The following is a 41,468-nucleotide window of genomic DNA, read 5'->3' as shown; positions in this document are numbered from 1 at the left end:
CTTCCTGCTCCTTCAAAACAGCGATGATCTGCTCCTCGCTGAACCTGCTCCGCTTCATTCGTCCGTCTCCTTCTCAGGGCCGGACTCTACTTATCACTGGAAGAAATCTAGGGGCTCAGACCACGTCCGTAGTCCTATACGACGGACCAGCGGATCGTGAACAAGGTTTCACTCGCTTGCGCACGCTGCATGCGTTTCTGCAGCCCAGCGATCAGCTCATCACGTTTGTCGGCGATTTCATCCTCTTGGGCGAAAATGTCCTGACGCTGCTTGCGCTGGCGGCGCTCCAACTCCTGGATCCGTGACTGGAAGCCGTGCTCCTCCTCGAGGGTGGTTGCCTGACGGGCCTCTCGACGGAGCATTTTGATCTGCTCCTTGGTGTCCTTCAACGCCTTTTCTGCGGCGAAGATCTTGTCCTCCGCCCATTGCTCCAGTCGTTCGCGGGCCACTGCGAAATGCTTGTTGTTGGCCTCCAACGAGCGATTGAGCGTGGCCCGAACGTGCTGATCGGCTTCGGCATCCAGCCGGGCGGACAGGTCTTGCGGCAGGATGGCGCATTCATCAACCGTCGCGGCGATTCCAAATAGCTTTGTGCAGGCCTCCTGGTCGATGGATCGTCCTGCATCATCGATAGCGGAGAACAGCAGATACTCTTCGGTTTCGAACGCGGACACGGTCAGGCGCCGCAGGGTGAGCCAGCCACTCCGTCCCTTCAGTGCTTCGACTACCGCGACCCGCCCCGGATGCGAGGAGATGTCGAAGCGCAACTCGGCGATTGGCGTTTCGGCTGCTTTGGCCTGCTCGATCACGCATTCGCCGAGCGGGTGCGATAGACGGTAGAGGAAGTAGCCATGCTCGGCCAAGGGGCGCTGACCGGCAGCATTCCGGGAAATTAGATGGTACCGGCCCTTGGGAATGTCCGCGGCGGGAGGTGACGTCAGCTCGAACGTCAGCGCATCTTCATCAAAGCTGGCGCGGTCCTGCAGCACAAATTCGGTTAGGTTCCAGAAGGCGCGGCCTACCCGATCAAGCTGCTGGCGCGCATTTTCCAACCGAAGTCGCAGCCTTGCGTGAACGTCCTCGTCGAAGTGCTCCAGCAGGGCCTTGCGGGTATCTTCCATGCGGGCGCTGATCTGTTCGTCGAGCTCGGCCTGCAGGGCATCGAACGCCGCAACGATCTCGTCTGGTGTACGACAGTCCTGGTAAATCGCGAGGATCCGCTTCTCGAAATCAACGCCAGATTCGATCGAGCCAAGCACGTCGTCGGATGCACCGAAGACACCGTCGAACAGGTTGAACTTCTCGGTCAGCAGGGCGTGGACCCGCTGATCGGCATCGTTGCGTTCGTTCAGGAAATTGATGACGATGACATCGTGGGTCTGTCCGTAGCGGTGGCAGCGGCCGATGCGCTGCTCGATCCGTTGCGGGTTCCAGGGCAAATCGTAATTGATGACCTGGGAGCAGAACTGCAGGTTGACACCTTCGGCCGCAGCCTCGGTGGCGATCATGATCGAGGCATGATCTCGGAATTCGTCGATCAGGGCGCTGCGAAGGTCGATTGCGCGAGATCCCGTGACCCGGCCACTGTTGGCATTGGCTTTGACCCACTGGTCATAAATTTCGGCTGTGCGCGGACCGTTGTTGGTGCCGCTGAAGGTGACGACCTGCCCGGCATATCCATGGGATTCGAGGAAAGCGTAGAGGTAATCCTGGGTGCGGCGGGATTCCGTGAAGATCAGAGCTTTACGGGCGGCTCCCATCCGGCTCTGTTCGGCAAAACCGATGTCGAGTGCGGTGAGCAGGGCCTTGGACTTTGTGTCGGTGCCGATCGAGCGTGCCATTGCTGCCAGCGCGGCAATCTCGTCAATTTCGGAACGGAGCCGAGCTGGCTCGATGACGGTGGGTGACTGGTCGGCTTCATCTTCATCGGCAAGCCATTCGTCGAGCAATTCCTCCTCGATCTCCTCGGCTGTGATGATGTCGTCGGTCCAGTTGTCATCTGGCTCGGCACCGTCGCGAAGATCGACCAGCCGCTGTTGCAACGTGGCCAACGTGCCCGCGATAGCGTGTGAAGATGATGCGAGTAACTTGCGCAGGATCAGGACAGTCAGATGCCGCTGCCGCGTCGGGATCGCGTAGCTGTCCTCACGCTGCAGAAATCTGGAAATGGCGTCGTAAAGCGCCTGCTCGGCGTCCGTCGGGCAGAACGGCTGCGTGACGGCCCGGCGCTGGGTGTAGCGGACGTATTCCAAAACCTGCTTGCGCAGGGTGCGCTTGCAGAATGTCGCCAGCCGTTGGCGCAGGCCAGGGATGTCGCCGCCAGCGTTTACGTATTTGGCGCGGAAGGCATTCGGGTCACCGAAAATGTTCTCGTCAATGAACGATGTCAGCCCGTAGAGTTCCATGAGGCTGTTTTGAAGCGGCGTGGCCGTGAGTAGGAGCTTTTTGCGGCCTTCAGTCCCCCAGCGCAGAGCCTGGCCAATACGATTGCTCGGGCGGTAGGCGTTGCGGAGCTTGTGGGCCTCGTCGATAACAACGAGGTCCCAGGCGATATGACGAAGCTCGTCCTGCAGCTTGGCCGCGTAATGGTACGACAGGATGACCACGGCCTTTTGCTCCAGCGGCGAGGCGTGGCCTTCGCGTCGAAGTGATCGGTGCGTTTTGGCATCAATGACGACTGCCGGAAGGTTGAATTTCTCCGTCAGCTCGTTGGCCCATTGCTGCCGGATTGATGCTGGGCAAATGATTAGAAGTCGTCTTTTGCGCTCTGCCCATTTTTGGCAAAGTACGATCCCCGCTTCAATGGTCTTTCCTAGCCCGACCTCATCAGCGAGTATGGCCCCTTCTGAGATTGGTGATTGTAAAGCAAACATCGCTGCTTCGATCTGATGGGGATTAAGATCGACCGATGCATCGAATAGCGACATCGAGAGTTGGTCGGCATCGCCCGGGGGCGCCTGCTTTGTCAGATCGTAGGCTATGTATTTGCTGTGGTATGCAGTTGGCATGTGATGTGTGTAGGCAATTGACCGTCCGCCTGTCGAGCGCCTACGCAGGTTTCCGCTCCAGCATCACCTATCTTCGCGCAGCTTTGACGAGAGAGTTCGTCCGCAGGCTCTCTCCCACCGCCACCCAGTTAATCAAGAGCCTTTTCCTCTTGCCGCGCCAAGGCGCCGGCTGCGAGCACGAGGGCACCGATGGGGCCGGCATTTTCACCCAGCGTGGCCGGGCGCACCAGATCCTCCATCTTCGCGGCATCCAGCGCGCCAAGGTAATCCGCCAGCAAAGCCGGAACCTGCAGCCGCGCGCTGTCAATCAGGTGCGGTTGCCCAAGGGCAACTCCACCGCCGATGACGATGCGATGCGGCGAAAATGTGAGCATGAGGCACGCGATCAGCTGTGCCAGATCATGCGCAACAAACCGCCATGCCGGATCCGACGGGGCAAGCTCTGCCGCCCTGCCGCCAAGCCGCTCCGCCAGCGCCGGGCCGGCGATCAGCCCCTCCACGCAATCACCGTGGAAGGGACAGATACCGGCAAAACTATCTCCGGAAGCGCGGCGCAAACGAATATGTCCGATCTCCGGATGAAGCGCGCCGTGCACGGGCCGGCCCTCGGTCAGAACGCCGCCGCCAAGCCCTGTGCCGATGGTAAGGTAAACCACGTTGGAACAGCCCCGCGCCGCGCCGTGCGCGTGCTCTGCCAGGGCAGCGGCATTGACATCGGTATCGAGCCCGATCGGTCCGGCAATAGCGCTCTGAAGTCTTGCCAACACCTGTGCCCCTGCCCAGCCGGGCTTGGGCGTGGTAAGAATGCTCCCGAAATCCGTGGCGGCTGGATCAATCCGGACAGGCCCGAAACTGGCAATGCCCAAGGCCGCCAGCGGCTCTGCCATATCCCACTGGCGCAGGATTTGCGCCGCCCGGCTCAGCGTCTCATCCGGCGTCGTCGTGGGGAATTGCTCGCGCGCGACAATGGCATGACCTGCTCCCAACACCACCACGCACTTGGTGCCGCCCAGTTCGACGCCGGCCAGGCGCGGTTGCTGCGTCGTGCTCTCAACCATTGGCAAAGGCGCGGCGCAGCGCATTCAGCTTCGACCGCGTGAAGGCCTGTGCGGCCGCCGTTTCTGCGGCTATCCGGTCGAAGCCGTGGAACCCGCCGGGCACAACCAGCAATTCGGTCGGGACATCGGCCTCCACCAGTTTGCGGGCATAATCGATATCCTCGCTGGCAAACAGATCGACGCTGCCTACCCCGATCCAGGCCGGGGGCAAGCCGCGAAAGTCCGTCAGGCGGGCCGGCGCCGCTTCGGCAGGAATATGGGCTGATCCCGGCTCCATCCCCAGAAAGCTGCGCCAGCCGAGGCGATTTTCCGGCGGGCTCCAGCCAACTGTGGCAATATGCGCAGGCACCGCGCGCGTGCTTCCCGTCCGGTCATCCAGCATGGGATAGACGAGAGACTGAAAAAGCAACGGAACCTCACCCCGATCACGCGCCTTGATCGCCAGAATTGCGGCATGGCCGCCGCCGGCGCTTTCGCCCATCACAGCTATGCGCTCCGCATCCACACCCAGCGCCGCCGCGTTGCGATGAAGCCAAAGCAGCGCCGCGTAATTTTCTTCGGTGGACGTGGTGTAACGCACAAGCGGCGACAAGTGGTATTCCACCGAAACAAGGGTGCAATCCAGATCCCGCGCCGTTTCCTGCAGCAGCGGGATCTCCCCCCGTGCGCTGCCCACGACATGCCCGCCGCCGTGAATGTGCAGAATGGCAGGACGGGCGAGCGTCGGTTCGGAATTGATCACGAAGACCAGCGCTTCGGGCAAGGAACCGGCTGCGGGAACGCGGTGTTCGTAAACCGGTATATCGGCGGCAATGTCTGGCATGGGCTGCACTTGCATCGGGGTTTGCGCGATGGCCTGCAGCACTTCCTCAGTGATCGGCGGAAAGCCGTTCTCGATCATGCGGCGCGCAGCCGGGCGCAATTCGGGCGCGATCGAACGCAACCGTTCCGCCACCGACAGGCTGTGCGCGTTCCATTCGCCTTGGGAGGCCGCGGCAAAAGCCAAGCCCGGCTTCGCCAGCATCGCGGCGGCCAGTGACATCAAGCCCAGACCGCCAAAATCGCGCCGCGACAGTGTCATGCCTTCGATTCTCATGCACGCTCCCGAATTGCCTGCGCCGCGTTTAGCATGGAGCAACACAGCCAATCTGCCAATCACGGATGCCGGCAGCCTCACGCGGGAGAGATGGAGGCTGCCGGCCCGCGGTCAGAACGATGTCGTACGAAGGCGCAAACCGATCGTCCGCGGCGTCGGGCCCGAACCCGAAAGTGGCCCTGCGGTGCCGACAAAGGTCGGACCGCGTTCGTCAAACAGATTGTTCCCGATAAGCGCCAGTTCCCAGCTGCCCCGACGCACCCCCGCCGTAAGCGAGACCAGATTGTATGAACGCGCCGTAATGCCATTCGCTTGCAGACGGTTGCCACTGTGGCTGAGCGCTACGTTGGAGAAGAAATCCAGATCGCGGGATATCTGGGCGTTGTAATTGGCATCGACGCGGAAGTTGTTCGCCAAGGTATTGAGCAGCCGCGAACCGGGCTGAAGCAGGGGCTGGTTACCGCCGATTACAGCATTGACCGTGTCGTATTCGCTGTCGTTGATATTGCCGACAAAGCCCAGATTGAGCCCATCGAGCGGGGTGTTCCAGCGCAGTTCCAGATCGATACCCTGCGTTGTGGCATCACCGAAATTGGCAAACCCGTTCACACCCTCGATACCGCCCGTGACCGAGGTCTGGAGATTCGTATATTTGAGGCGATAGAGATTGAGCCCTGCCACCAAGGCATCGTCAAGCGAACGCCATTTGAGACCGAATTCGTAGTTGCGAGAGCTTTCGGGCTGAAGGGCAACGGCCGCGGGGACACCTGCGAGTTCAAGCGACTGCACCTGAACGCGTGACTGCACAATACCGGGCCGGAAACCTGTGGCGGCGGAGATGAACATGGTGAGATTATCTGTCGGCAGATAGGTCAGGCTGGCGCGCCAGGTTTCCTTGTTCGCCTTGGTCGGCACCACACCACCGGCGTCGCTGAACGAGCGGTTGTCATGATAGGTGCGGATGCCCAGCAAGGGGATCAGCTTGCCGTCGAGCAACTCGTAACTCACCTCGCCGAAGATTGCCCAGTTTTCGGTAAGTGTATCGTTGTCTGCATTGATATCGACGCCGAACGGCGGAATTTTCAGGGCGTTAACCTGCGGGCCGCTGCCATCCTGATAGGCCGCGCCAACCACCCAGTTGAACGGACCATTGCCGTTAGAATTCACCCGGAATTCCTGCGCGAACATCTTGGGGAAGAACTGGCTGGAGAAGAAGCCAGCAGGGGAAATGGGAATGTTGATGCCGAAGGCACCTTCCAGATTGCTCGTCGCACTGGTTACGGTGAAGCCGTCAAAATCCAACGTGGCCGTGAGGCTCATCAATTCAAAATCGCCGTTGGAGAAGCCCTGCTGGCCGGCGGTGTTCTGGAAATACACCGGGTCAACCGAGGCGGTGAAACCGGTGAAATCCTGCCGCGGGCGGAAGTTCCAGTACTGTGCGCGGATCTGCACATTGTCCGCCGGTTGCAACAAGGCAACCACGCGGATGTCGCTGTTGCGCGCTTCGTTCACATTGGTCTGATCGGGCGTCCCGTCGAAGGGGCCGAAATAGACATCGGCATAGCCGGCATCGCGCGACACGCCGCCGCTGACACGCACGGCCAGCACATCTTCCACAATGGGAACCGAAACGGCTCCTGCCCCGCCCCAGTTCAGCCCCCCGGCTGTGCGGGTGTAGGAGCTTTCCCCCTCGAAAGCGTATTCAAGGCTGTTGAGATCAGGATCGCGGGTGTGAAAGATGAATACCCCGCCCGAAGAACCCTGGCCATACAGCGTGCCATGCGGGCCGCGCAGGACTTCGACCCGCTCAATGTCGATGAAGCGAACCGGCGGTGCGATGCCGAAATTGGTCACGATGAACGGCGTATCGTCGAGATAATAGCCGATCGGGGAATCGCCGTTTTGCGTCACATTGCCGCGCAAATTGTAGAACCGTGAGGCATTGGACTGGCGGAATCCTTCCTGCGCGCCGGGCACGCTGGACACCAGATCGCCGATCGTGGTGATATTGCGTTCGCGCAGGCTGTCGCCGTCGAACACCTGAATGGCCAAGGGGACTTCCTGCAGGTCCTGGGCGCCGGTCTTGGATGCAGTGACGAGGATCTGGTCGCTGCGGGCGCTGTTGCCTTGAACGCTGTCGCTCTCTTCCTCGCTGACGCTATTCTGCTGCGCGTAGGCCGCGACCGAACTCAGCGCTGCTGCCATTGCGGCACTTGCGGCCAATTGCCGATAAAGTTTCATGCACCCCTCCTCACAGTGATCGATTGCTCGTTGAAGGCAATCGTTTGCACCGTTAGATCATCTAAACTGGTATCGCTGTCAATCGGTTTTCGCCAATCGATTGCATAGGGTCAGGCAATGCGCCGCACCGCAAGGCGCTGCTAGACGAGTGAAACCCGGTTGCCCGTGATGTGAAGTTGCAGGAATGGCGCAAAACTTGCACCAAAATGCCGGGTTTTCCCTGGCGAATCCTCGCCCCAGTCGTCGACAAAGCTGGTCACGGACAGATCGGGCATGACCAGCCAACTGTAGGCCTGTGCCGGCGCGGTGGGCGGGTTGGCGAACACCAGGCCGGTGTCGTTGAGCGGTTTCCATTCACCGGCGATGGACTCGCTCACCATCCCATAAAGCCCCGTCGGTCCGATTGGCCCTGCCGGATTGAATACATGGCGCTGGGTCGACCAGAACAGGTAATATCGCCCGCCATGATGCACGACGTGCGGCCGTTCCAGTTCGTTGTTCAATCCTTCGGCATTAACGATAGGTGGCAGCAGGTTCCAACGGGACAGCGCGGCGTCCTGTGCAACTGCAAGACCGATCACGCCGTTGTAATCCGATACCGCATGGGCGGCAGAGCCGGCAAAAAAGAGATAGCTGGCACCGTCGCTGGGGTCACGGAAATAGGCGGGGTCGCGGAATGCCTTGATAGTGCCCAGCGCCCCCTGCCCTGCATCGCTGGCCATGTAATGCGCCGGATCGCGCACGAAAGCTTCGGCAAGGTCCCGCCACGCGGTCAAGGTATAGGGCGCGTTTGCGGACAAGGTGGCGCGGGCGCTGAAGATGCGCTGTTCGAATGACGCCTTGCGCTCGCCCCGACGCCCCGTGGCGGTGAAGAACAGCAGCACCTCCCGAATGTCCGGCAACAGAATGGCAGACCCGGACCACTCCCTGCTGCCGGGGGAAAATTCGTCGGGCATGGCTGGGCCAAGATGTCGCCAATGCACACCGGACTGTTGCAACAGATGGATGCGCGCATGGCTGTGGCGTTGATCCGGGTCTGCAAAATGCGGTGCACCCAGCGCCATCCACAACACGTCACCACCGTCCATCCGGGCCGGCGTCCCATCAGGCAATTGAATGGGCCACGCGTCCCAAATATCGAGATCGGGCGCAATTCGGGCAAAACAGGCCTGCGTGATGACCGGCGCAAAATTGCTGTTGGGATTCAGAAAATCGCCGCTTTGCGGGGCCTGCCAGTATTCCGGCTGGTGGCTTTGCGAAGCAGGGATGGCGGACGGGCAGTTGCTGTTCACAGCCCCGCCCTGCCGGTAATGCAAATGTCCATCACGCGCGCCGCGCACTTACATCCATTATCCGCTGAAGCCCTCATCATTGCCTAGCCTGTTGCCGCCACATTGTTCGAGTAAGCACATTCGCCATCAAACGCAATCGATTGCGGGCAATCCCCGCGGCAAGGCTCCCGTCGAATTGTGCTGGATCGTTCATTGCAGCCGCCACGCCTTAACTGGCAACCGGGGCGTAATCGGCCAGGTTGCGCTCTGCCAGGCGTGCGGCGAATGGCTGGCGCACGGCGTTCCAGCAGCAAAGACCCACAAGCAAGGTGGCAAATACCGCGCCCAGCACGATCGTGAATCGGCTATCGCCAAGGAGATCGCCCGCTGCCCCCATCGCCAAGGGGGCCAGCACCGCGCTGACGCAGGTGAAGAACAGCAGCAAGCCCGCAATCGAACCATGCCGCCGCTTGTCGAAACAACTGATTCCAGTGGAATTTATCGTCGGATACAGGACCGACATGAACAGACCCGTCATCGGCAGCGCAAAAATCGCCACCTCGCGCCCGCCGATTACGGCCACCCAGAACAGCAGCGCCATGGCCGCACTGCATATGGTGATGACGAAAGACCAGCTGTATCGGCCCAGCAGCCACACCCCCAGAAAACGGCCTGCCGCACGCAACACGAAGAATATGGAAACGGCAAATCCGGCCAGCACGATCCACGGCCCTTCATACGCGGCAAGATATGTCGGCGCCCAGACATAGATTGCCGCCTCCGCGGCGACATAGAGCATCAGCGCAAGGCTGAAAAACCGCGCCGCCGGATCAGTCGTCAACCGGATCGCATCGCTGGCGCGTGTCGGTCTTTCCAGCGATTGAACAGGCGCGGGGAAGCGGGCGAGCGTGGTGCCAATAATCAGCAAGCCGCACATCACCGCCGCCAGCAGATAGACCCAGATCCAGCTCGCCCCCACTTGCAGCAGATAGGCGACAAGCGCGGGGCCAATGATTGCGCCCACTCCAAAGAAGCCCTCGATCAGGTTCATGGTGCGCACGTGCTGCGTGGTGGAACTGGAAAGGTCGCCGATCAGGGCAAGCGCGCCTGATTTGAATATCCCGATCCCCAGCCCCGATACGAAAAGCAGCGTGGTGAAGAACAGGAAATCATTGCCGGCCGCAAACAAGGCCGACCCCAGCGCGAACAGCGACAGTCCGATCAATATGGTGGCCTTGCGACCAAGCCGATCGGCCAGAAAGCCCAGTCCGATGGCGGAAATGGCGATGCCGGACATCGTGGCATACTGGAACGACCCGCCCGCCGTCAGCCCCAGGTCGAACTCGCGGATCACTTCCGGGATCACCACGCCGACCGAATCCGTCGTCATCGCGAACATGGCAAACATGGCGAAGACGAGGACTTTCAGCAGAACGGAACTGCCCTTGCCTTGCATCGGTGTGCTGGGTTGCATGGATCAGTCCGCCAGATGGGTTTGAAAAAAGTCGGCCATGATTGCGTAGGCCTCGCGTGCTTCGGGCAGGTCGGAATTGTAGATGAAGCCATGGAACATCCCGTCCCACCCGTGAAACCGGGATTCGACGCCCGCGCGGGCCAGCGCGTTATGCGAGTTGAGCGCGGCGGAAAACTCGAACGAGCGGGTGCCGCTGATGAAAAGCGTGGGCGGGAATTGCGCGATCACCTCGGCCGATGCCAGCGGATAGGCCAGCGGATCATCCCTTTGCGCGCTGCTCATGTAATTCGGGCCTGCGGCGGGAGGCGGGGCTGTTCGGGGTGCAGAGGGCGTTGGTGGGAGAAAACCCAGCAAGGGGCCGGCAAGCACGGTCGCATCGCCGCCGCTGTAGCCATCGAGCGCGGCGCAGAATACGCCCGCGGCCGCCGGATTGGGCAGCCCTTGCGCTTGAAATCGGGCGAGCGCCTGCGCCGTGAGAAAGCCGCCGGCTGAGCAGCCGTAGATTGCGATCTTGCCCGGTTCATAGTGCTCCAGCAGCGCGCGGTACACGCTTTCCACATCTTCACTTGCCGCAGGAAAGCCATGTTCTGGCGCCATGCGGTAATCGACCGAAACGACCTTGATCTGCATCAGCGCGGCCAGTGGCACCGCTTCCACCAGTGATGCCGAGCGCGCGCCTGTAACAAATCCGCCGCCATGCAGATTGATGAGCACCCGGTCAGAGTGATTCGCCGGCACCCCGCCAGCCGGGGTGACGATATCGACCACGACGCCGCCGATGGTGTCCTGCGCGATATCCACGGCATAACGCCGACGCATCGGATCAAGGAAACCTTGCATAATGGCGTCCTGCCGGGCGCGCTCCTCGGCAATATCCGGCACAGCCGTTCCGAATGGCTTGTCGAGGATGAGATGGCGCAGATATTCGCGCGCTTCCTCGCTCATCAGGTTGGACAGCGGGACAGAGACGCCATCCATGCGAACGGTGCCGTCCTCGCCCAGCCGTTCGTCCCCCTGGGCTGCAAGGGGCGCGGCAGACAGCAGCGCCAAGCTCGCCAGAAGAGCGAAGGTCAGCGCGAACCGGAGGCGAAGGTTCACTTCTCCACCTCCCCGATCAGATCAAGCAGGCCATTCACGATCGCGCTTTCGGCGCATCCGGGCTGGAGGCGGGAGGAGACCACTTCGAAGGTATATTGGGCATAGGCGGCATCGTGCGGAATGTAGCCGGTGCCGGCGGTCCCGTTGGTCAGCGTCACCATAACCGCGTTCTGCCGGGGCGATTCGGCCTTGAACCGCGTGGCAATGGGATTGAACACCTCCGCATCGACCCCGCCCAGATAGACATCCCCGATCCGCAGCATGGCAAGGCCGATGGGCAAGGGATCGGCATCCTCATATTGGCCGGGATATCCTGCGCGGCCGCTGTCCAGCCGCCGCCGTCCGGGGCAGAATACCGACCGCTGTGTGCCGGCAATCTCCACGCTGCGCTGCGGCCGCTGCAAGCCTTCGCGCATGATATGCAGCACCTCCTCCGCCAGCATCAGCCCCAGAGCGGAATTGACCTGCTTCTGCTGTTCCAGCAGAAGTTGCACGCGCGGATTGCCGCGGTCGAGCCCCTGTCCTCCCGGAGGCATGGCATTGGAAATATCCTCGCCACGGCGCGCATAATCCGCAATGCGGATCGCGCGCAGCTCATAGGTCTGGTTGAAGAAGATCGGGTTCTGGTCACCCGATGCACCGGTCGACCACACGGCCACCGCATCACCCCCCAGCGACGCTTCGAGATAGGCCGAGGCTGCGCCGGGAATGTCGCCGCTGATCATGTCGAGATTGCCCGTGATCACCGGATGGACGGCGTAGTTGTAATACACCGCAATCGGCGCACCCTCCAGCGTCTCGAACCGCATGACGGCTACGGTCTTGTCCGAAGGCCCATCGTAGTTTGGCCCTTCCCACCAGCGGCGCGTTTGCGGGTCGATCCTGTTGCGGTTGACATTGATCCAGGATTGCCCGGTGCCAAAGGCCATGCGCGCAGGCTGCATTTGGCGGGCAGCTTCGCGCACGGCGGCAAACAGCTGCTCCTCAAACCCCTCGGCGCGGCGGAAGGGGGCACTGTGCGTATGCGTGGCGGTAAGCAGGAAGTTGGCGCGCGGAATGCCGAGTTCACTTTCCGCCCGGACGCGAAGCGCCTCCCACAGGGCCGTCGGCAGCCCGCCCGCATCGACTGTCAGCAGAGCGGCCCGGCTGTTTCCGTTGTCGATGACGATGGCGCGGGCATAAAGCGGGTCGAGCACACCCTGCGATGTCGGTGGCAGCTCTGAAGTCGCAGGGGTTATGTCCACACGCGCCGCGCCTGCCCGCAATTCGCCAGCGGGCACTTGTGCGCGGGCAGGTGCAATTGCCGCAAGAAGGCAAAGGGAAAGCAGGCTGAAACAGGCCGCAACAACGACCGACCGGAACGGCCGAAAATACCAGCGCAGTGCCGCACGCATCGGAAACCCTCCCATATATTCGATTCTGCAATCGATTACGCAAACTGTTAGTAGGCATTGCGCTTGGCCGCAACCGCGTTATGAAAATGATGACGTTGCAGGCACAAGGGGATGGGCATCTCTGGCCGCGGCGAAGGATTGCACAGGAAAGGCATGGGGATGAAGGGCAACCAACCGCCGAAATCGCGCGGCATATCCCGCAAGCCCCAGAACATTCAGGATCTGGCCGAAATCGCCGGGGTCTCCACGGCCACGGTATCACGCGCGCTGGCCGGGACGGGCAATATTTCCGCCGCCACCCGCGAACGCATCCGCGCATTGGCCGAGCAGTTCGATTTCCGCCCCAGCAGCATGGCGCGCAATCTGCGTATCGGGCGCACCGGCACGGTGGGCGTGATCGTTCCGCTGGGGCATGAGAAAAGCCAGCATATCTCAGACCCTTTCTTCATGACGCTGCTTGGCTACATCGCCGATCGCGTGGCCGACCGGGGTTATGATCTGCTGCTGAGCAAGATTGTGCCGCACGACCCCGAATGGCTCTCGCGCCAGATCGACAGTGGCCGGGTGGATGGCATGATCATCATTGGCCAGTCCAATCAGTCCGACGTGATCAACGCCGTGGCGCGCTATTACGCACCGCTTGTCGTCTGGGGTGCGGCCCAGACCGACCAGAGTTATTGTTCGGTCGGCAGCGACAACCGGCGCGGCGGCCTGATCGCCACCCAGCACCTGCTTTCGCTCGGATGCCGCCGGCTGGCCTTCTTTGGCGACCCTTCTGTTCCTGAGGTTGAGGAGCGGCTCAACGGTTTCCGCGATGCGCTGCGCCAGTCGGGAGAAAACGCGGTGGGCACCACGCTGCCTGTGCATTTCGTCCCCGAACAGGCGCTGGAGGATATCTCCGGCTTCCTCGATCTTGCCGACCGGCTGGACGGCATTTTCGCCACCTCCGACACGATCGCGATGACTGCCCTGCAAGCCTTGCAGGACCGCCGCCGTTCGGTGCCGCAGGATGTCAAGGTTATCGGCTTTGACGATCTTGATCTCGCCCGGCGCACCGTGCCTGCGCTAAGCTCGGTGCGGCAGGATCTGGAAGCGGGGGCCGATGCGCTGGTTGATCTGCTGTTTCGCAAGATTGCCGGGGAAAGCGTGGAATCGGTCACGCTGCAACCTCAGCTTATCGTGCGCGCAAGCACGGTGGCCGAATAGGCGGCCTCAATCCTCCAATACCTCGCGCGCGGCGGCTTCGGCCAGATTGCGCATTAGGGCATAGCCGGCCCGCGTGGGATGCACACCATCATTGGCAAAAGCGGGGTCAAATGCGCCATCCGGTGTTTTCAACGGCGTGAAATAATCGACAAAGGTCACGCCCTTGGCCCGTGCCAGCTCACCCAGTCGGGCGTTAAGGTGTGCGACCACAGGCCGCGTGTCGAAATCGGGTCGGGGGAGGAGCCGCGACATGGGCGGCAATGCGCCAAGGATCACCGCGATACCGTTGGCGCGGGCAAGATCAATCATTGCGCCGATGGTGCCAAGATACTCGTCCTCGGTGATCGGGCCGGTCGCGCCGCCTATGTCATTGGTGCCCGCGATGATGTGCACCGCCTGCGGATGCAGGGCGATAACATCCTGATGGAAGCGGGCCAGCATCTGCGGACTGCTCTGGCCGCTGATGCCCCGCCCCACAAACCCGTTATCGGCAAAGAAGGCCGGGTCCGCCTCCACCCAGCCTTCAGTGATCGAATCGCCCATGAACACGATCCGCGGCCGCGTCCCGCTGGCGATCAGATCGGCATTGGCATCGCGATAGCGGCAGCGCAGCGGCCAGTCGCTGGCAAATTGCGCCGCCTGACGTTCCCGAAACGCCGCGCCCATCGGGCTGTCGGCGGAAAAGAAATGCGCCGCCATGGCCGACATTTCGTCCAGATCGCGGGGCGCTGTGTCGAACTGCGCGGCAAGCGTTGCCGCATCGCGCGGGACTGGCAGAGGACAGCGGATTGTCGTGCCATTCACCGCGGCAAATTCGCGCCCAAGCATGACGGACGAACCCATATCCTGCGCCTGTGCCGCCGCACTTGCGCTGCAAAGCGTGGCGCTTGCCGCCAGAATCAGCGAAATCCTCGCCACGGCATTTTCCTCTCATTTTCCCTTTGCCATCGGAACATAGCGTGCGCGGCGGGGTAAGCAATCGTTTGCAGTGTGAAATTGCGGCGGCTATCCTTGCGTAAAGGGAGAGGCGGTCGATGCGATGCTATCTGAATCTTGTGGCGGTACTTGCCCTATTCATGGCCCCGCCCCCAGCTTTTGCCGCAAGCGATGGTGGCGCCTCCCCATGGGTTGAAAGCTGGGGAACAGCCCTGCCGCTGCAACCTGATCCGCCCTCGCCCTTTGCCGGTCGGCAGCCACCTCCGTCGCCGCCAATGCCGCCCTCCGATCAACCTCCCCCTCCCAACCCGCGCGTCCCCTACCCTGCCGTTCTGGCTGACCAGACCGTGCGCATGATCGCGCGTGTCAGTACTGGAGGTGACCAGATCCGCCTCGAATTTGCCAATCGCAATGGCGCGCAGCCTGTCTTGCTGGGCAAGGTCCACTCGGCGCTGGCCAATGCGGATGGCAGTCTGGTGGCTGGCAGTGGCCGGGAAGTGCACTTTTCAGGCAGCCAGCAGGTGACCGTGTTGCCCGGCGCGCGAGTCGTCAGTGACCCGGTAGACCTTTCCGTGCCGCCGCTCTCCCATGTCGCGGTGTCGATTCATCTGCCGGAAGAGACACTCACGCAGACTGTCGATGCCATCGGCCTGATGCCGACCTTTGTGGCGGCAGGCGACCAGGTGGGCAATCCGGTGCTGTCTGATGCGGCGGTTCTTGCCTCCTATTTCTGGTTGCGCGGGATCAGCGTCCCGCGTTCCAGCCCGGCGCAGGGCGCAATCATTGCCTTCGGGGATTCGATCACAGAAGGCTATGCAACACCCATCGGTGCCAATCAGAGCTGGCCGGATATCCTTGCGGAACGGTTACAGGCCGATCCGGCAACCGCGAAATGGAGCGTGATCAACACCGGCATATCCGGCAACCGCCTACTGCGCGCAGGCGCTGGCGATGCGGGGCTGGCGCGCTTTACCGATGATGTGCTTTCCCGGCCGGGCGCGGAATGGGCCATCGTGCTGCTTTCCATCAACGACATCAATATGTCGATCATGCCCGGTATGCCGCCTGAACAGGCCGCCACGGCCGAGGAAATCATTGCCGGGCTCGACCAGTTGGTCACACGGGCGCATTTCCATGGCCTGCGGATCGCCGGTGCGACGGTGCTGCCCACCAAGGGCCTGTTCTTCTACAGCGCAGAAGGTGAAGCCATGCGCCAGCAGGTGAACGAATGGATCAGGGCGAGCGGGCGGTTCGACGCCGTGATCGATTTCGATGCCGCGACACGCGACCCGGTTGATCCGCTGCGCCTTAACCCCGTTTTCAATCCGGGCGATCACGTCCACCCAAATAACGAGGGAAATCGCGCCATGGCCGAGGCAATCGACCTTGGCATATTTGGTCGCGCCCGCCCTTGATACGATGGCACCTGATCAGATGTGCAAGGCGCGGCCATAGGCCGCCAGCACGCTTTCGTGCATCGATTCGCTGATGGTGGGGTGCGGGTAGACGGTCTGCATCAGTTCCGCCTCAGTCGTCTCCAGCGTCATCGCGGTGGCATAACCCTGGATCATCTCGGTGACTTCCGCTCCCACCATGTGCGCGCCGAGCAATTCGCCCGTGGCCGCATCGAACACGGTCTTCACAAAGCCTTCCGCCTCGCCCAGCGCAATCGCCTTGCCATTGCCGATGAAGGGGAAGGTGCCGACCTTGACTGCGCGGCCCGCTTCCTTTGCCTTCGCCTCGGTCAGGCCAACGCTGGCGATCTGCGGGTGGCAATAGGTGCACCCCGGAATGGCATTGCGGTTGAGCGGGTGCGGGTGCAGGCCCTTCACGCCCAGTTCCTGTGCAATTGCCTCGGCGCAGGTCACGCCTTCGTGGCTGGCCTTGTGCGCCAGCCACGGCCCCGGCGTGCAATCGCCGATGGCCCACAGCCCCTTTGCCTTGGTGCGGCCATAGGGATCGATCTGGATGAAGCCGCGGTCCATCTCCACCAGCTTTTCGAGGCCGATATTCTCGGTATTGGGCACGATGCCGATGGCGACGATGACATGGCTGTATTCGCCCGCTTCGACCTTGCCGTCCTTCAGCTTGATCTTGGCCGATACGCCCTTGTCGGAAACCTTCAGCTCCTCCACGCCCGCGCCGGTGCGGATGGCGATGCCCTGCTTGGTCAGGCTCTTTTCAAGGAAGGCGGAGATATCCGCATCCTCCACCGGAACGATCCGGTCGAGCATTTCGACCACGGTCACATCCGCGCCCATATCGTTGTAGAAGCTGGCGAACTCGATGCCGATCGCGCCGCTGCCAATCACCAGCAGCTTGGTGGGCATTTCGGGCGGCACCATGGCGTGGCGGTACGTCCACACGCGCTTGCCGTCGGCCTTGGCAAAGGGCAGATCGCGCGCCCGCGCGCCCGTGGCGACGATGATGTGCTTGGCGGCAAGCTGCTCCTCCCCCTTCTCGCCTTTAACAGTCAGGCTGGTCGGGCCGGTCAAGGTGCCGGTGCCCATATGCACGGTGATCTTGTTCTTCTTCATCAGGTGCGCAATGCCCTGATTGAGCTGCTTGGCCACGCCCCGGCTGCGCTTCACCACAGCTTCCAGATCCGCCTCGATCGTGCCGGCCAGTTTCAAGCCGTAATCCTGTGCGTGCTGGGCAAAGTGCAGGATTTCCGCCGAACGAAGCAGCGCCTTGGTGGGAATACACCCCCAGTTGAGGCAGATGCCGCCCAGCAGTTCCCGCTCCACAATCGCGGTTTTCAGCCCCAGCTGCGCGCAGCGGATCGCGGCGACATAGCCGCCGGGGCCGGAACCAAGAACGATAACGTCATACTGGGTGGTCATGTGCTGCTCCGTTTACCCCTCGACCGGCCGGGGTTTGCCGTTGTCGTCAATCGCCACGAAGGTGAACTTGGCCTGCGTCACCTTGGCAGCATCTTCGGAATGCCGCTCGCGCCGCCAGGCTTCCACCGCGATCACCATGGAGGTGCGGCCGACCTTCTCGATTGTCGTATAGACCGAGACTTCGCAGCCGACCTTGACCGGCTGGAGGAACTGCATCCCGTCCATGGCCACGGTAACCGCGCGGCCCTTGGAATGGCGCGCGGCGGTGAGACCGGCGGCGTTGTCCATGATGGAAACCAGCCAGCCGCCAAAGATGTCGCCATAGGCGTTGGTGTCGCGCGGCATACAGGTGACGCGGATGGCGGGTTCGCGCGCGGGAGGGTTTTCCGGGCTGCTCATACGGGAAGGCCGGCCAGATAAACCGCCATCAGGCCAGCAGCCCCAGCGGCGCCTCGATCAGTTCCTTGAACACCTTCATCAATTGCGCGCCGTCCGCCCCGTCAATCGCGCGGTGGTCGAAACTGCCCGTGGCGCTCATCACCGTGGCGATCTGCAGTGCGTCATCGACCACATAGGGCCGCTTCTCGCCCGCGCCGATGGCCATGATCATGGCTTGCGGCGGGTTGATGACCGCTTCGAACTGCTTGATGCCGAACATACCCATATTGCTGAGCGACGCGGTGCCGCCCTGATACTCCTCGGGCGCCAGCTTGCCGTCACGCGCGCGGGCGGCCAGATCCTTCATCTCGTTGGAGATAACCGACACGGTCTTGTTGCCCGCGTCCTTGATGATCGGGGTGATAAGCCCGCCGGGGATCGACACCGCCACCGAGATATCGGCGCGGTTGAACTTGAGCAGCGTATCGCCTGCGAACTGCACATTGCACACCGGCACCGCGAGCAGCGACTTGGCCAGCGCCTTGATCAGCAGATCATTCACCGACAGCTTCACGCCCTGAGATGCGAGGCTGTCGTTCAGCTCGGCACGCAGCTTGAGCAGCTTGTCGAGGCGGATATCGACCGTGAGGTAGATGTGCGGCACCTGCTGCTTGCTTTCGGTCAGGCGGCGGGCAATGGTCTTGCGCATCCCCGAAAGCTTTTCGACCTCGTGCGGGATGCCGAAATCCTGTGCGGCGGTGGACGCGGCAACGGGTGCGGGAGCCGAAGCTGCAGGAGCAGCTGCCGCGGCCGCCGCGCCCGGCTTGGCGCCGTCCACATCGGCCTTCACGATGCGGCCATTGGGGCCGCTGCCCTTCACACCGGCAAGATCGACGCCTTTTTGCGCCGCAATCCGCTTGGCGAGCGGCGATGCGACGAGGCGGTCGCCGCGGGCAGCCTTTGCCATTGCCGGCGCTTGTGTTGGGGCCGGTGCCGGTTCAGCGGCCGCAGCAGATGCAGCAGATGCAGCAGATGCAGCTTTTGCAGCCGGAGCAGGCGCAGCAGCCCCGCCAGCACCCGCTGCCGCTTCCAGATCCTCGCCATCTTCGGCCAGCATGGCGATGACGGTGCCGACCTTCACCCCTTCGGTGCCTTCTTCCACGGCAATGGAAGCAATCACGCCTTCGTCCACCGCTTCGAATTCCATCGTCGCCTTGTCGGTCTCGATCTCGGCCATGATGTCGCCGGCGGAAACCTTGTCACCCACTTTGACGAGCCATTTGCTCAGTGTGCCTTCCTCCATGGTGGGCGAAAGGGCGGGCATCTTGATGGCGATGGACATGGTGCGGCCTTGTTCCCTCAAAATTGTCGCGCAATGCCGGGATGACGCCGGCAAAACGGCCAGAAGCTGTGACAGTTTCTCTGGCCAATTTGGCGCGCGGTAGCAAGAACCTTGCGCGATGCAAGCAATGCGCGGATATTCCCCCGGCACAGGGGAGATTTTGGATGCGCGTCTATCTGGTCATCATTGACGAGACCGAGGAGGCCCATGTTGCCTTGCGTTTTGCCGCGCGGCGTGCGGCCAAAACGGGCGGGACGGTGCATCTGCTGGCTCTGGTTCCCAAGCAGCAGTTCAGCGCATTCGGCGCGATACAGGAAACGATCGAGCAGGAAGCGCGTGACCGGGCCGAAGTGCTGGCGAATGGCGCGGCGGGAGAGCTGCTCCACGAAAGCGGCAAGATGCCGCAGATCGCGGTGCGCGTGGGCGAGAGCAAGGCGGTGGTGACCGAATATCTGCGCGAACATCCCGAAGTCGCCGCTCTGGTGCTGGGCGCTGCTGCCGAGGGCCCTTCTGGCCCGCTGGTCACGCACTTCACTGCCAGTGCGGGCTCCATGCCCTGCCCCGTGTTCATCGTTCCCGGCGGTTTGAGCGACGCGGAAATCGATCGGCTCAGCTGACGCCTATTTGCGCTTCCCCCGCCCTTGATGGCGGATATTTGCGGGGCGGCCACGCTGACCCAGAATATGCTTTCCTGCCCTGCCCTTTTGCGGCCCCTTGCGCGGCCCGCCACGGGGCTTGCGTTCCGGCCTCGCGCCGCGCGGCTCGATAGGCTGACCATCGGCATCCACCGGCTCGAACTTCAGCGCGCCCGTCAGCGGATTGGCTTCGGCCAGCTTCAACTCCACCAGATCGCCCACGGTGTAGCGCTGGCCCGTATCCTCGCCCACCAAAGCCTGCGCGCCTTCGTCATGGCGGAAATATTCGCGGCCCAGCGCCGATACCGGCACAAGGCCATCCCCGCCCAATCCGACTATGGTGGCGAAAAAGCCGAACTTCTGCACGCCGGTGATGCGCGTGGTGAACACCTCGCCCACACGGCCCGAAAGCCAGGCCGCGACATAGCGGTCGATCGTGTCGCGCTCGGCCTCCATTGCGCGGCGTTCGGTCAGACTGATCGCATCGGTGATGCGCGTCAGATCCTCGCGGTCGTGATCGGAAAGCCCGGTGCCCGCCGGCACATCCAGATCCTTCGCGCGCGGCTGTTCGAGGTGGTAGGCATCTACCAGAGCCCTGTGCACCAACAGGTCGGAATAGCGGCGGATGGGCGAGGTGAAATGGGCATAGGACCCCAGCGCCAGCCCGAAATGCCCCGCATTGCGCGGCCCGTAATAGGCCTGCGTCTGGCTGCGCAGCACCGCTTCCATAACCAGGGCCTTTTCGGCCGGGTCGGCAATGTCCTTTATCATGCGGTTGAACAGGCCCGGCGTGATGACCTGCCCCAGCGCCAGCTTCTTGCCGATGGAATCGAAGTAATCGCGCAGCGCCACCAGCTTCTCGCGCGTGGGCGGTTCATGGATGCGGTAAACGACCGGCATGACCTTCGCCTCAAGCGCACGGGCAGCGGCGACATTGGCTGCGATCATGAAATCCTCCACCACGCGGTGCGCGTCGAGCCGTTCGCGGATGGCGATGCCGGTGACGCGGCCCTGTTCATCCAGCGTGACGCGGCGTTCGGGGATTTCCAGTTCCAGCGGATCGCGCGCGGCACGGGCGGCGGCGAGCAGTTTCCATGCGGCGAACAGATGGGCCAGCGGCTCGCTCGCCGTGCCGTCATCAATCCGCGCCTGCGCGTCTTCATACGCCACATTTTCAGCAATGCGCACCAGCGCGCGGGTAAAGCGCCAGTCGCTGATCTGCCCGGTGTCGGAAATGTGGAAGTGGCACACCATCGCGGCGCGCGGCTGATCCTGTTTGAGCGAACAGGCATCGGCCGAAAGCACTTCGGGCAGCATCGGCACCACCCGGTCAGGGAAATAAACCGAATTGCCGCGCTTTCGCGCCTCGCGGTCCAGCGCGCCGCCGGGGCGGACATAATAGGACACATCAGCGATGGCCACGATGGCGCGGAAGCCGCCTTCGCCGTCAGGCTCGGCCCAGATGGCGTCGTCATGGTCGCGCGCATCGGCAGGGTCGATGGCGAGGATGGGCACCTGCGTCAGATCTTCGCGCTTTTCGGTGCCGATGGGCAGGCGTGAAGCCTCCTTGGCCTCGTTCAGCACCTTTTCGGAGAAATGGAAGGGGATGCCGTATTTGTGGATCGCGATCAGGCTGTAACTGCGCGGGGCGAGCGGATCGCCCAGCACTTCGATCACCTTGACCCCGGCGCGCGGGCCGCGCCCTGCAGGTTCGGCCAGCACCAATTGCCCTTCCTCCGCCCCGCCCAGATCGGATACGGGGGAGGAATTGCGGATGCGCTTGTCCACGGGTGCAAGCCACGGTTTGCCCGTGCCGTCCAGTTCGATCACGCCCAGCACCGCGCCTTCTTCCGAAGGCAGCTTTTTCATCGGATGCGCGATAAATCCGCTGCCCGCTTCCTCGGTGCGAGCAAGAATACGGTCGCCCACGCGCAGCGCCGCCTGCTTCTTCTTCTCGATCACTCGAAGGCGGGGCGGCGGGGTGGCATCATCAGGCTGCCAGCTGGCCGGAATGGCCACCGGTTCGCCTTCGTCAATCTCGACAATGCGCAGCACGGTTACCTTGGGCACGCCGCCCATGCGGTGAAAGGCGCTGCGTTTGCCGTCGATCAGGCCTTCCTCGGCCATGTCCTTCAGCAGCGCCTTCAGCCCGATCTTGTCCTGCGCGGACAAGCGGAAATGCTTGGCGATCTCGCGCTTGCCCACCGGGCCATCAGCATCGCGGATGAAGGCGAGGATGTCCTCGCGGCTGGGCAGGCCTGGCGGGTGCTTGCGGGGCTGGGAGCGGTTCATGCCCGCACCCTATCAGTAAGCGCGGGCAAGGAATATCCGTTCGACCGCCGCGTCCCCGGTGAAGATACACGCGCCATCTGCCGGCGCGCCGCCCAGCGGCACGTTGCGGATGGTGAGCTTCAAAGCCTTCAACTGCTCCACCACCTTGTCGAGCGCCGCGCCGGTGGGCTTGCTCCACTGCACTTCCACCCAGCCCGGATATTTGACACCGTCGGCAAAGTGGTCAGCCACCACATCCATGCTGGTGATGCCGCGGGTGATGTTCGCATCGCGCCGTTCGCGCGCTTCGTTGTAGAGCGCTTGCTGCGTGTATTCGAGCATCTGGCCTGCTTGCCCGGCGAAGTCTTCGCGGCCGAGGAACTGGAATGCGGGCTTGCCATTTTCCACATTCCACAAGGAAACGCGCTGCAACACCGCAACCTTGCCATCCGCCATGTCGCGCGGGCCGACTTCGACGATGATGGGCGCGCCCTTGCGCACCCAGTCCCACCGCTTGGCCGCCGCCTTGCCCGGCGTGCTGTCCAGCAGCACGCGCAGCTTCTCGCCCAACGCTGTTTCGCGCAGCAGCATCTGCTTCAATTCATCGCAATAGGCCAGCAGCGCCGCATCCTCGGGCGCCTCGCGCAGCATGGGAATAATCACGATCTGGTGCGGCGCGATTGCCGGCGGCACGCGCAGCCCGTCATCATCGCCATGCACCATGATGATCCCGCCGATCAGCCGGGTCGACACGCCCCAGCTGGTGGTGTGGCAATATTGCTGGCCGCCTTCCTTATCCTGATACTGGATGCCGGCGGCATGGGCGAAATTGGTGCCGAGGTAATGGCTGGTGCCCGCTTGCAGCGCCTTGCCGTCCTGCATCATCGCCTCGATGCTCCAGGTTTCGACCGCGCCGGGGAAACGCTCGTTTTCCGGCTTTTCGCCCGCGATTACCGGCAGCGCCAGATCCTCCTCGGCACAGGCGCGGTACATTTCCAGCGCGCGGTGTGTTTCAGCCAGCGCATCTTCGCGCGTGGCGTGCGCGGTATGCCCTTCCTGCCAGAGGAACTCGCTGGTGCGCAGGAACATCCGCGTGCGCATTTCCCAGCGCACCACATTGGCCCACTGGTTGGTGAGCAGCGGCAGGTCGCGCCAGCTCTGGATCCAGCGCGCCATCGCATCACCGATAATCGTTTCGCTGGTGGGGCGCACAACCAGCGGCTCCTCCAGCCTGGCTTCGGGATCGGGAATCAGCCCGCCTTTGCCATCCGCGATAAGGCGGTGATGCGTGACCACCGCCATTTCCTTGGCAAAGCCTTCGACGTGCTCTGCCTCGCGGGTAAAATTGCCGAGCGGGATGAAGATGGGGAAATAGCAGTTTTGCACGCCTGCTGCCTTGATGCGGTCATCCATCAGGCGCTGGATGCGTTCCCAGATGCCATAGCCCCACGGCTTGATGACCATGCAGCCACGCACGCCCGATTCCTCGGCCAAGTCGGCGGCGGAAATGACCTCCTGATACCAGGCGGCAAAATCGTCTTCGCGCTTGGTGGTCAAAGCGTGGCGGATGGCGGACATGGTTGGGCAAAATCCTGCTGGAATGGCAAAACGGCCCCTCCCTTGGCGGGCAAGCCGCGCCAAGTCGAGAGGCAATTTTCAGCCGAAAGAAGCGGGCCTCAGCGGCGGGTCAGCCGCCGAGCTTGTCCAGCTTGTCCTGCATGGCCTTCATCTGCGCACGCAGTTCAGCCAGCTCATCGGTATCGTTGCTGGCCTGCGGGCCGGTCTTGGGCGGGGCAGGTTTGCCCACGCCGCGGGGCATAAACGCCTCAGCCGCCGCCTGGAACATCGCCATGTTCGTTTCTGCAAGGCGCGCAAAGCCATCGGGCGACAAACTGGATTTGAACGCTTCCTGCAGCCGCGCCTGGTTGGCCTGGAAATTGTCCATCGTGGCTTCGAGGTAATGCGGCATGAGCGACTGCATCGAATTGCCATACATCGCGATCAGATTGCGCAGGAAGCTGACGGGCAGCATCTGCTCTCCATTCGCTTCCTCTTCCATGATGATCTGGGTCAGGATTGCGTGGGTGATATCGCCGCCGGTCTTGGCGTCGAGCACAACGAAATCCACCCCGTCGCGCGTCATGCGGGCAAGGTCATCAAGCGTGATGTAACTGGACGATTGCGTGTTGTAGAGCCGCCTGTTGGCGTACTTCTTGATAATGACGGGATCCGATCCCGCCTTGGTGGTGGAGTTCATTTGCGACGCACTCCCCGAATAGCGACATACCTTGTTAGCACTTGCAACATTGCATTGGCAATGGAGCGTATCAGGAAATGCGGGAAAACCGCCTGCCCAGGCTTGTCAGCAATTCGTATTGCGACAGGCCGCATGACTGCGCCACATTCGGCAAGTCGAACGGAATATCTACAAAGTCTCCGACACTTAATGCGGTATGGGCAGTGCAATCGACCACTACCATATCCATTGATACGCGGCCCCGGACTGGCAGATTGTGCCCACAATGCTGCAATGCAGCCCCCGTACCGCGGCAACGCAGGAACCCGTCGGCATAGCCAATCGACACGGTGGCGGTTTCCATAGCGTCTGCGGCGGTGAAGGTCGCGTTGTAGCCCACGCTTTCACCCGCGCCGATTCGGCGCCGCTGGATGACCATGGCTTGCGGAAAGACGACCTGCCGGATGTGGCCTGCCAGCTCGCCCCGCGCAATGCCGCCATACAGGGCAAGGCCGGGCCGCGTGAGGTCGAACGCATAGTCTGCGCCAAGGGCAATGCCTGCGCTGTTGGCGAGGCTCAGACGCTGATGTGCAACGACAGCCGCCGCCTGTCGCGTCCGCTCCAGTTGCACCGCATTGAGCGCGCTGTCCTCGTCCGCCGATGCGAGGTGCGAGAGTAGGGTGTGCACCGCAAGCTGCATCACCAGAGGATCGCCCAGTTCAGCCAGAGACACGCCCAGCCGGTTGATCCCGGTGTCCACCATCAGGTCGCACAGGCCGCCGCCCGCATCGCGCCAGATCGCCGCCTGTTGCAGCGAATTGATGACGGGCCGCACCCCGGTGGCACGCGCATAGGCCGCTTCCGCCGCATTGGTGACACCGTGCAGCACCGAAATCTGCGCGCCGGGCACGTGGGCAAGCACATCGGCAACTTCGCTCCAATGCGCGACAAAGAAATCCCGCGCCCCTGCATCCAGCAGGGCCGGCAGCGCGTGGATTATGCCGACGCCGTAACAATCGGCCTTCACCGCTGCGCCGGCACGGGCTTGGCCCGACAGCCGGTCAAGCGCGCGCCAGTTCGCGGCGAGCGCCTGCCGGTCAATCCGCAGCCGCAGCGTGGCCGGAGGGGGCGCTGTGTCCACGTCAGGCGATTTCGTCGGCAAAATCGCGCGGTGGCCCGCCGGGCAGACCCCACAGCGCCACCAGCAGCGCCACGATCAGCAGCACGAAAGTATACCAGAGCCCCGCGAAGATATCGCCCGTGCGCGCCACGATATATCCGGCGATCAGCGGCAGGAACCCGCCGAAATAGCCGGTGCCGATATGGTAGGGGATCGACAACGAGGAATAGCGGATGCGCGGCGGGAACATCTCGGAAAGCAGCGCGGCAACTGGCCCGAAGGTCGCGCCTGACAGGGCGCCCAGCCCCACCAGAATGACCATGATGCCCAACAGATTGAGCGGCGCTGGCACCTGCTTTTCCAGGTTGTAGCCGTGCGTTGCCAGCCACGCGGTAATTACCGCGCGCCGTTCCGGCCCGGCTGCGCCCGCTGCGTCCAGGTCGAAGGTCGAGGTGCCCGTCGTCATCCGCAAGGTCGCCCCCGGCTCGACCTGATAGGGGATGCCGATCGCGGTCATATCCGCCAGCAATTGCGCACAGGCCCCCGTCTGGCTGGAGGCAAAGGGATCGTAATCGCAGGCCGGCCCGGTAATCACCACCGGCGCGTTGCGCGCGCTCTCGGCCAATTGCGGATTTGCCAGCGCCGCAAGCCCCCAAAAGGCCGGGAACAACAGCACCAGCGTGACCGCATAGCCCCAGACGATCGGCTTCTTGCGCCCGACCTTGTCCGAAAGGCGGCCGAAATAGATGAAGAACGCGCAGGAAATCAGCGAGCCGAAGCCCACCAGCAGTTCGGCCGTGGTGTCATCCACGCGCATCGGCCCCTTGAGGAAGGAGAGCGCGGAAAACAGCGCGGTGTAAAAGATGATCGTCAGGCCGCAGGCCACGCCGAACATGGCGATGAAGATGCGCCTTTTGTTGCGCGGATAGGTGAAGCTTTCGATGAAGGGGTTCTTCGATGTCTGCCCTTCCGCTTTCATCGCCATGAAAACCGGGCTTTCCGACAGCTTCAGCCGCATCCACAACGATATGCCCAGCAGTGCGATCGACAGCAGGAACGGCACGCGCCAGCCCCATTCGCGGAAAGCGTCTTGAGGGATGATGAAGCGGCAGGCCAGCACCACCAGCAGGCTGAGCACAAAGCCGCCGATCACACTTGCCTGGATGAAGCTGGTGAAAAAGCCGCGTTTTTCGGGCGGGGAATGTTCCGCCACGTAAATGGCGGCCCCACCATATTCGCCGCCCAGGGCAAGGCCCTGCGCGATGCGCAGCAGCAGCACGATGATCGGCGCGGCAAGGCCGATGCTCTCGGCACTGGGAACAAAGCCTACGCCCGCGGTGGCGACGCCCATGAGCGTGACGGTGACAAGGAAGGTATATTTGCGGCCCAGCCGGTCACCCAGATAGCCAAACAGGATCGCCCCCAGCGGACGAAAGCCGAAGCCCACGGCAAAGCCGGCCCAGGTGAGCAGAAGCGACAACGTCTCGTTCCCGGAAGGGAAGAACGCCTGACTGATGAACACCGCCAGCGTGCCGTAAATGAAGAAATCGTACCATTCGAACACGGTGCCGGCAGACGATGCCGCTATCACCAGCCGCACTTCCCTTGCCGAAGGCTCGCGCGCGCCCATTTCCCCGGTATTGGCCATTCCTGAAATCCCCGTTTCCCAAGCGGGAGGGAACTAGCCTGCCGAAAGCCCGCTGGAAAGAGCATCCAGCGCGGCCTTCCACGGCAGCAATATGGCACCGTGCCGCCCCGGAAACTCGCGCGCGGCGGCGATCAGCGCCAGATCGGGCCAGTCGGCAATGGGCGCTTCGCCGTCCAGCCAGCCTTCGATCCGGTCATGCGCACCGGTAATGGCCGGCAGGTCGCAGCCCTTGGCATGGCGTGCAAAGATTGCCGCGCTCGCCTGCCCCACGGCGCAGGCGCGCACGCGCAGGCCCAGGGTTGCGATCCGCCCCGCATCATCCACCGCCAGATCGATATCGAGTGTGCTGCCGCACGTGACCGAGCGTGCATGGCCCCGCAACGGAAGGTTTTCCACCGGGGGACAGCCGGCCAATTCCACCGTCAGCGCCAGCAGTTCGGGCGTGTAGAGACGCGCAACGCTCATGCCGGCCCGCTTTCGCCTTCATCCATCAGAACCGCCCGGCGCTCCGCGATCAGGCGCACCATTTCCTGCGAACTGGCGTTGATGAAGGGATAGGTGCGCGCCACGCTCATCCATTCAGGGCGTCCGGCTTCCCCCCACCTTGTGTCATAGCCCAGCGCCACGATCGAAAAGGCGAAAACGGCAATGATCGTGCCCTTCACCGCGCCGAAGCCGAACCCCAGAACCCGGTCGATCGGCCCCAGCAGCGATTGGCGCGAAGAGGCCCCCGCCCGCGCGGCAATCAGCCGCATCACGGCATAGGGAACCATCAGCAGCAGCACGAACCCAAGCAGCGCGGATGCGACCGGCGCGCCGGTGAGATCAAGGAAAAAGGCCGACAGATCGATATGCAGGAAACGCACGGCGAACACTGCCAGAAGCCAACCGGCGAGCGACAGGATTTCCTGCACGAACCCGCGCATGAAGCCGCCGACAGCAGCCGCGCCAACCACCAGCAGCACGATGATGTCGAATGCGTTCATGGTGCCCTGAAACTAGGCGTTTGCCATCACCTGGTCAACGAGGCCCGGCAGGCCGGCAATTCCCTTGTAGCGCAGCTTGCCCAGCCCCTCGCCTTCCTGCACCGGCCCGCAGGCACGGTCAAAGCCCAGCTTGGCTGCTTCCTTGACCCGCAGACCGGCGTGCGAAACCGGACGAACTTCGCCCGCCAGCGAGACCTCGCCGAACCAGATGCCGCGCATGGGCAACGGCTTGTCCGCCAGCGCGGACACCAGCGCAGCGGCCACCGCCAAATCGGCTGCCGGATCGGACAGGCGGTATCCCCCGGCCACATTCAGATAGACTTCGGCCGAGGAGAAATTGAGGCCGCAGCGCGATTCGAGCACGGCGAGCAGCATGGCAAGACGCCCGCTGTCCCAACCCACCACCGCGCGGCGCGGCGTGGCGCCCGATTGCAGCCGCACGATCAGGGCCTGGATCTCGACCAGAACGGGCCGCGTGCCTTCGAGCGCGGGGAATACCGCGCTGCCCGCCAGCGGCACTTCCCGCCCGGAGAGGAACAGCATCGAAGGGTTGGGCACTTCGGCAAGGCCCGCACCCTCCATCGCGAACACGCCAATTTCATCGACCGCGCCAAACCGGTTCTTCAGTGCGCGCAAAATACGGAATTGGTGGCTGCGCTCACCTTCAAAGCTCATCACCACATCGACCATGTGTTCGAGCACGCGCGGGCCCGCAATGCTGCCATCCTTGGTGACATGGCCCACCAGCACGAGCGCTGTGCCACATTCCTTGGCATAACGGATCAGTTCGAACGCCGAGGCGCGCACCTGGCTGACCGTGCCCGGCGCGCCTTCGATCATGTCGGAATGCATCGTCTGGATCGAATCGATCACCAGCAAAGCGGGTGGCGCGCCATCGCCCAGCGTGGTGAGTATATCGCGAACCGATGAGGCCGAAGCGAGGCGCAAGGGCGCATCGGCCAGCCCCAACCGCCCTGCACGAAGGCGAACTTGCGCGGTCGCTTCCTCTCCGCTGACATAGACGACATCTTGCCCCGATCGGGCAATTGCAGCAGCCGCCTGCAAGAGCAGCGTGGATTTGCCAATCCCCGGTTCACCCCCCATCAGGATGGCGCTGCCCGGCACGATTCCGCCGCCCAGCGCCCGGTCGAATTCGGCAAGGCCGGTTGTCCGGCGAGCCAAGGGCCTGATGGGAGCATCCAGGGCTTCGAACGCAATACGCCGCCCGCCGCTGCCCAGATTATGCCTGGCGGAAAATGCCGTTTCGGGTGCCTCTTCCTCCAGCGTGTTCCATTCCGAACAATCGGGACATTGCCCTTGCCAGCGGAAGGTAATGCCACCGCATTCGGTGCAGACATATCGGCGTTTGGGCTTGGCCATGACTCTGCCTAACCGGAACATAGGTGGAACGCAATTGCCTTTCGCGCGATCTTCGGGGCGATTGCATTCACCCGGCAGAGCGGCCACAACATCGGCCATGCGCCAGAAGGAACTCCGCATCGCGCTCATCTGCTATGGCGGCATCAGCCTGGCGGTTTATATGCATGGCGTCACGAAGGAGATCTGGAAGCTGGCCCGCGCAAGCCGCGATTTTCACGCGGGGACGGCATCTGCGGCGGGATCGGAGAGTGTTTACCGCGCTCTCCTGGAACAACTGGAACAGGCGCATGGCCTGCGCCTGCGCGTATTGCCCGACATCCTGACCGGGGCCAGTGCGGGCGGGATAAATGCGGTATTCCTCGCGCAGGCCGTCCATTCGGGGCAATCGCTCGACCCGCTGACCGATCTGTGGCTGGATACCGCCGATGTGGATCGGTTGCTCGATCCCGAAGCGCAATTGTGGACATGGGTGGCCAAGTTCTGGGCGCCGCCGGTGGTGGAAATGCTGCTGCGCCGCCCCGGCAATGTGGTGGCCGAAAGCGTGGCGCCTGAAATGCGCGCCGAGGTGCGCCGCAAACTGGCCCGCTTCGTGCGCAGCCGCTGGTTTCAGCCGCCCTTCTCCGGAATCGGCTTTTCGGGCCTGCTCGCCGATGCCTTGCAGGCGATGCAGGAGGCGCCAGGCGGCGCGCCCCTGCTGCCTCCCGGCCACCCCATTGACCTGTTCGTGACCGCCACCGATTTTCACGGGCATCTGCAAAGTCTGCGCCTCAACAGCCCGCCAATTGTCGAGGAAAGCGAGCATCGTCTGCCCATCGGCTTTCGCGCGCGTGTTCCGGCAGAGGCGGGGTATCCGCTTGCCAATCTGCTCGAACTGACGCTGGCGGCGCGTTCCACCGCCAGCTTTCCCGGCGCGTTCCCGCCGCTCAGGATCGCTGAGATCGATGCCTTGGCCGCGCGGCGCGGATGGGAATGGCCCGAACGGGCCGCTTTCCTGCAGCGGGTCATGCCGGTGCACGCCCGGAATGGCGATCTGGAAGGCGTGTCGCTGATCGACGGGTCGGTGCTGGTGAACGCGCCTTTCTCCGAAGCCCTGGGCGTGTTGCATGACCGCCCGGCGCAGCGCGAGGTCGACCGGCGCTTTGTCTATATCGACCCCACCCCCGACCGACGAAAGATTGTCGGCCCGTCCGGTCAGGAGGTCGGTTTCTTCCGCGCCATCTTCGGTTCCATCAGCGCCATCCCGCGCGAACAGCCGATCCGGGACAATCTGGAACAGATCGCACTCCTTTCACGAAAGGCGGTTGCTCTGGGCCAGATCGTCGAAACGCTGCGCCCCGATGTCGAACGCGCGGTTGACCAGTTGTTCGGGCGCACCTTTTTCCTTGATAGCCCCACGCCGCGCCGCCTTGCCAATTGGCGGCAAAAGGCACAGCAGACCGCAGCCGAGCAGGCAGGCTTTGCCTTTCATGCCTATGCGCAGGCGAAGTTTGCCGGGATCATCGACAATCTGGCGCAGAAGCTCGCCGCAAGCTCAGATGCGGGCGATCCGGTGGATGTGCAGGAAATTGCCGGCGCGTTGCGCTCTGCCTGCCGGGATGCTGATCTGGGCAATCTGGCTGCCCCGTCGGGCGGCGCCAGCGAAGCCGCGATCACGTTTTTCCGCCATCACGATATCGGTTTCCGTATCCGCCGGCTGCGCCTGCTGGCGCGGCGCCTGTCGCGCGAGTGGGAAAACGATCCCGACACGACCGAAGCGGAGCGGGAGACGGCGCGCGACACGGTCTATCGCGCGCTGGCACCCTATTTCGAATGTGAGACACGGCTGGCAAATGCCGAAGGCGGTGCCGGATGGGCGCGTCTGGCGCTGAAAGAACCCGGCGACGTCCTGGCGCGGATGGCAGCGCGCTGCGACCTGCCGCGCCTCGACGCGCAGGCCGAATTGATCTTGGCCGAAGGGCTGGCCGCCATGCCGCGCAGTCTCAGGCGGCGAATGCTCCTCGCCTATCTCGGCTTTCCCTTTTACGACATTGCCACCCTGCCCCTGCTGCGCAACGAGGGCTTGACCGAATTCGATCCGGTCAAGGTTGACCGGATATCGCCGGACGACGCGCCCTCGATCCGGGCTGGCGGTGCGGCGGCAAGCTTGCGCGGGGTGGAGTTCTACAATTTCGGCGCCTTCTTCAGCCGCGCCTATCGCGAGAACGATTACCTCTGGGGCCGCCTGCACGGGGCCGAGCGGATGATCGACCTTGTGTGCTCTACCTTGCCACCGGGCGCTGCAGCGGGGACGCAGTGCCTTGCGCTGAAACGCGCGGCCTTTCTCGCCATTCTGGACGAGGAGGAGCCGCGCCTGAAAGCCGATGCCGCCCTGATAGCAGGCTTGCGCCGTGAAGTGGAGGCAATGGACGCCGCGACCGGGTGATCAGCCTGAAAAAGCGTCCTTCAGCCGGTCGAAAAAGCCGCGGCTTTCGGGGCATTCCTCGCCCGTTTCCAATTCGCGGAATTCGCACAGCAATTCACGCTGGCGCGCGGTGAGGCGGGTGGGCGTTTCCACCATGACTTCCACCACCAGATCCCCGCGTCCGCGCCCTTGCAGCACGGGCATCCCTGCGCCGCGCTTGCGCAACTGCTTGCCCGACTGGATGCCGGGGGGAATTTCGATCGTATGGGTTTCCCCGTCGATACCGGGTATGTCCACGCTGCCGCCCAATGCAGCGGTGGTGAAGCTGATCGGCATACGGGTGAACAGCGATGTGCCTTCGCGGCTGAACACCGGATGCGCGCGCACATGGATGAAGATGTAGAGATCGCCCGCAGGCGCGCCTCCCGGCCCCGCCTCGCCCCGCCCGGCAAGGCGGATGCGTGTGCCGTTGTCCACCCCCGGCGGAATCTCGACATCGAGGCGCTGCACCTTGTCCACGCGCCCCTCGCCCCGGCAATCGGGGCAGGCTTTCTCCAGGACTTCGCCCCGTCCAAGGCACGCAGGGCACGGCCGTTCGATGACGAACAGGCCCTGTTGCGCGCGCACCTTGCCGTGGCCGTGGCACGTGCCGCAGCGCTGGCGTCCCGTTCCCGGCGCGGCCCCGCTGCCCGCACAGGTGTCGCAATGCGCGGCAACTTCGACCTCGATGGTGGTGGTGCGCCCGGTAAAGGCGTCCTCCAGCCCCACTTCCATGTCGTAACGCAGATCAGCCCCGCGCCGAGGACGCGAGCGCCCCCCGCCGCCGAACGCGCTGCCGAAGATCGTCTCGAAAATATCGCCCAGATCGCCGAAATCGGCATGGGGGCCGCCGCTCCCGCCCCCGCCCCCGCCCATGCCATTGGTGAAGGCATCGTGGCCGTACCGGTCATAAGCCGCGCGCTTTTGCGGGTCTTTCAGGCAGTCATAGGCGACACTGATCGCCTTGAAGCGCGCCTCCGCCTCGGCATCGCCCGGATTCTTGTCCGGGTGCCAGCGCATCGCCAGCTTGCGATAGGCGCGCTTGATCGTGTCCCCGTCGGCATCGCGGGAGACTTCGAGCAATTTGTAGAAATCGATTTCGGTCGCGGACATCAGACCCCCTCAAGACCGTTCCGCCACCGGAACCGGATAAAGGCCGGTGCCGGTGGCGGGCAGGTTTGTCATCAGGCGATCAGGCCTTGTTGTCTTCGTCGACTTCCGAGAATTCGGCATCGACCACGTCGTCATCCGACTTGGCCTCACCGGACGGAGCAGCGCCAGCCTGGGCGGCAGCCTGATCCTTTTCATAGATCTGCTGGCCCATTTTCATCGCCACTTCGGTAAGCGCCTGCGCCTTGGCGGTGATGGCATCGGCATCGTTGCCTTCCAGCGCCGCCTTCACATCGGCAATGGCCGCTTCGACCGACGCCCTGGTCTCGGCGTCCACCTTGTCGCCGTTCTCAGCCAGCTGCTTTTCGGTGGTGTGCACCATCGAATCCGCCTGGTTGCGGGCTTCGGCAGCAGCACGGCGCTTCTTGTCTTCCTCCGCGAACCTTTCCGCGTCCTTGACCATCTGTTCGATATCGGAATCGGACAGGCCGCCCGATGCCTGGATGCGGATCTGCTGTTCCTTGCCGGTGCCCTTGTCCTTGGCAGACACATTGACGATGCCGTTGGCGTCGATGTCGAAGGTAACCTCGATCTGCGGCACGCCGCGCGGCGCGGGAGGGATTCCGACAAGGTCGAACTGGCCGAGCAGCTTGTTGTCCGCCGCCATTTCGCGTTCGCCCTGGAACACGCGGATCGTCACCGCCTGCTGGTTGTCATCCGCCGTCGAATAGACCTGGCTCTTCTTGGTCGGGATCGTGGTGTTGCGATCGATCATGCGGGTGAACACGCCGCCCAGCGTCTCGATCCCCAGCGACAGCGGGGTCACGTCGAGCAGCAGCACATCCTTCACATCGCCCTGCAACACGCCCGCCTGAATGGCCGCGCCCATGGCGACGACTTCATCCGGGTTCACGCCGGTGTGCGGTTCCTTGCCGAAGAATTCCTTCACCGCCTCGCGCACCTTGGGCATACGGGTCATCCCGCCCACCAGCACGACTTCATCGATATCGGCAGCGGTCAGGCCGGCATCGGCCAGCGCCTTCTTCATCGGCTCCTTGGTGCGCTCGATCAGCTTGGCGACCATCTTTTCAAGGTCGGAACGGGTGATCGTTTCGACAAGGTGCAGCGGCGTGGTGCTGCCGCCTTCCATGCGCGCGGTGATGAAGGGCAGGTTGACTTCGGTCGTCTGCGCGCTCGACAGCTCGATCTTGGCCTTTTCCGCGGCTTCCTTCAGCCGCTGAAGAGCCAGTTTGTCGCTGCGCAGATCCATGCCTTCCTTCTTCTTGAAGGCATCGGCGAGGTATTCGACCACGGCCGTGTCAAAGTCTTCACCGCCAAGGAAGGTGTCGCCATTGGTCGACTTCACCTCGAACACGCCGTCACCGATTTCGAGGATCGAGACGTCGAACGTGCCGCCGCCAAGGTCGTAAACGGCGATGGTCTTGCCATCGTCCTTGTCGAGACCATAGGCAAGCGCGGCCGCAGTCGGCTCGTTGATGATGCGCAGCACTTCCAGGCCGGCAATCTGGCCTGCATCCTTGGTGGCCTGACGCTGGGCGTCGTTGAAATAGGCGGGCACGGTAATGACCGCCTGCGTGACCTTCTCGCCCAGATAGCTTTCGGCGGTTTCCTTCATCTTTTGCAGGATGAAGGCGGAAATCTGGCTGGGCGAATACTCTTCACCGCCTGCCTTGACCCATGCATCGCCGTTCTTGCCCTTCACGATGGAATAGGGAACCAGCTCGGTGTCCTTCTTGGTCACCGGGTCATCAAAGCGGCGGCCGATCAGGCGCTTCACCGCAAAGATCGTGTTGTCGCCATTGGTTACGGCCTGCCGCTTTGCCGGCTGGCCGACCAGGCGTTCGCCATCCTTGGTAAAGGCGACGATCGACGGCGTGGTGCGCGCACCTTCGGAATTTTCGATGACCTTCGGCTTGCCGCCATCCATCACGGCCACGCACGAATTGGTGGTGCCAAGGTCGATACCGATAACTTTACTCATGGGTTCCCCACTCTTCCTTCATATCAGACGCTGCACCCTTGGCCCCCCATCCCATGGCAGGGCCGCTTGGCAGCTCACAAAGAACGCATTGTTCGCAGGCGATATAGGAGCGCTTTTGAAGCCGACAAGGGATGCCGGTGAATGCACCCGTCAACGCTTGGCAGCGGGGCAATCAACGCATAGACAGGGCGCTGTAAGCACTGGAATTTTCCACACAGGGAGGAACAGGGGATGAGGAAGGCTTTTATTGCGTCACTTGGCGGCATTGCGCTGGTCATGGGGCTGGCTGCCTGCAGCAGCGAAAGCGAAGCGCCGGTCGAGGCCGCGCCCGAAGCGCCTGAAGGCATCACCGTGACGGATGGCCGGATGAACCTGCCCGCCGCCGCCGGTAATCCATCCGCTGTCTATTTCACCATCACCAACGATTCGGCGGAAGACAAGATGCTGCGCGCGGTCAGCGTGCAGGGTGCCGAAAACGCGATGTTCCACGAAACCAGTGAATGGAGCGGCCAGGTCGATATGCAGGAATTGCTGCAAGTTGCCGTGCCGGCGGGCGAGAGCGTGGTGTTCGAACCGGGCGGCAAGCACGTGATGGTTTTCGGCCTTCCGGAAGGGCTGGAACCGGGCGGCGAGGTCGAGGTGACGCTTTCTTTCGTGCGGGGCGACAAGGTTACCTTCCCTGCCCGCCTGCTGGCACCGGGTGACACGGGGGCAGCAAACTGATCGCATCACAGGAACTCTCCCCTTGCCCCGCAGGGGGAGAGCGCGCCCTCTTGCCAAGCGAGATCGCGCTCGCCCGTTCGGTGTTTGGTGACGCGATCGATTACACACGCGTCACCATACGGCGGCGCAAATGGTTTCCGTTTCAACCGCGCAAGGTGGCAATGGCGCCCCGCGGCCATCTGCATTTCCACCCCGAAGCGAGCGCCTATTGCGATGATTTCGCGCTCGCCTCGCTGGGGCGCAAGGCGCTCTTCATCCACGAAATGGTGCATATCTGGCAGGTGCAGTCGCGTGGGGAATGGTTCCTGCTGCTGAACCGTCACCCGTGGTGCCGCTATGATTACAGCCTGAAGCCCGGCTGGAAGCTGGAGCAATACGGCATCGAACAGCAAGCGATGATCGTGCAGCACGCCTTCATGATTGGACAGGGCGCGGTGATCGCGGGCGCGCCGCCACTGGCGCAATACCTCTCCATCCTTCCGTTCAAACCTGTCGCAACGGCTGGGCAGGCCACCGCCTGATTTGCAGCCGCACGCCTGATGCAAGAAGCTGTTGCAAGAGTGTGCGGAGCAAGGCAGATCGGATGCAGCCGATCGGGGAATGTCGGGGGAAATGATGGACAAGGCGAGATTTCTGTCAGCTTCGGTGACCGCTTGCGCGGCGATGCTGATTGCCGGGACACCGGTAATGGCGCAGGACACCGCCGCCGTGCCGGTCTACCACAAAGTGGAATTGAGCGCTGGCTTCACCCCCGATCCGCAGTTCTTCGGGGTGACATCGGGCGGCAGCATCTCGGCCAACGGGTCTGTTTCGTCCCGTTGCGCCGGATATATCGCCAACGCGCCGGATGTGCGCCTGCATTACACCAGCGGATCGTTCCCGCTCATCATCTCGACCCGGTCGAGCGGCGACACGACGCTGGTCGTCCATGCGCCGGACGGCCGATGGTATTGCGATGATGATGGCGGCGAATCGGGCTTGAACGCGATGGTCCGTTTCAATTCCCCGCAATCGGGCCGCTATGCGATCTGGGTGGGATCGTATCGCAGCGGGGAGAATGTGCAGGCCGATGTCGCCATTTCGGAAGTCTCCAGCCAGTAACACTACGCCGCAATATCGTATCCCCGGCGCAGGACAGGGGTAATTGTCCGCATCATCTGAAAGGCTAAACTTAATGCGTTTCCTGATTGCGGCCGCCCTCGTGCCGGCCCTTGGCGTTTTTGCCGTCCCCACCGCTGCCCAGGATGTTTCGGCCACGCCGAACTTCGGCACGCTCAACCTCTCGGCCGGCTTCACACCCGATCCGCGCACGGTTTCGGTCACTTCGGGCGGATCGCTGTCGGCTTCGGATGTCGGCAGCGGCTGCGCCGGATCGATCAGCAATGCGCCCGATGTGCGGCTGAGCTATTCCGCTGGCAGCCTGCCGCTGATCATCTCGGTCAATTCGAACTCCGACACCACGCTGGTGATCAACGCGCCCGATGGCCGCTGGTATTGCGACGATGACAGCGGTGAAGGCACCAATCCTTCGGTTCGATTCAACAGCCCGCAAAGCGGTCGTTACGAAATCTGGGTTGGCTCCTATGGCGGCGGAAGTGCGCAGGCAATGCTCGCCATTTCGGAAGTCGGCAGCCAATAAGAAAGGTGCAGGCCGCCTGCCGTGATGCGCAGGCGGCCCTTGACCTCATTCCGGCTTCTTTGCCACCGCCACCAAAGCGGGGCGCAGCAGGCGGTCCTTGATCATGTAGCCGCTCTGCATCTCGCTCACCACCGTGCCCGGCTCGGCCTCGGCATGGGGAACTTCGATCATGGCCTGATGCTGGTTGGGATCGAGCGGCAAGCCCATCGCCGCGATCCGGCTGATGCCGTGCTGGCCAAACACCTTGTCCAGTTCGCGCTGGGTCGCCTCGATCCCCGCTATGATCCCCGCCAGCTTTTCATCCCCGCGCAGATCGGCCGGAATGGCATCCAGCGCACGAGCGAGATTGTCCGAAACCGACAGGATATCGCGCGCAAAGCCGGTGGCGGCATAGGCGCGCGCATCGGCAATATCCTTTTCCAGACGGCGGCGCACATTCTGCGTTTCGGCGCGGGCATAGAGAACCTGCTGCTTCAACTCCTCCAGCTCGGCTTCCATCGCAGCGATCCGCGCAGAGGCATCGCCATCCGCACCGTCATCGCCCGAATCGCAAAAGGTTTCGGGCACCCCCTCCAATTCCCGCGCCACTTCCTCGCCGATCTTGTCCTGCCCGTTGTCGATCGTGTTTTCGCTATTGCTCATGTCTCAACCAATTCTCTTGCCCAATGTCCGCTCCAGCGAACGGGCCGTGAAATCCACCATGGGAACGACGCGTGCGTAATTCAGGCGCGTCGGCCCGATCACGCCCAGCACGCCAACCACCCTTCCCTCTCGGTCGCGGTAAGGGGCGGCAATAACCGCCGAACCCGAAAGCGCAAACAACCGGTTTTCCGCGCCGATAAAGATGCGGGTCGATTCCGCCTCGCGCGCGCTGTCCAGCAAATCGGCAATCGTCTGCTTGTTTTCAAGGTCGTCGATCAGGCTGCGCACCCGCTCGATATCGGAAAGCGCGCTTTCGTCCAGCAGATTGGCCTGCCCGCGCACGATCAGCACGCGGCGGCGGGCAGCATCCTCGCTCCATGTCACCAGCCCGCGCTCCACCAGATCGCGGCTGACCTCGTCAAGTGCTGTCGCGCCGGAACGGATTTCGTCCTGCACCGCTGCCACCGCTTCGCGCAAGGTGCGCCCGGCAAGCCGCGCATTCATGTAATTGCTGGCCTGCTGCAGCGCCGCCTGCCCGATGCCGGGCGCGAGATCGAGCAGGCGATTCTCGACATGGCCGTCTTCGCCGACCAGCACGACCAACGCACGGCCTGTATCCAACGGCACGATGTTGATCTGCGCCACGCGCAATTCGCGCCGTGGCACCATCACCATGCCGGCGGCACCCGAAAGATCGGATAGGATCGCGCTGGTCATTTCCAGAGCCTGTTCGATGGGGCCCAGATGGGCATTGGGGGATGCCAGCTGCGCCTCGATCAGGCTGCGTTCCTGCGCGGTCGGCTGGGCCACCTGCATCACGCCATCGACAAACAGCCTGAGGCCGCTTTCCGTAGGCACACGGCCGGCGCTGGTATGCGGCGCGGCCAGCAGGCCCAGTTGCTCCAGATCGTTGAGCACCGACCGGATCGAGGCGGGAGACAAGCCGATGGCGCCGCGCTGCGCGAGTGCTTTTGATCCGACAGGATGCCCGCTCGCCAGATAATCTTCCACCACAAGGCGGAAAATCTCGCGGGCACGCGCGGTCAGTTCGGTGATCGGCGGAGAAACCATGACAGAGCCATATCTAGTCGCTAGGGCGTCTCACGCAATATCGCGTTTCCCAGGAGAACACTTGATGCGCCCTTCCGGCCGCGCCGCAGACGAAATGCGCGCCATCACCATCGAAACCGGCTTCACCAAGCACGCCGAAGGCAGTTGCCTCATCAGCTTTGGCGAAACCCGCGTGCTGTGCACTGCCAGCGTGGAGGAAAAGGTGCCGCCCTTCCTGCGCGGCAAGGGTTCGGGCTGGGTGACGGGCGAATATTCCATGCTGCCCCGCGCCACCCACACCCGTGGCAGCCGTGAGGCGGCAAAGGGCAAGCAGAGCGGACGCACGCAGGAAATCCAGCGCCTTATCGGCCGTTCCTTGCGCGCGGTAACCGATCTGGAAAAGCTGGGCGAGCGGCAGATCACGCTCGATTGCGATGTGCTGCAGGCCGATGGCGGCACGCGCACGGCCAGCATTTCGGGCGCATGGGTGGCGCTGCGCCTGGCGGTGAACAAGCTGATGGAAGCAGGCGCCATCAAGGACGATCCGCTGACCGCCAAGATCGCCGCAATCTCTTGCGGCATCTATCAGGGCACGCCGGTTCTGGATCTGGATTACATCGAAGATTCGAACGCGGATGCTGATGCCAATTTCGTGCTGATCGAAGGCGGCCAGATTGCTGAAGTGCAAGCCACTGCCGAAGGCGCAACCTATGACGAGGAAGGCCTGCTGCGCCTGCTGCGTCTGGCCCGGATAGGAGCCGACCGCATCTTTGCCGCACAGGACAAGGCGACGAAGTGATGCGCAAACTGGGCGGCGGCAGGTTGGTCATCGCCACGCATAATGCGGGCAAGCTGAAGGAAATCGGCGCTCTGCTGGCGCCCTATGGCCTTGAATGCCTGTCGGCCGGGTCGCTCGGCCTGCCCGAACCTGCGGAAACGGGAACGACCTTTGTCGAAAATGCGCTGATCAAGGCGCGCGCGGCGGCGGAGGCATCGGGCCTCCCGGCGCTGGCGGATGACAGCGGCTTGTCGGTGGCGGCGCTGGGCGGGCGGCCCGGCGTCTACACCGCCGACTGGGCCGAGCGGCAATGGTTCGAAGGGGAAGCGGGCCGCGACTGGTACATGGCAATGGGCAAGGTCGAAGGGATGCTGCAAGCGCGGGGGGCCGATACTCCGCGCGACGCATGGTTTTCCTGCGTGCTCGCCATCGCCTGGCCCGAGGGTGAGAGCGTGGTCTATGAAGGGCGGGTGGATGGCACGCTGACCTGGCCCCCGCGCGGGACGCTTGGCTTTGGCTATGATCCGGTTTTCGTGCTGAACGGCGACACGCGCACCTTTGCCGAGATGAACCCGGAGGAGAAACACGCGATCAGCCACCGCGCCGATGCCTTTGCCAAGCTGGTGAAAGACCAGTTCGGCGCGTAAGGTCGCCCCTATGGCCCGCGCGCTTTACATCCATTGGCCCTTCTGCCTGCAAAAATGCCCCTATTGCGACTTCAACAGCCATGTCCGCGATCAGGTGGACGTGGCGCGCTGGCAGGCCGCGCTGATCGCGGATATGCGGGCAGAAGCGGAAGTTGCGGCGCACAGCCCGTTGGAATCCATATTCTTTGGCGGCGGCACGCCTTCGCTGATGCCCCCTCAGCTTGTCGAGGCGCTGCTGGCGGAGGCAGAGCGCCTGTGGGGCTTTGCCGATGGAATCGAGATCACGCTGGAAGGCAATCCATCCTCCGTCGAAGCCGCCAATTATGCCGCGTTGGCAAGTGCCGGGGTCAACCGCGCTTCGCTTGGCCTGCAATCGCTGCATGACGAAGCGCTGCATTTTCTGGGCCGCCTGCACGATGCCCAGGAGGGGCTAAACGCGCTTGAAGTGGCTCAAAAGCATTTTGCGCGGGCGTCCTTCGACCTGATCTATGCCCTGCCGGGGCAAACGCCCGCGCAGTGGCAGGCAGACCTGTCGCGCGCGCTGGCGATGGGCACCACGCACCTCTCGCTTTACCAATTGACGATCGAACCCGGCACGCGGTTTGAAACCATGGTGCGGCGCGGCGATTTCATGCCGCTGGATGATGAGGCGGCGGCCGACTTGTTTGCGCTGACGCAGGATGTGACCGCATCCGCTGGCCTTCCCGCATACGAAGTGAGCAATCACGCAAGGCCGGGTGAGGAAAGCCGGCACAATCTGACCTATTGGCGCTATCAGGATTATCTCGGCATCGGCCCCGGCGCGCATGGGCGGCG

General features: G+C 63.0%; 35 protein-coding genes (1 of these 35 cut by a window edge). 11 read left to right on the top strand and 24 right to left on the bottom strand.

Annotation, left to right across the window (positions count from 1 at the left end; translation table 11 throughout):
* Positions 1 to 134 precede the first annotated feature (134 nt).
* The 8 genes from WFP44_RS03815 to WFP44_RS03780 all read right to left on the bottom strand — a co-directional run bounded on the left by WFP44_RS03815 (position 135) and on the right by WFP44_RS03780 (position 12,640).
* A complete protein-coding gene (locus WFP44_RS03815; protein ID WP_336925025.1) occupies positions 135 to 3,008 on the bottom strand; it encodes an SNF2-related protein in 2,874 nt (957 codons plus the stop codon).
* Positions 3,009 to 3,136: 128 nt separating this feature from the next.
* A complete protein-coding gene (locus tag WFP44_RS03810) occupies positions 3,137 to 4,066 on the bottom strand; it encodes an ROK family protein (RefSeq protein ID WP_336925024.1) in 930 nt (309 codons plus the stop codon).
* On the bottom strand, positions 4,059 to 5,162 hold the full coding sequence (locus WFP44_RS03805) for an alpha/beta hydrolase (protein WP_336925023.1): 1,104 nt from the start codon (positions 5,160 to 5,162) through the stop codon (positions 4,059 to 4,061). Before WFP44_RS03805 ends, WFP44_RS03810 begins: the two co-directional genes overlap by 8 nt.
* A gap of 111 nt (positions 5,163 to 5,273) precedes the next feature.
* A complete protein-coding gene (locus WFP44_RS03800) occupies positions 5,274 to 7,403 on the bottom strand; it encodes a TonB-dependent receptor (RefSeq protein ID WP_336925022.1) in 2,130 nt (709 codons plus the stop codon).
* Positions 7,404 to 7,543: 140 nt separating this feature from the next.
* Positions 7,544 to 8,743 (bottom strand): glycoside hydrolase family 68 protein, encoded by a 1,200-nt coding sequence (locus WFP44_RS03795; protein WP_336925021.1) that lies wholly within the window; start codon positions 8,741 to 8,743, stop codon positions 7,544 to 7,546.
* A gap of 160 nt (positions 8,744 to 8,903) precedes the next feature.
* Positions 8,904 to 10,148, bottom strand: coding sequence for an MFS transporter (locus WFP44_RS03790; RefSeq protein ID WP_336925020.1), 1,245 nt, complete (start codon positions 10,146 to 10,148; stop codon positions 8,904 to 8,906).
* A 3-nt stretch (positions 10,149 to 10,151) separates the two neighbouring features.
* Positions 10,152 to 11,246, bottom strand: coding sequence for an alpha/beta hydrolase (locus WFP44_RS03785; protein WP_336925019.1), 1,095 nt, complete (start codon positions 11,244 to 11,246; stop codon positions 10,152 to 10,154).
* On the bottom strand, positions 11,243 to 12,640 hold the full coding sequence (locus WFP44_RS03780; RefSeq protein WP_336925018.1) for a neutral/alkaline non-lysosomal ceramidase N-terminal domain-containing protein: 1,398 nt from the start codon (positions 12,638 to 12,640) through the stop codon (positions 11,243 to 11,245). Before WFP44_RS03780 ends, WFP44_RS03785 begins: the two co-directional genes overlap by 4 nt.
* A 159-nt stretch (positions 12,641 to 12,799) precedes the next feature.
* On the opposite strand from WFP44_RS03780, the gene WFP44_RS03775 reads away from it, so the two are divergent.
* A complete protein-coding gene (locus WFP44_RS03775; protein WP_336925017.1) occupies positions 12,800 to 13,846 on the top strand; it encodes a LacI family DNA-binding transcriptional regulator in 1,047 nt (348 codons plus the stop codon).
* Positions 13,847 to 13,852: 6 nt separating this feature from the next.
* Here WFP44_RS03775 and WFP44_RS03770 read toward each other — a convergent pair whose 3' ends face one another.
* Positions 13,853 to 14,764: a GDSL-type esterase/lipase family protein gene (locus WFP44_RS03770; protein WP_336925016.1), complete on the bottom strand. Its 912-nt coding sequence runs from the start codon at positions 14,762 to 14,764 to the stop codon at positions 13,853 to 13,855.
* A 293-nt stretch (positions 14,765 to 15,057) separates the two neighbouring features.
* Here WFP44_RS03770 and WFP44_RS03765 point away from each other — a divergent pair, with 293 nt between their 5' ends.
* On the top strand, positions 15,058 to 16,197 hold the full coding sequence (locus WFP44_RS03765; protein ID WP_336925015.1) for an SGNH/GDSL hydrolase family protein: 1,140 nt from the start codon (positions 15,058 to 15,060) through the stop codon (positions 16,195 to 16,197).
* A 15-nt stretch (positions 16,198 to 16,212) separates the two neighbouring features.
* On the opposite strand, the gene lpdA is transcribed toward WFP44_RS03765, so the two are convergent.
* From lpdA to WFP44_RS03750, 3 genes are read right to left on the bottom strand one after another with little or no spacing between them, the layout of a single operon-like run.
* Positions 16,213 to 17,625, bottom strand: a complete 1,413-nt coding sequence (gene lpdA, locus WFP44_RS03760; RefSeq protein ID WP_336925014.1) for a dihydrolipoyl dehydrogenase — start codon at positions 17,623 to 17,625, stop codon at positions 16,213 to 16,215.
* A 12-nt stretch (positions 17,626 to 17,637) separates the two neighbouring features.
* Positions 17,638 to 18,024 (bottom strand): acyl-CoA thioesterase, encoded by a 387-nt coding sequence (locus WFP44_RS03755; protein WP_336925013.1) that lies wholly within the window; start codon positions 18,022 to 18,024, stop codon positions 17,638 to 17,640.
* A 28-nt stretch (positions 18,025 to 18,052) separates the two neighbouring features.
* Positions 18,053 to 19,345: a pyruvate dehydrogenase complex dihydrolipoamide acetyltransferase gene (locus WFP44_RS03750; RefSeq protein ID WP_336925012.1), complete on the bottom strand. Its 1,293-nt coding sequence runs from the start codon at positions 19,343 to 19,345 to the stop codon at positions 18,053 to 18,055.
* A 164-nt stretch (positions 19,346 to 19,509) separates the two neighbouring features.
* Here WFP44_RS03750 and WFP44_RS03745 point away from each other — a divergent pair, with 164 nt between their 5' ends.
* Positions 19,510 to 19,962, top strand: coding sequence for a universal stress protein (locus tag WFP44_RS03745; RefSeq protein WP_336925011.1), 453 nt, complete (start codon positions 19,510 to 19,512; stop codon positions 19,960 to 19,962).
* 3 nt (positions 19,963 to 19,965) lie between these two features.
* On the opposite strand, the gene WFP44_RS03740 is transcribed toward WFP44_RS03745, so the two are convergent.
* The 8 genes from WFP44_RS03740 to radA form a co-directional block, all read right to left on the bottom strand.
* Positions 19,966 to 22,272 (bottom strand): ribonuclease R family protein, encoded by a 2,307-nt coding sequence (locus WFP44_RS03740; protein ID WP_336925010.1) that lies wholly within the window; start codon positions 22,270 to 22,272, stop codon positions 19,966 to 19,968.
* 12 nt (positions 22,273 to 22,284) lie between these two features.
* The gene (locus WFP44_RS03735) at positions 22,285 to 23,829 is read right to left on the bottom strand and encodes an aminoacyl--tRNA ligase-related protein (protein WP_336925009.1); all 1,545 of its coding nucleotides are present in this window, start codon (positions 23,827 to 23,829) and stop codon (positions 22,285 to 22,287) included.
* Between the two features lie 109 nt (positions 23,830 to 23,938).
* Complete coding sequence (gene phaR / locus WFP44_RS03730; protein WP_336925008.1) at positions 23,939 to 24,508, bottom strand: polyhydroxyalkanoate synthesis repressor PhaR; 570 nt, start codon at positions 24,506 to 24,508, stop codon at positions 23,939 to 23,941.
* A gap of 70 nt (positions 24,509 to 24,578) precedes the next feature.
* Positions 24,579 to 25,628 carry an alanine racemase gene (locus tag WFP44_RS03725; RefSeq protein WP_336925007.1) on the bottom strand — a complete coding sequence of 350 codons (1,050 nt, stop codon included), beginning with the start codon at positions 25,626 to 25,628 and terminating at the stop codon, positions 24,579 to 24,581.
* Position 25,629: 1 nt separating this feature from the next.
* Positions 25,630 to 27,255, bottom strand: coding sequence for an MFS transporter (locus WFP44_RS03720; protein WP_336925006.1), 1,626 nt, complete (start codon positions 27,253 to 27,255; stop codon positions 25,630 to 25,632).
* 33 nt (positions 27,256 to 27,288) lie between these two features.
* Positions 27,289 to 27,720, bottom strand: a complete 432-nt coding sequence (locus tag WFP44_RS03715) for an iron-sulfur cluster assembly scaffold protein (protein WP_336925005.1) — start codon at positions 27,718 to 27,720, stop codon at positions 27,289 to 27,291.
* Entirely contained in the window at positions 27,717 to 28,241 is a 525-nt protein-coding gene (locus WFP44_RS03710; protein ID WP_336925004.1) for a CvpA family protein, read from the bottom strand. The genes WFP44_RS03715 and WFP44_RS03710 overlap by 4 nt, the downstream gene beginning before the upstream one ends.
* 12 nt (positions 28,242 to 28,253) lie before the next feature.
* Positions 28,254 to 29,621 carry a DNA repair protein RadA gene (gene radA, locus WFP44_RS03705; RefSeq protein ID WP_336925003.1) on the bottom strand — a complete coding sequence of 456 codons (1,368 nt, stop codon included), beginning with the start codon at positions 29,619 to 29,621 and terminating at the stop codon, positions 28,254 to 28,256.
* 97 nt (positions 29,622 to 29,718) lie between these two features.
* Between radA and WFP44_RS03700 the strand changes: the two genes are divergently transcribed.
* On the top strand, positions 29,719 to 32,043 hold the full coding sequence (locus WFP44_RS03700) for a patatin-like protein (protein WP_336925002.1): 2,325 nt from the start codon (positions 29,719 to 29,721) through the stop codon (positions 32,041 to 32,043).
* On the opposite strand, the gene dnaJ is transcribed toward WFP44_RS03700, so the two are convergent.
* Both dnaJ and dnaK read right to left on the bottom strand, forming a co-directional pair.
* Positions 32,044 to 33,174, bottom strand: coding sequence for a molecular chaperone DnaJ (dnaJ, locus tag WFP44_RS03695; RefSeq protein ID WP_336925001.1), 1,131 nt, complete (start codon positions 33,172 to 33,174; stop codon positions 32,044 to 32,046).
* 79 nt (positions 33,175 to 33,253) lie between these two features.
* Positions 33,254 to 35,173: a molecular chaperone DnaK gene (gene dnaK, locus WFP44_RS03690; RefSeq protein ID WP_336925000.1), complete on the bottom strand. Its 1,920-nt coding sequence runs from the start codon at positions 35,171 to 35,173 to the stop codon at positions 33,254 to 33,256.
* Between the two features lie 231 nt (positions 35,174 to 35,404).
* Here dnaK and WFP44_RS03685 point away from each other — a divergent pair, with 231 nt between their 5' ends.
* The 4 genes from WFP44_RS03685 (at position 35,405) to WFP44_RS03670 (ending at position 37,535) form a co-directional block, all read left to right on the top strand.
* On the top strand, positions 35,405 to 35,896 hold the full coding sequence (locus WFP44_RS03685) for a copper chaperone PCu(A)C (protein ID WP_336924999.1): 492 nt from the start codon (positions 35,405 to 35,407) through the stop codon (positions 35,894 to 35,896).
* A gap of 50 nt (positions 35,897 to 35,946) precedes the next feature.
* Positions 35,947 to 36,417 carry a vgr related protein gene (locus WFP44_RS03680; protein WP_336924998.1) on the top strand — a complete coding sequence of 157 codons (471 nt, stop codon included), beginning with the start codon at positions 35,947 to 35,949 and terminating at the stop codon, positions 36,415 to 36,417.
* A gap of 91 nt (positions 36,418 to 36,508) precedes the next feature.
* Complete coding sequence (locus WFP44_RS03675) at positions 36,509 to 36,997, top strand: hypothetical protein (RefSeq protein WP_336924997.1); 489 nt, start codon at positions 36,509 to 36,511, stop codon at positions 36,995 to 36,997.
* Positions 36,998 to 37,070: 73 nt separating this feature from the next.
* Positions 37,071 to 37,535: a hypothetical protein gene (locus WFP44_RS03670; RefSeq protein ID WP_336924996.1), complete on the top strand. Its 465-nt coding sequence runs from the start codon at positions 37,071 to 37,073 to the stop codon at positions 37,533 to 37,535.
* Positions 37,536 to 37,580: 45 nt separating this feature from the next.
* On the opposite strand, the gene WFP44_RS03665 is transcribed toward WFP44_RS03670, so the two are convergent.
* Together WFP44_RS03665 and hrcA are read right to left on the bottom strand one after the other, a co-directional pair.
* Complete coding sequence (locus tag WFP44_RS03665; RefSeq protein ID WP_336924995.1) at positions 37,581 to 38,177, bottom strand: nucleotide exchange factor GrpE; 597 nt, start codon at positions 38,175 to 38,177, stop codon at positions 37,581 to 37,583.
* Between the two features lie 3 nt (positions 38,178 to 38,180).
* A complete protein-coding gene (gene hrcA / locus WFP44_RS03660; RefSeq protein WP_336924994.1) occupies positions 38,181 to 39,248 on the bottom strand; it encodes a heat-inducible transcriptional repressor HrcA in 1,068 nt (355 codons plus the stop codon).
* 64 nt (positions 39,249 to 39,312) lie between these two features.
* Here hrcA and rph point away from each other — a divergent pair, with 64 nt between their 5' ends.
* The 3 genes in view from rph to hemW are tightly spaced (at most 10 nt apart) and all read left to right on the top strand, a layout consistent with a single transcriptional unit that may run on beyond the window.
* Positions 39,313 to 40,026, top strand: coding sequence for a ribonuclease PH (rph, locus tag WFP44_RS03655; protein WP_336924993.1), 714 nt, complete (start codon positions 39,313 to 39,315; stop codon positions 40,024 to 40,026).
* Entirely contained in the window at positions 40,026 to 40,652 is a 627-nt protein-coding gene (gene rdgB / locus WFP44_RS03650) for an RdgB/HAM1 family non-canonical purine NTP pyrophosphatase (RefSeq protein WP_377922566.1), read from the top strand. Before rph ends, rdgB begins: the two co-directional genes overlap by 1 nt.
* Before the next feature lie 10 nt (positions 40,653 to 40,662).
* Positions 40,663 to 41,468 carry the 5' portion of a radical SAM family heme chaperone HemW gene (hemW, locus tag WFP44_RS03645; protein ID WP_336924991.1) on the top strand. Its footprint extends 346 nt past the window's final position, so 806 of the gene's 1,152 nt are visible here — the first part of the coding sequence; it begins with the start codon at positions 40,663 to 40,665; its stop codon lies beyond the right edge, outside the window.

Origin of the sequence: Alteraurantiacibacter palmitatis, from assembly GCF_037154115.1 — a bacterium.
GTDB lineage: Bacteria > Pseudomonadota > Alphaproteobacteria > Sphingomonadales > Sphingomonadaceae > Alteraurantiacibacter > Alteraurantiacibacter palmitatis.
This window is presented reverse-complemented; position numbering and strand designations above follow the sequence as displayed.

Excerpts from the sequence above, each read along its gene's own strand:
- WFP44_RS03815 (WP_336925025.1), bottom strand. The coding sequence starts at position 3,008 with ATGCCAACTGCATACCACAGCAAATACATAGCCTACGATCTGACAAAG.
- WFP44_RS03810 (WP_336925024.1), bottom strand. The coding sequence starts at position 4,066 with ATGGTTGAGAGCACGACGCAGCAACCGCGCCTGGCCGGCGTCGAACTG.
- WFP44_RS03805 (WP_336925023.1), bottom strand. The coding sequence starts at position 5,162 with ATGAGAATCGAAGGCATGACACTGTCGCGGCGCGATTTTGGCGGTCTG.
- WFP44_RS03800 (WP_336925022.1), bottom strand. The coding sequence starts at position 7,403 with ATGAAACTTTATCGGCAATTGGCCGCAAGTGCCGCAATGGCAGCAGCG.
- WFP44_RS03790 (WP_336925020.1), bottom strand. The coding sequence starts at position 10,148 with ATGCAACCCAGCACACCGATGCAAGGCAAGGGCAGTTCCGTTCTGCTG.
- WFP44_RS03780 (WP_336925018.1), bottom strand. The coding sequence starts at position 12,640 with ATGCGTGCGGCACTGCGCTGGTATTTTCGGCCGTTCCGGTCGGTCGTT.
- WFP44_RS03775 (WP_336925017.1), top strand. The coding sequence starts at position 12,800 with ATGAAGGGCAACCAACCGCCGAAATCGCGCGGCATATCCCGCAAGCCC.
- WFP44_RS03765 (WP_336925015.1), top strand. The coding sequence starts at position 15,058 with ATGCCGCCCTCCGATCAACCTCCCCCTCCCAACCCGCGCGTCCCCTAC.
- lpdA (WP_336925014.1), bottom strand. The coding sequence starts at position 17,625 with ATGACCACCCAGTATGACGTTATCGTTCTTGGTTCCGGCCCCGGCGGC.
- WFP44_RS03755 (WP_336925013.1), bottom strand. The coding sequence starts at position 18,024 with ATGAGCAGCCCGGAAAACCCTCCCGCGCGCGAACCCGCCATCCGCGTC.
- WFP44_RS03750 (WP_336925012.1), bottom strand. The coding sequence starts at position 19,345 with ATGTCCATCGCCATCAAGATGCCCGCCCTTTCGCCCACCATGGAGGAA.
- WFP44_RS03745 (WP_336925011.1), top strand. The coding sequence starts at position 19,510 with ATGCGCGTCTATCTGGTCATCATTGACGAGACCGAGGAGGCCCATGTT.
- WFP44_RS03740 (WP_336925010.1), bottom strand. The coding sequence starts at position 22,272 with ATGAACCGCTCCCAGCCCCGCAAGCACCCGCCAGGCCTGCCCAGCCGC.
- WFP44_RS03735 (WP_336925009.1), bottom strand. The coding sequence starts at position 23,829 with ATGTCCGCCATCCGCCACGCTTTGACCACCAAGCGCGAAGACGATTTT.
- phaR (WP_336925008.1), bottom strand. The coding sequence starts at position 24,508 with ATGAACTCCACCACCAAGGCGGGATCGGATCCCGTCATTATCAAGAAG.
- WFP44_RS03720 (WP_336925006.1), bottom strand. The coding sequence starts at position 27,255 with ATGGCCAATACCGGGGAAATGGGCGCGCGCGAGCCTTCGGCAAGGGAA.
- WFP44_RS03715 (WP_336925005.1), bottom strand. The coding sequence starts at position 27,720 with ATGAGCGTTGCGCGTCTCTACACGCCCGAACTGCTGGCGCTGACGGTG.
- WFP44_RS03710 (WP_336925004.1), bottom strand. The coding sequence starts at position 28,241 with ATGAACGCATTCGACATCATCGTGCTGCTGGTGGTTGGCGCGGCTGCT.
- radA (WP_336925003.1), bottom strand. The coding sequence starts at position 29,621 with ATGGCCAAGCCCAAACGCCGATATGTCTGCACCGAATGCGGTGGCATT.
- WFP44_RS03700 (WP_336925002.1), top strand. The coding sequence starts at position 29,719 with ATGCGCCAGAAGGAACTCCGCATCGCGCTCATCTGCTATGGCGGCATC.
- dnaJ (WP_336925001.1), bottom strand. The coding sequence starts at position 33,174 with ATGTCCGCGACCGAAATCGATTTCTACAAATTGCTCGAAGTCTCCCGC.
- dnaK (WP_336925000.1), bottom strand. The coding sequence starts at position 35,173 with ATGAGTAAAGTTATCGGTATCGACCTTGGCACCACCAATTCGTGCGTG.
- WFP44_RS03685 (WP_336924999.1), top strand. The coding sequence starts at position 35,405 with ATGAGGAAGGCTTTTATTGCGTCACTTGGCGGCATTGCGCTGGTCATG.
- WFP44_RS03675 (WP_336924997.1), top strand. The coding sequence starts at position 36,509 with ATGATGGACAAGGCGAGATTTCTGTCAGCTTCGGTGACCGCTTGCGCG.
- WFP44_RS03670 (WP_336924996.1), top strand. The coding sequence starts at position 37,071 with ATGCGTTTCCTGATTGCGGCCGCCCTCGTGCCGGCCCTTGGCGTTTTT.
- WFP44_RS03665 (WP_336924995.1), bottom strand. The coding sequence starts at position 38,177 with ATGAGCAATAGCGAAAACACGATCGACAACGGGCAGGACAAGATCGGC.
- hrcA (WP_336924994.1), bottom strand. The coding sequence starts at position 39,248 with ATGGTTTCTCCGCCGATCACCGAACTGACCGCGCGTGCCCGCGAGATT.
- rph (WP_336924993.1), top strand. The coding sequence starts at position 39,313 with ATGCGCCCTTCCGGCCGCGCCGCAGACGAAATGCGCGCCATCACCATC.
- rdgB (WP_377922566.1), top strand. The coding sequence starts at position 40,026 with ATGCGCAAACTGGGCGGCGGCAGGTTGGTCATCGCCACGCATAATGCG.